Annotated in this window: 38 protein-coding genes and 2 rRNA genes; 19 read left to right on the top strand and 21 right to left on the bottom strand. The window is 70.9% G+C overall.

Annotation, left to right across the window (positions count from 1 at the left end):
* A 23S ribosomal RNA gene (locus tag ACH4DZ_RS08620) occupies nt 1-74 on the top strand; the annotation flags it as partial.
* Between the two features lie 112 nt (nt 75-186).
* Nucleotides 187-303: ribosomal RNA gene (rrf, locus tag ACH4DZ_RS08615) — 5S ribosomal RNA — on the top strand.
* Between the two features lie 99 nt (nt 304-402).
* Here the strand turns inward: rrf and ACH4DZ_RS08610 are convergent.
* Genes ACH4DZ_RS08610 through ACH4DZ_RS08590 form a run of 5 tightly spaced genes read right to left on the bottom strand, consistent with a single transcriptional unit; the run spans nt 403 to nt 6,013 of the window.
* A complete protein-coding gene (locus ACH4DZ_RS08610; RefSeq protein WP_398286195.1) occupies nt 403-1,713 on the bottom strand; it encodes a DUF58 domain-containing protein in 1,311 nt (436 codons plus the stop codon).
* Entirely contained in the window at nt 1,713-2,705 is a 993-nt protein-coding gene (locus tag ACH4DZ_RS08605; RefSeq protein ID WP_398286194.1) for an AAA family ATPase, read from the bottom strand. Before ACH4DZ_RS08605 ends, ACH4DZ_RS08610 begins: the two co-directional genes overlap by 1 nt.
* Nucleotides 2,702-3,910 carry a DUF4350 domain-containing protein gene (locus ACH4DZ_RS08600; protein ID WP_398286193.1) on the bottom strand — a complete coding sequence of 403 codons (1,209 nt, stop codon included), beginning with the start codon at nt 3,908-3,910 and terminating at the stop codon, nt 2,702-2,704. Before ACH4DZ_RS08600 ends, ACH4DZ_RS08605 begins: the two co-directional genes overlap by 4 nt.
* Nucleotides 3,907-4,602 (bottom strand): DUF4129 domain-containing protein, encoded by a 696-nt coding sequence (locus ACH4DZ_RS08595; RefSeq protein WP_398286192.1) that lies wholly within the window; start codon nt 4,600-4,602, stop codon nt 3,907-3,909. The genes ACH4DZ_RS08600 and ACH4DZ_RS08595 overlap by 4 nt, the downstream gene beginning before the upstream one ends.
* 4 nt (nt 4,603-4,606) lie before the next feature.
* Nucleotides 4,607-6,013 (bottom strand): glycerophosphoryl diester phosphodiesterase membrane domain-containing protein, encoded by a 1,407-nt coding sequence (locus ACH4DZ_RS08590; RefSeq protein WP_398286191.1) that lies wholly within the window; start codon nt 6,011-6,013, stop codon nt 4,607-4,609.
* A gap of 140 nt (nt 6,014-6,153) precedes the next feature.
* Between ACH4DZ_RS08590 and mtnA the strand changes: the two genes are divergently transcribed.
* The 7 genes from mtnA to ACH4DZ_RS08555 all read left to right on the top strand — a co-directional run bounded on the left by mtnA (nt 6,154) and on the right by ACH4DZ_RS08555 (nt 14,910).
* A complete protein-coding gene (gene mtnA, locus ACH4DZ_RS08585; RefSeq protein ID WP_398286190.1) occupies nt 6,154-7,299 on the top strand; it encodes an S-methyl-5-thioribose-1-phosphate isomerase in 1,146 nt (381 codons plus the stop codon).
* Between the two features lie 8 nt (nt 7,300-7,307).
* Nucleotides 7,308-7,997, top strand: a complete 690-nt coding sequence (gene mtrA / locus ACH4DZ_RS08580) for a two-component system response regulator MtrA (protein ID WP_188114266.1) — start codon at nt 7,308-7,310, stop codon at nt 7,995-7,997.
* 1 nt (nt 7,998) lies between these two features.
* Nucleotides 7,999-10,068, top strand: coding sequence for an MtrAB system histidine kinase MtrB (gene mtrB / locus ACH4DZ_RS08575; protein WP_398286189.1), 2,070 nt, complete (start codon nt 7,999-8,001; stop codon nt 10,066-10,068).
* Nucleotides 10,058-11,911 carry an LpqB family beta-propeller domain-containing protein gene (locus ACH4DZ_RS08570; protein ID WP_398286187.1) on the top strand — a complete coding sequence of 618 codons (1,854 nt, stop codon included), beginning with the start codon at nt 10,058-10,060 and terminating at the stop codon, nt 11,909-11,911. Before mtrB ends, ACH4DZ_RS08570 begins: the two co-directional genes overlap by 11 nt.
* 157 nt (nt 11,912-12,068) lie before the next feature.
* Nucleotides 12,069-12,920 (top strand): ComF family protein, encoded by an 852-nt coding sequence (locus tag ACH4DZ_RS08565; RefSeq protein WP_398286185.1) that lies wholly within the window; start codon nt 12,069-12,071, stop codon nt 12,918-12,920.
* A gap of 315 nt (nt 12,921-13,235) precedes the next feature.
* The gene (gene hpf, locus ACH4DZ_RS08560; protein WP_398286246.1) at nt 13,236-13,928 is read left to right on the top strand and encodes a ribosome hibernation-promoting factor, HPF/YfiA family; all 693 of its coding nucleotides are present in this window, start codon (nt 13,236-13,238) and stop codon (nt 13,926-13,928) included.
* A 235-nt stretch (nt 13,929-14,163) separates the two neighbouring features.
* The gene (locus ACH4DZ_RS08555; protein WP_398286183.1) at nt 14,164-14,910 is read left to right on the top strand and encodes a response regulator; all 747 of its coding nucleotides are present in this window, start codon (nt 14,164-14,166) and stop codon (nt 14,908-14,910) included.
* A gap of 159 nt (nt 14,911-15,069) precedes the next feature.
* On the opposite strand, the gene ACH4DZ_RS08550 is transcribed toward ACH4DZ_RS08555, so the two are convergent.
* A complete protein-coding gene (locus ACH4DZ_RS08550) occupies nt 15,070-16,272 on the bottom strand; it encodes a winged helix-turn-helix domain-containing protein (RefSeq protein ID WP_398286182.1) in 1,203 nt (400 codons plus the stop codon).
* A gap of 71 nt (nt 16,273-16,343) precedes the next feature.
* Nucleotides 16,344-16,922, bottom strand: coding sequence for a GNAT family N-acetyltransferase (locus ACH4DZ_RS08545; protein WP_398286181.1), 579 nt, complete (start codon nt 16,920-16,922; stop codon nt 16,344-16,346).
* A gap of 245 nt (nt 16,923-17,167) precedes the next feature.
* Between ACH4DZ_RS08545 and secA the strand changes: the two genes are divergently transcribed.
* On the top strand, nt 17,168-20,011 hold the full coding sequence (gene secA, locus ACH4DZ_RS08540) for a preprotein translocase subunit SecA (RefSeq protein WP_398286180.1): 2,844 nt from the start codon (nt 17,168-17,170) through the stop codon (nt 20,009-20,011).
* Nucleotides 20,012-20,462: 451 nt separating this feature from the next.
* Here the strand turns inward: secA and ACH4DZ_RS08535 are convergent, their stop codons facing one another.
* On the bottom strand, nt 20,463-20,957 hold the full coding sequence (locus ACH4DZ_RS08535; protein ID WP_398286178.1) for an Rv3235 family protein: 495 nt from the start codon (nt 20,955-20,957) through the stop codon (nt 20,463-20,465).
* Nucleotides 20,958-21,295: 338 nt separating this feature from the next.
* Between ACH4DZ_RS08535 and ACH4DZ_RS08530 the strand changes: the two genes are divergently transcribed.
* The 5 genes from ACH4DZ_RS08530 (at nt 21,296) to ACH4DZ_RS08510 (ending at nt 32,500) form a co-directional block, all read left to right on the top strand.
* Nucleotides 21,296-21,811, top strand: a complete 516-nt coding sequence (locus ACH4DZ_RS08530; protein WP_398286177.1) for a DUF6912 family protein — start codon at nt 21,296-21,298, stop codon at nt 21,809-21,811.
* A 95-nt stretch (nt 21,812-21,906) separates the two neighbouring features.
* Complete coding sequence (locus tag ACH4DZ_RS08525; RefSeq protein ID WP_398286175.1) at nt 21,907-22,572, top strand: HAD family hydrolase; 666 nt, start codon at nt 21,907-21,909, stop codon at nt 22,570-22,572.
* Between the two features lie 600 nt (nt 22,573-23,172).
* Nucleotides 23,173-28,110, top strand: a complete 4,938-nt coding sequence (locus ACH4DZ_RS08520) for an NAD-glutamate dehydrogenase (protein ID WP_398286174.1) — start codon at nt 23,173-23,175, stop codon at nt 28,108-28,110.
* A 338-nt stretch (nt 28,111-28,448) separates the two neighbouring features.
* The gene (locus ACH4DZ_RS08515) at nt 28,449-31,373 is read left to right on the top strand and encodes a CDP-glycerol glycerophosphotransferase family protein (RefSeq protein ID WP_398286173.1); all 2,925 of its coding nucleotides are present in this window, start codon (nt 28,449-28,451) and stop codon (nt 31,371-31,373) included.
* On the top strand, nt 31,370-32,500 hold the full coding sequence (locus ACH4DZ_RS08510; protein WP_398286172.1) for a glycosyltransferase: 1,131 nt from the start codon (nt 31,370-31,372) through the stop codon (nt 32,498-32,500). Before ACH4DZ_RS08515 ends, ACH4DZ_RS08510 begins: the two co-directional genes overlap by 4 nt.
* Nucleotides 32,501-32,675: 175 nt before the next feature.
* Here ACH4DZ_RS08510 and ACH4DZ_RS08505 read toward each other — a convergent pair whose 3' ends face one another.
* Together ACH4DZ_RS08505 and ACH4DZ_RS08500 are read right to left on the bottom strand one after the other, a co-directional pair.
* Nucleotides 32,676-33,509, bottom strand: coding sequence for an ABC transporter ATP-binding protein (locus ACH4DZ_RS08505; protein WP_398286245.1), 834 nt, complete (start codon nt 33,507-33,509; stop codon nt 32,676-32,678).
* 10 nt (nt 33,510-33,519) lie between these two features.
* Entirely contained in the window at nt 33,520-34,452 is a 933-nt protein-coding gene (locus ACH4DZ_RS08500) for an ABC transporter permease (RefSeq protein ID WP_398286171.1), read from the bottom strand.
* Nucleotides 34,453-34,666: 214 nt separating this feature from the next.
* On the opposite strand from ACH4DZ_RS08500, the gene ACH4DZ_RS08495 reads away from it, so the two are divergent.
* Nucleotides 34,667-35,341: a TetR/AcrR family transcriptional regulator gene (locus ACH4DZ_RS08495; RefSeq protein WP_398286170.1), complete on the top strand. Its 675-nt coding sequence runs from the start codon at nt 34,667-34,669 to the stop codon at nt 35,339-35,341.
* Nucleotides 35,342-35,493: 152 nt separating this feature from the next.
* On the top strand, nt 35,494-35,715 hold the full coding sequence (locus ACH4DZ_RS08490; RefSeq protein WP_055517933.1) for a hypothetical protein: 222 nt from the start codon (nt 35,494-35,496) through the stop codon (nt 35,713-35,715).
* Nucleotides 35,716-35,804: 89 nt separating this feature from the next.
* Here the strand turns inward: ACH4DZ_RS08490 and galE are convergent, their stop codons facing one another.
* From galE to ACH4DZ_RS08475, 3 genes are all read right to left on the bottom strand, one after another.
* Complete coding sequence (gene galE / locus ACH4DZ_RS08485) at nt 35,805-36,785, bottom strand: UDP-glucose 4-epimerase GalE (RefSeq protein WP_398286169.1); 981 nt, start codon at nt 36,783-36,785, stop codon at nt 35,805-35,807.
* 81 nt (nt 36,786-36,866) lie between these two features.
* Nucleotides 36,867-38,531 (bottom strand): glycosyltransferase family 2 protein, encoded by a 1,665-nt coding sequence (locus tag ACH4DZ_RS08480; RefSeq protein WP_398286168.1) that lies wholly within the window; start codon nt 38,529-38,531, stop codon nt 36,867-36,869.
* Nucleotides 38,532-38,566: 35 nt separating this feature from the next.
* Nucleotides 38,567-39,763, bottom strand: a complete 1,197-nt coding sequence (locus ACH4DZ_RS08475) for a glycosyltransferase 87 family protein (RefSeq protein WP_398286244.1) — start codon at nt 39,761-39,763, stop codon at nt 38,567-38,569.
* A gap of 282 nt (nt 39,764-40,045) precedes the next feature.
* Between ACH4DZ_RS08475 and ACH4DZ_RS08470 the strand changes: the two genes are divergently transcribed.
* Nucleotides 40,046-41,779, top strand: coding sequence for a hypothetical protein (locus ACH4DZ_RS08470; RefSeq protein WP_398286243.1), 1,734 nt, complete (start codon nt 40,046-40,048; stop codon nt 41,777-41,779).
* A gap of 14 nt (nt 41,780-41,793) precedes the next feature.
* On the opposite strand, the gene ACH4DZ_RS08465 is transcribed toward ACH4DZ_RS08470, so the two are convergent.
* On the bottom strand, nt 41,794-42,273 hold the full coding sequence (locus ACH4DZ_RS08465; protein ID WP_398286167.1) for a MarR family winged helix-turn-helix transcriptional regulator: 480 nt from the start codon (nt 42,271-42,273) through the stop codon (nt 41,794-41,796).
* A 126-nt stretch (nt 42,274-42,399) separates the two neighbouring features.
* Between ACH4DZ_RS08465 and ACH4DZ_RS08460 the strand changes: the two genes are divergently transcribed.
* Nucleotides 42,400-42,813: an organic hydroperoxide resistance protein gene (locus ACH4DZ_RS08460; protein ID WP_398286166.1), complete on the top strand. Its 414-nt coding sequence runs from the start codon at nt 42,400-42,402 to the stop codon at nt 42,811-42,813.
* 139 nt (nt 42,814-42,952) lie between these two features.
* Here ACH4DZ_RS08460 and ACH4DZ_RS08455 read toward each other — a convergent pair whose 3' ends face one another.
* The 7 genes from ACH4DZ_RS08455 to ACH4DZ_RS08425 all read right to left on the bottom strand — a co-directional run bounded on the left by ACH4DZ_RS08455 (nt 42,953) and on the right by ACH4DZ_RS08425 (nt 55,098).
* Entirely contained in the window at nt 42,953-44,248 is a 1,296-nt protein-coding gene (locus tag ACH4DZ_RS08455) for a hypothetical protein (protein ID WP_398286165.1), read from the bottom strand.
* On the bottom strand, nt 44,245-46,467 hold the full coding sequence (locus ACH4DZ_RS08450) for a CDP-glycerol glycerophosphotransferase family protein (RefSeq protein WP_398286163.1): 2,223 nt from the start codon (nt 46,465-46,467) through the stop codon (nt 44,245-44,247). The genes ACH4DZ_RS08455 and ACH4DZ_RS08450 overlap by 4 nt, the downstream gene beginning before the upstream one ends.
* A 62-nt stretch (nt 46,468-46,529) precedes the next feature.
* Nucleotides 46,530-48,707: a CDP-glycerol glycerophosphotransferase family protein gene (locus tag ACH4DZ_RS08445; protein ID WP_398286162.1), complete on the bottom strand. Its 2,178-nt coding sequence runs from the start codon at nt 48,705-48,707 to the stop codon at nt 46,530-46,532.
* 276 nt (nt 48,708-48,983) lie between these two features.
* Nucleotides 48,984-51,248 carry a CDP-glycerol glycerophosphotransferase family protein gene (locus tag ACH4DZ_RS08440; protein WP_398286161.1) on the bottom strand — a complete coding sequence of 755 codons (2,265 nt, stop codon included), beginning with the start codon at nt 51,246-51,248 and terminating at the stop codon, nt 48,984-48,986.
* 149 nt (nt 51,249-51,397) lie between these two features.
* Complete coding sequence (locus tag ACH4DZ_RS08435) at nt 51,398-52,201, bottom strand: carbohydrate ABC transporter permease (protein WP_398286241.1); 804 nt, start codon at nt 52,199-52,201, stop codon at nt 51,398-51,400.
* Nucleotides 52,202-52,335: 134 nt separating this feature from the next.
* Nucleotides 52,336-53,688, bottom strand: a complete 1,353-nt coding sequence (locus ACH4DZ_RS08430; protein WP_398286160.1) for a carbohydrate ABC transporter permease — start codon at nt 53,686-53,688, stop codon at nt 52,336-52,338.
* Nucleotides 53,689-53,697: 9 nt separating this feature from the next.
* Nucleotides 53,698-55,098: an ABC transporter substrate-binding protein gene (locus tag ACH4DZ_RS08425; protein WP_398286159.1), complete on the bottom strand. Its 1,401-nt coding sequence runs from the start codon at nt 55,096-55,098 to the stop codon at nt 53,698-53,700.
* Nucleotides 55,099-55,386: the final 288 nt, after the last annotated feature.

The following is a 55,386-nucleotide window of genomic DNA, read 5'->3' as shown; positions in this document are numbered from 1 at the left end:
GGTTGATAGGCCGGATGTGGAAGCCCTGTAAGGGGTGAAGCTGACCGGTACTAATAGGCCGAGGGCTTGTCCTCAGTTGCTCGCGTCCACTGTGTTGGTTCTGAAACCACGAACAACCCCACACCCCTTTTATGTGTGGCCACAGGGGGGTGTGGTGCGGGTGTTTGAATCAGAGTTTCATCGTGTTTCGGTGGTCATAGCGTGAGGGAAACGCCCGGTTACATTCCGAACCCGGAAGCTAAGCCTTACAGCGCCGATGGTACTGCAGGGGGGACCCTGTGGGAGAGTAGGACGCCGCCGAACAAATATTACAGGAAAGCCCCCGCACTTCGGTGCGGGGGCTTTTTTGCGTTTGCCTCCTGTCATGCGTTCTCCCTTTTCGGGGGAAGGGGAGAAGCAGGTTCAGAGGCGGCCTGCGGCTTTGAGAGCCAGGTATGCGTCCGCCAGGGCCGGCGGCAGGTTGTCCGGAGTCGCGTCCACGACAGTGACACCGTGACGAGTCAGTTGTTCCGCCGTGCGGTGGCGTTCCGCCTGGGCCTGCGCTGCGGCGGCGGCCTCGTACACGGACTCTGTGCTGCCCCGTGCCGTGGCCATGCGCTCGATGTGCGGGTCGGAGACCGAGGCGACGAGGACCGTGTGGCGCTGGGTGAGGCGGGAGAGTACGGGCAGCAGGCCCTCCTCGATGGGGGCCGCGTCCAAGGTCGTGAGGAGCACGATCAGGGAGCGGCGCGGGGCCGTGCGGAGCGCGGTGGAGGTGAGGCCGCGGGCGTCCGTCTCGACGAGTTCCGGTTCGAGGCGTGCCATGGCGTTGACCAGCGAAGGAAGCACGTCGCCTGCGGCGCGTCCCTGTACCAGGGCGCGAACCCGGCGGTCGTAGGCGAGCAGGTCCACCCGGTCGCCGGCGCGGGACGCGAGAGCCGCCAGGAGGAGGGCCGCGTCCATGGAGGCGTCGAGGCGGGGGGCGTTACCGACTCGGCCCGCGGCTGTGCGGCCCGTGTCGAGGATCAGGAGGATGTGCCTGTCGCGTTCGGGACGCCAGGTGCGTACGGCGACTCTTGGTCGGCGGGCGGTGGCCCGCCAGTCGATCGAGCGCGTGTCGTCACCGGGGACGTAGTCACGCAGGCTGTCGAACTCGGTTCCCTCACCGCGTGTCAGCACGCTGGTGCGGCCGTCGAGTTCGCGCAGGCGGGCCAGCTTCGAGGGGAGGTGCTTGCGGCTGGTGAAGGGGGGCAGGACGCGTACCGTCCAGGGGATTTTGTGATTGCCCTGGCGGGCGAAGAGGCCCAGAGGACCGTATGAGCGGATGGTGACGCGGTCGGCCTGGCGGTCGCCGCGGCGGGTGGGGCGCAGGCGGGTCGTGACGCGTCGGCGTTCGCCTGCGGGGACTGTCAGGCGGTGGCGGGACGCGGTGACCTCTGTGCCCGGCTGCCAGCTGCTGGGGGGCCAGGCGTCGCGGATGCGGGCGCGCAGGGGGCGGCCCGACGGGTTGGTGACCGTGAGGGTGACGTCGGCGGTTTCGCCGAGGCGTACGGAGGTGTCGCCGGAGCGGGTCAGGCCCAGGCGGCGTACCGGTGCCGCCAGGGCGAAGTCGCAGGCGCAGGCGAGGGCCAGGGGGGCGTTGACGGCGAGGATGCCCGTCCAGCCGGGCTCCCAGATGCCCACCGGGAGGGTGCCGAGGGCCGCGAGGAGGGCGGTGCGGCCGGTGAGGGCCATCAGCGGGGAACGGGGACGTGGGAGAGGATCGCGTTGATGACCGAGTCGGCCGTCACACCCTCCATCTCGGCTTCCGGGCGGAGCTGGACGCGGTGGCGGAGGGTCGGCAGCGCGAGGGCCTTCACGTCGTCCGGGATGACGTAGTCGCGGCCTGTCAGCCACGCCCAGGCGCGGGCCGTGGCCAGGAGCGCCGTCGCGCCACGGGGGGAGACACCGAGGGTGAGGGACGGCGATTCGCGGGTGGCGCGGCAGATGTCCACTACGTAGCCGGTGATTTCGGGGGAGACCGCGGTCTTGGCGACGGCCGCGCGGGCGGCTTCGAGGTCGGCCGGGCCCGCGACGGGACGTATGCCTGCGGCGCGCAGGTCACGGGGGTTGAAGCCCTCGGCGTGCCGGGTGAGGACGTTGATCTCGTCCTGCCGGGACGGGAGCGGGATCGTCAGCTTGAGGAGGAAACGGTCCAGCTGCGCTTCCGGGAGGGGGTACGTGCCCTCGTACTCGACCGGGTTCTGGGTCGCGGCGACCAGGAACGGTTCGGGGAGCGGGCGGGGGGTGCCGTCGACCGTCACCTGGCGTTCCTCCATGGCCTCCAGGAGGGACGACTGGGTCTTCGGAGGGGTGCGGTTGATCTCATCCGCGAGGAGGAGGTTCGTGAAGACCGGGCCGGGCTGGAAGGAGAACTCGGCGGTGCGGGCGTCGTAGACGAGGGAGCCCGTGATGTCGCTCGGCATCAGGTCAGGGGTGAACTGGACGCGCTTGGTGTCGAGTTCCAGCGCGGAGGCGAGAGCCCGGACGAGCAGGGTCTTGGCCACTCCGGGGACGCCCTCCAGCAGGACGTGTCCGCGGCACAGGAGGGCGACGACGAGGCCGGTCACTGCGGGGTCCTGGCCGACCACGGCTTTGGCGATCTCGGCGCGCAGGGCTTCCAGGGAGGCGCGGGCGGTGGCTGCATCCCCGGTGTTCCCGGCGTTGTCAGTGGTCGGGGCCATCATGGACGGCGTACCTCTCTTTCGAGGGCGTCGAGTTGGTCGGCGAGTGCGATGAGGGCCGCGTCGTCGCGGGGCGGCGGCCCGAAGAGCAGGGAGTGCAGGGCCTGTCCTTCCTGGCGGAGCCGGGCGGACAGGGCGGGGAGCAGGGCTTCGGGCGCGTGCGCCTGAGCGGGGGATACGCCGACGAGGGGGGCGAGGCGAGTGCGGGTGGTGGAGCGGAGAGCTCCCGCGGCACGGTCGCGGGCGTTGGACTTGCGGTAGAGGCGGGCGCGGCCTTCGACGGTCTCGGAGGCGCGGATCGCGACGGGGAGCCGTTCGGGGACGAGCGGGCCGAGGCGGCGGGCGCGCCAGAGGGCGGCCAGCAGCGCGGCGATGAAGAGCTGCAGCGTGCCCCAGAGCCAGCCGGAGGGGACCAGGTCGAGGAAGCTGCGGTCGCCGGCGTCGGTGGCCGAGTCGTCGGAGAGCGAGGGGAGGTACCACACCACGTGGGTGCGGGAGCCGAGGAGTTGAAGCGCGAGGGAGGCGTTGCCCTGCTGGTCGAGGCGGTCGTTCCGCAGGATGTCGGGCGCGCCGAGTACGACGGTGTCGCCGTCCCCTTCGGAGGCGGGGAGGCGCAGCAGGGTGGGCAGGCCGTCGCTGGCATAGCAGGTGTCGGCGCCGGGTGTCTGCGTCCTGTACCGGATGCCGCCCGTGTCGGCGGTGCCCGCTCGTCGGGCGGCGGGCAGGGCGCAGCCGGGGGAGAGCGTGGAGTCGTAGCTGGGTGTGGCGTCCGCGTCGACTCCGGGGGCGAGGGTGCCGACGGACGGGGTGCCGGGGGCGACGAGGACGGTGCGGCCGCCGGAAGTCCTGTACGAGGCGTGCAGGCGGACCTGTTGACGGTCGGTCAGCAGGTCGGGGCGGGCGACCAGGAGGGTCGTGTCGGGGCCGGCCGCGGTGCTCGCCTCGGCCAGGGTGGTGACCACGCGCGTGGACACGCCCCGGTCGGCGAGGAGTTCGGCGACGGCGCGGCTGCCGGTGGCGTCGGCGGAGCGCGGGTCGAGGCTGCCGTGCTGGGCGCCGGAGCGTACGACGGCGATGGCGACGGCGGCCACCAGGAGGATCACGAGTGCGAGCAGGATGCCGCGCGAGCGGGTCCACACCTGGCGGACGGTGGGCGAGGCCGAGGTGGAGGGTGGGGCCGGGGCCGCCGTGGGGGCGGTGGGTGTCATGTGGTGGCCCCCCGGCCGGCGCTGCTGGTGAGGACCGGTCTGGTGCGTTCCAGGTCCTGGTCGAGCTGTGCTAGGCGGTGGTACGTCTCCGGGGCGGCGGTTCGGCCGCCGTACGTGACGTCGTCGAAGTCCCGTGCCGCGGCGCGCAGTCGGTCCGTGTGGGCGGGCAGGGTGCGGCCCGCTTCCGCGGCGGCCTCGTCGGCGGTGCGTCCGGGGCGGGGGTCGAGCAGGGCGCGTTCCTCCAGGGAGCGGACGACGGCGCGCATGCGTTCCTGGACGGCCTGGTTCCAGTGGTGCTGGGCCGCGTGTGCCTCGGCGGACGCGCGGTGCTCGGCCGCGCTGCGTGGCCGGTCGTCGAAGAGCGGGGCGGTCGAGGTCGGCCCCCGGCGGGGGGAGCCGAGGCGCCACCAGAGGGCACCGACGAGTGCCAGGACCGCCAGGACGACGACCAGGAGGCCGAGTCCGCCTCCGGGGGTCGCCGAGGAGGCCGCGCCGAGCAGTTTGTCGACCCACTTCCAGAAGGCGTCCAGGGCCTGGCGGAGGAGGCCGGGATCGTTCTCGTGGTACATCCGCTTGGACAGTTCGCGCCGGGCGGCCTCCCGCGCGGGATCGCGCGGGACGGTCACCGGTGGTTCGCCGTCGGCGCGTGGCAGCGCCAGTACCGCGGTGAGAACTCCCCCCGCCGGGCTCACTCCGTCAGCTCCCCGGGGTCGGGCCGGGGGCGCCGGAGCCGTGGTCCTGGATGCCGGCCGCGCGGGCCAGGTCGAGGTCGAGGGCCTCGCGGCGGATGCGCTGGTCGATGTAGAGGAGCACGGTGACACCGGCGGTGATCGGGAAGGTGAGCATGGAGCCGATCACCGAGCCGATGCCGCTCACGATGAGGAACGTCCAGCCGAGGTCGCCGGTGCCGCTGTCGAGCAGGCTGCCGATGCCGTCTCCGCCGAGCGCGGAGGCGAGGAAGGCGAACGGGATCACGATGATCGACGCGACGATGTTCGCGATGATCGTGGCGAGGAGCTGGATGCCGAAGACCCGCCACCAGGAGCCGCGGACCAGCTTCGCGGAACGGCTCAGCGACTTCCGGACGCTCTGCTTCTCCAGCATCAGGGCCGGCGAGGCCAGGGAGAAGCGGATCATCATCCAGAGTGCGACGACGGCCGCGGCCAGGCCGCCGAGGGCGCTGAGTGCGACGGCGCCGTCGCCGCCGCCCGCGAGGCCGACGAGGACGCCGGGCAGGATGCCCACGGCGACGATCGCGGCCGCGATGAGCGGCAGCAGGAAGGTCAGGCCGAAGAGCTTGAGCAGCTGGGGCCGGGCGTCGCGCCAGGCCTCGGCGGTGGTCACCGACTTACCGAGGACGGCGCGGCTGGTCACGGTCGTGAGCAGGGCTGTCGCGACGATCGTGCCCAACAGGGTGATCAGCAGGACGACGCCGGAGTTCAGCAGGGTGTCGCCCATGGCGCGGGACAGTTCGCCCGCGGTGGCGCTGGGGTCGTCGAGGACGTCCGTGCTGGCGCTGTCGTCCAGGACGAGGCCTTGGAGCAGGATTACGAGGATCTGGGTGAAGACCGCGACGGCCAGCGAGATTCCGAGGACCGTGCGCCAGTGCGTGCGCATGGTCGACACCGCGCCGTCGAGGATCTCACCGACGCCGAGCGGGCGGAGCGGGATCACGCCGGGCTTGGCCGCGGGCGGGGGGCCTCCCCAGCCGCCGCCCCAGCCGGGGTAGCCGCCCGGACCGGGTCCGTAGCCGCCGCCGGGGCCACCAGGGCCTCCGTAACCTCCGGGGGCGCCGTATCCGCCGGGGCCCGCGGGAGGTTGGCCGCCCCAGCCGGGGCCGGGCGGCGGTGGTGGCGGGGTCTGGGGCGGGGCGCCCTGCGGGCCGGCGCCGGGCGAGGGCCACTGGGCGGGCGGGGGCTGCTCCTTGGACCAGTTCGGGCCCGGGCCGGACGGGGCGGGGCCGGGCTGCCCCGGTCCGTCCGCGGGCTCCGGGGACGCGGGCCGGTCCGCGGGCCGGGCAGGGCCGGAAGGCGTCGGCTCCTGTCCGTTCTGCCCGTCGGAGGGGGCAGATCCGGGCGATGCCCAGCCCGGAGTGTCGTTCATCGTCGCTCCTTCACGGTGCCCGCCCGCGGTCGCGGCGGCAGGTTGGCTGCCATCGTGCCACGGTGCGGCCGGGAAGTGACCGGCCGCCGTATGGGCTGCACACCTTCAATTGTCTGCCCCGTACGGGGCAGACTGAGCAGATGGCTGATCAGTACGCGCAAATCCGCGAGGACAACCGGCCCATCGAGATACCTGCGATCCGGTGGGACGAGCCGCCGGAGGGACCCGTGCTGGTCCTCCTCGACCAGACGAGGCTGCCCGCCGAAGAGGTCGAGCTGGTGTGCACGGACGCGTCCGCGCTGGTGGAGGCGATCCGCTCGCTCGCCGTGCGCGGGGCGCCTCTCCTCGGGATCGCGGGGGCGTACGGAGTCGCTCTCGCCGCCGCCCGGGGGTTCGACGTGGACGACGCGGCGGCCTCGCTCGCGAGTGCGCGGCCCACCGCGGTGAACCTCTCGTACGGAGTCCGCCGGGCGCAGGAGGCCCACCTCGCGGTGTTGCGGGCCGGTGGCGGCCAGGAGCAGGCCGCGGCGGCCGCGCTGGCTGCCGCGCGGGCGCTGCACAAGGAAGACGCCGAGGCCAGCGGGCATATGGCCGTGCACGGGCTGGCGCTGCTCGACGAACTGCTGCCCGGGGGCAACCACCGGATCCTCACGCACTGCAACACCGGCGCGCTGGTCTCGGGCGGGGAGGGCACGGCGTTCGCTGTGGCGCTCGCGGCGCACCGGGTGGGGCGGCTGCGCAGGCTCTGGGTGGACGAGACGCGTCCGTTGCTGCAGGGTGCTCGCCTGACCTCCTATGAGGCGGCGCGCGCCGGAATGGCGTACACCTTGCTCACGGACAACGCTGCCGGGTCATTGTTCTCGGCGGGAGAGGTGGATGCGGTGCTCATCGGAGCGGACCGGATCGCCGCCGACGGTTCGGTGGCGAACAAGGTGGGGAGCTATCCGCTCGCGGTGCTGGCCAGGTACCACCATGTGCCGTTCATCGTGGTGGCACCGTTGACGACGGTGGACCGGGACACTCCGAACGGGGCATCGATCGAGGTCGAGCAGCGTGCCGGTCATGAAGTGACAGAGATCACAGCACCTTTGGTGCCCGTGGCGGGAGTCGAAGCGGGAGGCGGGATACCGGTGGCACCCCTGGGGACCCAGGCGTACAACCCGGCGTTCGACGTGACGCCGCCCGAGTTGGTGACGGCGATCGTCACCGAGGCGGGCGTCGTGTCGCCCGTGACGGCCGAGGCGCTCGCGGAGCTGTGTGACAGGTCACGCCAGGTAACGATTTAGTTAATGGGATGATGTCGTTTATGAAGGGACGAGTCCTTGTCGTCGATGACGACACCGCACTGGCCGAGATGCTCGGCATTGTGTTGCGTGGTGAAGGTTTTGAGCCGTCTTTCGTAGCCGACGGCGACAAGGCGCTGGCCGCTTTCCGTGAGAGCAAGCCCGACCTGGTGCTCCTGGACCTGATGCTTCCCGGCCGGGACGGCATCGAGGTGTGCCGCCTGATCAGGGCGGAGTCCGGGGTACCGATCGTGATGCTCACAGCGAAGAGCGACACCGTCGATGTCGTGGTCGGCCTTGAGTCGGGTGCGGACGACTACATCGTGAAGCCGTTCAAGCCAAAGGAGCTGGTGGCCCGGATCCGGGCCAGGCTGCGCAGGTCGGAGGAGCCGGCGCCCGAACAGCTCGCGATCGGCGATCTGGTCATCGACGTGGCCGGTCACTCTGTGAAGCGGGACGGCGCCTCGATCGCGCTCACCCCGCTGGAGTTCGACCTGCTGGTGGCGCTGGCCCGCAAGCCGTGGCAGGTGTTCACCCGTGAGGTGCTCCTGGAGCAGGTGTGGGGCTACCGGCACGCGGCGGACACCCGTCTGGTGAACGTCCACGTGCAGCGGCTGCGCTCCAAGGTCGAGAAGGACCCGGAGCGTCCGGAGATCGTGGTGACCGTCCGTGGCGTCGGTTACAAGGCCGGACCGAGCTGACGTGTCCCGGGACAGTGCCGCTTCGGCGCCCGGTGAGCCGGGGGTCCGCTCGGGGCGGCCTGTCGGCCGGAGGATGACGGGCTCCCGCTGGGGCCGGTTCGTCGAGGGCGGGCTGCTCCAGGGCGGAGTCCAGGGCAGCCCGGTCTTTCGGCTGTTCATGCGCTGGGTGCGCCGTCCGCTGCTGCCGGTCATGCGGCTGTGGCGGCGCAACATCCAGCTCAAGGTCGTCGCCACCACCCTGCTGATGTCGCTCGGTGTCGTCCTGCTGCTGGGTTTCGTCGTGATCGGGCAGGTGCGCAACGGTCTGCTGGACGCCAAGGTGAAGGCCTCCCAGAGCCAGGCCACCGGCGGGTTCACGGTCGCCAAGCAGGAGGCCGACAGCGCGGCGGGCGCGGGCGGGGACGACCGCTCCGGGCCGGACGACAACCCCGTCCAGAACGTCAGCGGATGGATGAGCTCTCTCGTCGAGTCGCTCTCCAGCGGCGGCCAGGGCGCGTTCAGCGTCGTCACGCTCAGCACCACCTCCGCGGACAGCAGCAGCCGGGGCCTGGGCCCGCGTGCGTCGGGGTACGTGGACTGGAGCCTCAGCGTGCCCCAGGACCTGCGCGAGCGGGTGGACGCCGGCACGGGCGCGGCCCAGAGCTACACGCGGATCGTCTACACCAACGGCCAGGACTCCCAGCCGGCGCTGATCATCGGCACGCAGGTCAACGACCCCAAGGGCGATCCGTACCAGCTGTACTACCTCTTCCCGCTCACGCAGGAGGAGAAGTCGCTCAGCCTGGTCAAGGGGACCCTCGCCACGGCGGGGCTGTTCGTCGTGGTGCTGCTCGGGGCGATCGCCTGGCTCGTGGTGCGCCAGGTCGTCACGCCCGTACGGATGGCCGCCGGGATCGCGGAGCGGCTGTCCGCCGGGCGCCTCCAGGAACGTATGAAGGTCACCGGTGAGGACGACATCGCGCGCCTCGGTGAGGCCTTCAACAAGATGGCCCAGAACCTCCAGCTGAAGATCCAGCAGCTGGAGGACCTGTCACGGATGCAGCGGCGGTTCGTGTCCGACGTGTCGCACGAGCTGCGTACGCCGCTGACGACCGTGCGGATGGCGGCCGATGTCATCCACGACGCGCGCGTGGACTTCGATCCGATGACCGCCCGGTCGGCCGAGCTGCTCGCCGACCAGCTGGACCGTTTCGAGACGCTGCTGGCGGATCTCCTGGAGATCAGCCGCTTCGACGCCGGCGCGGCGGCCCTGGAGGCCGAGCCGATAGACCTGCGGGAGGTCGTCCGCAGGGTCATCAGCGGGGCGGAGCCGCTCGCCGAGCGCAAGGGCACCCGGATACGGGTCGTCGGGGATCAGCAGCCCGTGGTCGCCGAGGCGGACGCCCGACGGGTGGAGCGGGTGCTGCGCAACCTCGTGGTCAACGCCGTGGAGCACGGCGAGGGCAAGGATGTCGTGGTCAAGCTCGCGTCCGCGGGCGGGGCCGTCGCGGTCGCGGTGCGCGACTACGGAGTGGGGCTCAAGCCCGGTGAGGCGACCCGGGTGTTCAGCCGCTTCTGGCGGGCCGATCCGGCACGCGCGCGTACCACCGGCGGTACGGGTCTGGGCCTGTCCATCGCCCTGGAGGACGCGCGGCTGCACGGCGGATGGCTGCAGGCGTGGGGCGAACCGGGCGGCGGCTCGCAGTTCCGGCTGACGGTGCCCCGGACGGCCGACGAGCCGCTGCGGGGCTCGCCGATACCGCTGGAGCCCAAGGACTCGCGGCGCAACCGCGGCCTGAACGACGCGGGGCTGCCCCTCGGCGGCACGCAGAAGCTGGCGACGGTGCCGGCGCAGCCCGCCGAGCGGGCCGTGCCGCCGATGCCGTCGCGCGACCCCAGGGTGGCGGGCGCGGTGGATCCGGCGGCGCTGCCCGGCAGCGGGGCACGCGTGGTGCCGCGGCCCGCCGCGGAGACCAGAGGGCCCGTCGCGGCACCGGAAGAGGCGTCCGGAGCGGCGTCGTCCGAGGACGGGCCGCAAGCCGGCGGGCAGCCGGAACAGCTGAAGCATGGGGAGGGGTCTCGTGGGCGCTGACCGCGATCGGGGCGGCCGTCGGCGTCCGGCACGTGTGGTGGTGTACGCCGCCTGCGGGAGCGTGCTGCTGGCCGGGTGCGCGTCGATGCCGGACGAAGGGGACCTGCGGGATGTCGAGGCCTCCCAGCGGCCGGACGCGCAGGTCAGGGTCTTCGCCATGCCACCGCGGGAGAACGCGCAGCCCGAGGAGATAGTCCAGGGCTTCCTCGAAGCGCTGACCAGCGACGACCCGCGATTCGAGACGGCCCGAAAGTACCTGACCGAAGGCGCGTCCAAGAAGTGGCGTCCGAACGCGTCGACGACGGTGCTCGCGGACGGACCTAACACCGTGGCGGAGCACAGCGGCAGCAGGGAGGCGACCGGCGACTACGCGTACTCGCTGATCGGCACCAAGGTCGCCACCGTGGACTCGCAGTTCGCCTACAAGCCCGCCGAGGGGGCGTACGACGAGATCGTGCACCTCTCGGAACAGAAGACGGCGGACGGGGCCAAGGAGTGGCGCATCGACGCCCTGCCGGCCGGCCTGGTGATGGGGATGTCCGACTTCCAGCGCAACTACGAGTCCGTCAACAAGTACTACTTCGCCTCGAACACGCAGGGCAGGACCGGCGACCAGCTCGGCGCGGTCGCCGACCCCGTCTACGTACGGGAGCAGGTGGACCCGGTGACACAGATGGTCCGCTCGGTCCTCAAGGGGCCCACGAGCTGGCTCAAGCCGGTGGTCAGGTCGAGCTTCCCCACCGGTACGGCGCTCAAGAAGGGCGTCAAGACGCTGACGCCCGACGACCAGAACCGGCTGACTGTGCCGCTGAACGCGAAGGCCGACCGGGTCGGGCAGTCCAAGTGCACGGAGATGGCCGCCCAGATCCTGTTCACGCTCCAGGACCTGACGCCCACGGGCATCGACGAGGTGGAGCTGCAGCGTTCGGACGGCACGCAGTCGTGCGCGGTGAACAACAACCAGGCGGAGATCTACGTCGTCCACGGTCCGGCCAAGCGGGCCGAGTACGAGTACTTCATCGACGGGGAGAAGCGGCTGGTCCGGATCCCGGGGGCCGGCAGTGAGCAGGAGCCCGAGCCGGTGCCCGGTGCGCTCGGCGACGGCGACAAGGAACTGCGGGCGGCCGCCGTCTCGCGGGACGAGGACACCGCCGCCGGGGTGTCGCTCGACGGACGCTCGATGTACGTCGGGTCGCTCGCGTCCGGGGGCTCGCTCGGGGAAGCCGTGCTGCGCAGCAGAGCGACGTCGCAGGACGACGGGCTGACGACCCCCAGCTGGGACGCGAGCGGCGACCTGTGGGTGGCCGACCGCGGGCCGAAGGACTCCCGGCTGCTCCTGCTGCCGAAGGGCGCGGGCGACCCCCTGGTGGTCTCGACACCCGGTCTGGAGGGGCGGATCGAGGCGGTACGGGTGGCGGCGGACGGGGTGCGGATCGCGCTCATGGTGAGCGACGACAAGCGGACGACCCTGCTCATGGGGCGGATCGAACGCGGGGACTCCGAGGGCGCGAGCGGGAAGGACACCGTCGCGATCCATGAACTGCGCTCCGTGGCACCGCAGCTGGAGGAGGTCACGGCCATGTCCTGGGCCGGCGACAGCCGCCTGGTCGTGGTCGGGCGCGAGGCGCGCGGTGTGCAGCAGATCCAGTACGTCCAGGTCGACGGGTCCACGCCGGTCGGCCCGGCTCCCTCCGCGCTCACCGGCGTGAAGGAGATCGCCGCCTCCGAGGACGAACGGCTGCCGCTGGTGGCGCACTCGGAGGACGGGATCGTGCGGCTGTCGACCGGTTCGCAGTGGCAGACCGTGGTCAAGACGGGGATGGCGCCGGTCTATCCGGGCTGAGTTCGTCGGGCCGCTCCGCTACGGCGCGGCCCGCGTTCGCTCGTGTGGGGGACAACGTGCCGACGTGTCCGAGGAGTTGTCCACAGGTAGTTGTCCACAGGGCTGGCCGGGGCGCTCCGGCTTTTGGCAGAGTGGTGGGCAGGCGGGGGTGGTGGGCATGCGGGGGTGGTGGCGGGACCTCACCGACCTGGTGCTTCCGACCGAGTGCGGAGGCTGTGGACGGCCTCGCACGGTGCTCTGCCCGAAGTGCCGTGCCGCTCTGACGGGAGACGCGCCGGGCCGTGTACGACCGGATCCGGAGCCGCCGGGGCTGCCGGTGGTGCACGCGGCGGCTCCGTACGAGGACCAGGTGCGGGCGGCGCTCCTCGCCCACAAGGAACGGGGGGCGTTGACGCTCGCCGGGCCGCTGGGAGCGGCGCTGGCGGGGGCTGTACGGGCCGGACTCGGGCCCGGTGGACGGGACGGTGCGGTGGGCTCCGGTGTGCCGGTGCTGCTCGTACCGGTGCCGTCGGCGCGGTGGGCGGTGCGGGCGCGCGGGCACGACCCGGTGCGGCGGATCGCGTTCGCCGCGGCGGCCGGGCTGCGGAGTTCCGGGACGTCGGCCCGGGTGGTGGCCGTGCTGCGCCAGCGGCGTGCCGTGGCCGACCAGTCGGGGCTCGACTCACGGCAGCGGCTGGACAATCTCGCCGGTGCCCTGGAGGTGGCCCCGGGTGGTGCACGGCTGCTGGCCGGCGCCGGGCGGGTCGTTCTCGTCGACGACTTGATGACGACCGGCGCGTCCTTGGCCGAGGCGGCGCGGGCCCTGAGGGCCGTTCTCCCGGAAAAAGACGGATTCTACGGACGGGTAACACCTGGAACGACGGGAGAAGGAGCGAGAAAGGCGCAGATGACAGGTGTAGGCCGGGCAGAAGCGGTCAGGGAAAAGAGAGGCGCGAACAGTGCGGATGACGGGGTTGGCGCGGCAGTGGTCGCGGCATCTCCAGCTTCTTTCGAAATAAACCGGAACTGACAGAGAAGTTGCGTCGTTGCAGGTAGTGAGAGGTTCCATTCACCTGAATGGAGGTACGCCGCAGTAGAGGGTGACGACATCCGTCCAGGCGAGATATGTTCGGTTGTGAGGGAATGGCGGACGCCGTCCCTTGCATATCGGAATGCCGCGCCGTGGGTTTTCCTCATTCACCCGGGACAGTGGGGTGGAGATCTTGCCCGCGGGGGAGGAGGAGGTGGAAGTCACCGAGTCCGAGGCTCCGGGACGCGCTGGAGCCTGGTGCAAAAAGGAGATGCTCCGCCGTCGATGCGGAGCGATCCGGGAACGGAGTTCTGCGTGGACATCGTCGTCAAGGGCCGCAAGACCGAGGTGCCCGAGCGGTTCCGCAAGCACGTGGCCGAGAAGCTGAAGCTGGAGAAGATCCAGAAGCTCGATGGCAAGGTGATCAGCCTCGACGTCGAGGTGTCCAAGGAGCTGAACCCCCGGCAGGCCGACCGATCCGACCGAGTGGAGATCACCCTTCACTCCCGCGGGCCGGTGATCCGGGCGGAGGCAGCGGCAAGCGATCCGTACGCGGCGCTGGACCTGGCGGCGGACAAGCTGGAAGCGCGGCTGCGCAAGCAGCACGACAAGCGGTACACGCGCCGCGGCGCCCGCAGGATCTCGGCCTCCGAGGTCGCCGACCACGTCCCGGACGCGGCGACGCTCGACGGGAACGGCAGTGTCGTCCACGACGAAGAGCCCGAGGCGGTGCCGACCAAGAAGATCGGCTCGCTTGAGGTGAAGGGTGACGGCCCCCTCGTCGTCCGCGAGAAGACCCACGTCGCGTCCCCGATGACGCTCGACCAGGCGCTCTACGAGATGGAACTGGTCGGGCACGACTTCTACTTGTTCGTCGACTCCGAGACCAAGGAACCGAGTGTCGTCTACCGGCGGCACGCGTACGACTACGGCGTCATCCACCTCAACACGGACCCGATGGTCGCCGAGGCGCAGCAGGGCCCGCCCGGCGGGGCGCTGGGTGGCTGACCCCGACCGGTGAGCTCCCCCCCGGCCTTCGGGCCGGGGGACGGCCCGAGCCGGTGCCCCTGGAGTGCTTGTGCGCCCCCAGGGGCACCGGTGTGCGACCCCTCAGTGCCCCGCTCTGTCATCCCGTTGTCGTCCGGGCATGAAATCATGGCCGGACCGGCCTCAACCGGTGTGTCGTCGCGCGGGGTTGGTGATGGCACAGGAACACAGGCCACGGCCTTCAGGGGGAGGAACCATGGCGGACAGCTTCGGACCGATGCGTGACGGAGATGCCGACGACGGCGTCGTCGGCATGGGCCCGGACGCGGGCTCCCCGGACAAGGAGCCCATCCGGGTCCTTGTCGTGGACGACCATGCCCTCTTCCGCCGCGGCCTGGAGATCGTGCTCGCCGCCGAGGAGGACATCCAGGTCGTCGGGGAGGCGGGGGACGGTGCGGAGGCGGTCGACAAGGCCGCCGATCTGCTGCCCGACATCGTGCTGATGGATGTGCGGATGCCCAAGCGCGGCGGGATCGAGGCGTGCACCTCCATCAAGGAGGTCGCTCCCAGCGCGAAGATCATCATGCTGACGATCAGTGACGAGGAAGCCGACCTCTACGACGCGATCAAGGCGGGGGCCACGGGTTATCTCCTGAAGGAGATCTCCACGGACGAAGTGGCCACGGCGATTCGCGCGGTGGCCGACGGGCAGTCGCAGATCAGTCCGTCCATGGCGTCGAAGCTGCTGACCGAGTTCAAGTCGATGATCCAGCGCACGGACGAGCGGCGGCTTGTGCCGGCGCCTCGGCTCACCGATCGTGAGCTGGAGGTTCTGAAGCTGGTGGCCACCGGGATGAACAACCGGGATATCGCCAAGGAGTTGTTCATCTCCGAGAACACCGTGAAGAACCATGTGCGGAACATCTTGGAGAAGCTGCAGCTGCACTCGCGGATGGAAGCGGTGGTGTACGCGATGCGGGAGAAGATTCTTGAGATTCGTTGAGCTCTGAGCCCTGACCCTGAGCTCTGACTCGGATGGGGAGGGTGGTTGAGGTTGGTTGTCGGGTGCGGGTTTGATGTGGCTGGTCGCGCCGTTCCCCGCGCCCCTTGGGGGCCCCTGCGGGGCCTTTGCGCCGTTCTCCGCGCCCCCAAGAGAGCCCCTCTAGCTGAGGGTTCTTGCTAGTTCGGCTGTCAGGGCCTCTCGGATTTCCGGGGTGTTCGCCCGCTCCACCCGGACGTTCGTGCAGTCCACCCAGGTGGCTGCTTCCAGGAGGGCCTGGGCCACTGACGGGACGGACTTGGGACTGTCCACGGTGACCTGTTTGGCGACCAGGGTGGCGCCCTCTCGGGCGGGGTCCACGCGGCCCACCAGCCGGCCGCCGGCGAGCACCGGCATGGCGAAGTAGCCGTACACGCGCTTGGGCTTGGGGACGTATGCCTCCAGGCGGTGGGTGAAGTCGAAGATCCGCTCCGTGCGGGCCCGGTCCCAGACCAGCGAGTCGAACGGCGACAGGAGCGTGGTGCGGTGACGGCCGCGCGGGGTCATCTCCAGGGCCGCGGGATCCGCCCAGGCCGCCTTCGACCAGCCCCACACCGTGACCGGGACCAGGCCCGACTCCGAGATCACCGCGTCGACCTGCTCGCGCTTGAGGCGGTGGTAGTCGGCGATGTCCGCGAGGGTGCCCACGCCCAGGGAGCGGCCCGCGAGCCGCACCAGACGGCGCAGGCACTCCATGTCGTCCAGATCGTCGTGCAGCAGCGAATCCGGGACGGCCCGCTCGGCGAGGTCGTACACCCGCTTCCAGCCGCGGCGCTCCGTGCACACCACCTCGCCGTACATCAGCGCGCGCTCGACGGCGACCTTGGTGCCCGACCAGTCCCACCACTCGCTGGTCTTCTTCGCGCCGCCCAAGTCGGTGGCCGTGAGCGGCCCTTCGGTCTTCAACTGCTTGATGACCTGCTCGTACGTGCCGTCCGGCAGCGCGTGGTTCCAGTGCGGGCGGGCGCGGTAGGCGCGGCGGCGGAAGGCGAAGTGCGGCCACTCCTCGACGGGCAGGATGCAGGCCGCGTGCGACCAGTACTCGAAGGCGTGCGGCCGGGGCGGAGTCGTGCCGACGGGTGCCGGGGTCCAGTACGCCTCGTCGACCGTCCTGCGGCCGACGGCGCCGAGCCGCGCGTACGGGATGAGTTCGTGGGAGCGGGCCAGGACGGAGATGGTGTCGAGCTGGACCGCGCCCAGGTGCCGCAGTACGCCTCGCACGCCGCCCCTGCGGTCGGGGGCTCCCAGGAATCCCTGCGCGCGCAGGGCGATCCGACGGGCCTCGTCGGCGGAGAGTTCGGCGGTCGGGCGCGGCAGACTCGTCATGGTCCGCACGATATGCGGTGCCACTGACAATCGCGTCCGGCCTGGACGAACACGGCCTGGCGGGCGGCGCGTCAGCTCTGCCGGGGTGCGGGAAGGTACGGCGCCGTCGACGGCAGTCCCAGGTCCGACGGGAGCAGGGAACCGACCCAGCAGTCGCGGCGTACGCCCTTGTTGTTGACGCCCGCGCGGAGGGTGCCCTCAAGGACGAAGCCGGCGCGTTCGGCGACCGCGAGGGAGCCCGTGTTGCCCACTTCCGCCCGCCACTCGACGCGGTCCATGGCCCGCCGGGTGAAGGCCCAGCGGCAGGCGGTGAGCGAGGCCTCGGTGATGTAGCCGTTGCCCCGGTGCTCCTTCGTCGCCCAGAAACCGATCTCGCCGACCCCCAGGCCGCGCATCGTGAGGGCGAGCATGCCGGCGAGTTCGCCACCGACCGGCAGGAAGACGCCGAAGGTGAACATCGAGCAGTCCGCCCACCCGTCGGGCACCATCTGCTCGGTGAAGGCCGTGGCGTGCTCGCGCAGATAGGGCGACGGGATCGTGGTCCAGCGCTGGATGTCGGGATCCTGGACGGCGTCGAACACGGCGTCGGTGTCGTGTGCTCCCACCGTGCGCAGCAGGAGGCGTTCGGAAGTCAGTGTGACGGGGTCCATCGGCCGATTCTGCTCGGGCTTCGGTAAGGAAGCCATCACTTTCGCACTGCGTGAGGGTGTCGTCACGTTTCGTGGCGCCGACGCGGCACCTTCCGCATCCTCCGCCCGTTGTCTCTGTGGCTGTCACATGCAGACCTCCCGGCGCGGTGGGGTCCTCGCTTACGATGGCCGTTGCTCAAGCTGTGATTTGAATCTGCCATTGAAACCGACAGTCCCAGGCCCGACCGGCAAGGAGACAAACCCTCGTGTCCGTCCTCTCGAAGATCATGCGTGCAGGCGAAGGAAAGATCCTGCGCAAGCTGCACCGCATCGCGGACCAGGTCAAGTCCATCGAAGAGGACTTCGTCGACCTCTCCGACGCCGAGCTGCGAGCCCTGACCGACGAGTACAAGCAGCGGTACGCGGACGGCGAGAGCCTCGACGACCTGCTGCCCGAGGCGTTCGCGACCGTGCGCGAGGCCGCCAAGCGCGCCCTCGGCCAGCGTCCCTACGACGTACAGATCATGGGCGGCGCCGCGCTCCACCTCGGCTACGTCGCCGAGATGAAGACCGGTGAGGGCAAGACCCTGGTCGGCACGCTGCCCGCGTATCTGAACGCCCTCTCCGGACAAGGCGTCCACCTCATCACGGTCAACGACTACCTGGCCGAGCGCGACTCCGAGATGATGGGCCGCGTCCACAAGTTCCTGGGCCTGAGCGTCGGCTGCATCCTGGCCAACATGACGCCGGCCCAGCGCCGTGAGCAGTACGGCTGCGACATCACGTACGGCACGAACAACGAATTCGGCTTCGACTACCTGCGCGACAACATGGCGTGGTCGCAGGACGAACTGGTGCAGCGCGGCCACAACTTCGCGATCGTCGACGAGGTCGACTCGATCCTGGTCGACGAGGCCCGTACGCCGCTGATCATCTCCGGCCCCGCCGACCAGGCCACCAAGTGGTACGGCGACTTCGCGAAGCTCGTCACGCGCCTGAAGAAGGGCGAGGCGGGCAACACCCTCAAGGGCATCGAGGAGACCGGCGACTACGAGGTCGACGAGAAGAAGCGCACGGTCGCCATCCACGAGCCCGGCGTCGCCAAGGTCGAGGACTGGCTGGGCATCGACAACCTCTACGAGTCGGTGAACACGCCTCTGGTGGGCTACCTGAACAACGCCATCAAGGCCAAGGAGCTCTTCAAGAAGGACAAGGACTACGTCGTCATCGACGGCGAAGTCATGATCGTCGACGAGCACACCGGCCGTATCCTCGCCGGCCGCCGCTACAACGAGGGCATGCACCAGGCGATCGAGGCGAAGGAAGGGGTGGACATCAAGGACGAGAACCAGACCCTCGCCACGATCACCCTGCAGAACTTCTTCCGCCTCTACAAGCGCCACGACCAGAACGGCAAGGAGGTTCCCGGCCTCTCCGGCATGACCGGTACGGCGATGACCGAGGCGGCCGAGTTCCACCAGATCTACAAGCTCGGTGTCGTCCCGATCCCGACCAACCGGCCCATGGTCCGCAAGGACCAGTCGGACCTGATCTACCGCACCGAGGTCGCGAAGTTCGACGCGGTGGTCGACGACATCGCCGAGAAGCACGAGAAGGGCCAGCCGATCCTCGTCGGCACCACCTCGGTCGAGAAGTCCGAGTACCTCTCGCAGCAGCTCAGCAAGCGCGGCATCCAGCACGAGGTGCTGAACGCCAAGCAGCACGACCGCGAGGCTCCGATCATCGCCCAGGCCGGCCGCAGGGGCGCCGTCACCGTCGCCACGAACATGGCCGGCCGCGGTACGGACATCAAGCTCGGCGGCAACCCCGACGACCTCGCCGAGGCGGAGCTGCGTCAGCGCGGCCTCGACCCCGAGGAGCACATCGAGGAGTGGGCCGCGGCGCTGCCGGCCGCCATGGAGCGCGCCGAGAAGGCCGTCCAGACCGAGTTCGAAGAGGTCAAGGACCTCGGCGGGCTCTATGTGCTGGGAACCGAGCGGCATGAGTCGCGGCGTATCGACAACCAGCTGCGCGGCCGTAGCGGCCGTCAGGGCGACCCGGGCGAGTCGCGCTTCTACCTGTCCCTGGGCGACGACCTGATGCGGCTCTTCAAGGCGCAGATGGTGGAGCGCGTCATGTCGATGGCGAACGTGCCGGACGACGTGCCGATCGAGAACAAGATGGTCACCCGTGCCATCGCCTCCGCCCAGTCGCAGGTCGAGACGCAGAACTTCGAGACCCGCAAGAACGTCCTCAAGTACGACGAGGTCCTCAACCGGCAGCGTGAGGTCATCTACGGCGAGCGCCGTCGCGTCCTGGAGGGCGAGGACCTGCAGGAGCAGATCCAGCACTTCATGAACGACACGATCGACGCGTACATCGACGCGGAGACCGCGGAGGGCTTCGCCGAGGAGTGGGACGTCGACCGGCTGTGGGGCGCGTTCAAGCAGCTCTACCCGGTGAAGGTCACCGTCGAGGAGCTGGAGGAGGCGGCCGGCGACCGGGCCGGTCTGACCGCCGAGTTCATCTCGGAGTCCATCAAGGACGACATCTACGAGCAGTACTCGGCGCGCGAGGAGCAGCTCGGCTCCGAGATCATGCGTGAGCTGGAGCGACGGGTCGTGCTGTCGGTCCTGGACCGCAAGTGGCGTGAGCACCTCTACGAGATGGACTACCTCCAGGAGGGCATCGGCCTGCGGGCGATGGCCCAGAAGGACCCGCTGGTCGAGTACCAGCGCGAGGGCTTCGACATGTTCACCGCCATGATGGACGGCATCAAGGAGGAGTCCGTCGGCTACCTGTTCAACCTGGAGGTCCAGGTCGAGCAGCAGGTCGAGGAGGTTCCGGTGGAGGACGCGAAGCCGTCGCTGGACAAGAAGGACGCGGTTCCCGCCGGTGGGGGTGGCCGTCCGGAGATCCGCGCCAAGGGGCTCGACGCTCCGCAGCGGCCGGACCGGCTGCACTTCTCCGCGCCGACGGTCGACGGTGAGGGCGGTGTCGTCGAGGGCGACTTCGCCACGGATGACGAGCCGGTGCGGTCGGAGTCTGATGGGCTTACGCGTGCGGAGCGGCGTAAGCAGCAGAAGGGTAGTCGGCGCCGTAAGAAGTGACTGGGCGCTCCGCGGGGTTTGTAGGGCGTGTGGGGTTCGCTCGGTGAGCGGGTGAAGGGTCGGGTGCCGTTTGGGCGCCCGGCCCTTTGCGTTGGACTTGGCCTGGCCCGGTCGGCTTGCGCCTTGCGCCTTGACCTTGGCCCCGAGGCCCCGAGGCCCCGAGGCCCCGCGGCCCCGAGGCCCCGCGGCCCCGAGGCCCCGCGGCCCCGCGGCCCCGAGGCCCCCGGCCCTTGGCCTTCCGCCCGGGAACGGGGGCGGGGCGGGGGTTGTTGGGTGCGGGGCGGTGGGGGCTGGGCGCGCAGTTCCCCGCGCCCCTGAGGAGGTGGGCTGTACCGGGCCTTGGAGGGTGCGACACGGTGAGGGCTGGGGTGTGTAGTTCCCCGCGCCCTCACAGGGCTACAGGGCTGAGAGGGGCGCGGGGAACTGTCCTGGGCGTGGGTGGGAGTGAGGGTCAGTCGTCCTGGGGCGGGGGCATGCGGGTGCCGCCCAGTTCTACTGCTGTGCAGCGCCAGCGGAGGTCCGGGCCCTGTTCCAGGCGGAAGGCCATGGCGCGGAGCTGGTCGCCGGCGCCGATGCGGGCGAAGGCCTCGACGGCGTCCGGGCGGGCCACGTAGTAGCCGATGTCCCGGACGAACGGGCGGGTGCCGCGGGTGCGGAGCGGGCTGTGCTCGGCGAGCCAGGCCAGTTCGTCGTAGGCGCGGCCCGCGGTGTGCCGGAGCATGCAGTGGACCGGGCGCCGCCCGCTCAGCACCTCGACGAGCCGGTCGGCGAAGACGTCGGTGGGGCGGGGCTGCGGGGGCGCGGAGGAGCCCGTCCTGGCCCGTGGGGTGCCCGGGGCGCCCCTCGGCGTCGTGCGCGGGCTGGCGCCGCCAGGGCGGCGCGTGTCGTGGCGGACGGGGGGTCGGGTGCCCTGGGTGCGCCTCGTCCTGGTCATCACCTTGTTCACGGCGGAACCCCATTCGTTCGGACCGGGCTGATACCGGTCGGTAACTTTCCGTTGGGGATCTTGTACGGGGCCGGGGCGAGCGGCCGCAAGCGGGCCGGGCGGGCGTCGGGACCGGCGGAATGTTCACCTATCAGGGGGACGGGAGAGGGCGGCGGGCTTGGGGGGCCCGGGGCGTACCGGGTGACGGGTGGGACGGGGGTGGACGCCCGGGCAGGGGTGGGTGCGAACTCGAAAGGGGACACCCGCACGTATCCTGAAGACCTTCCCGGAGGTGCGGGGCCCGCCCACGACACCCCCGCGGTGTCCCCACGGAACGACGTCTACGAAAGCGGTCAGCCATGCGTGTGTACGTCCCTCTGACCCTCTCCGGTCTCGCCGAGGCGTACAAGACGGGTGAGCTGGGGTCGGGACCCTTCGTCGCGTACGCCGTCACGCCCGCGCTGCGTGAGTGGTACCTCTCCGACGACATCGAGGAACTGGAGTACGCGGCGCTGAACCGGGCCGCGCTCGCCTCCCTGCGACTGGTCGCGCTCGATCCCGGTGCCCCGCGCCGGCGGGTCGTCGTCGCCGTCGACGTGCCGGACGGGGCCGCGGTCGCCGATCCCGGTCCGGGGCTCAACCCCGCGTCCCTCGGTGAGCTGAAGGTCGGCGCGGCGGTGGCACTGGCCAAGGCGGCGGCCGTACACGTCGACGCGGACGACGCGGAGGCGGAGGTGACGGCGGCGGCGGACGCGCTGGGCGCGGCGGACCGGGGCGACGACGACGCGCAGTTCGTCGTGGACGGGGCCGCGGACCACGAGCTGCTGTGGTTCGCCACGCAGGAGATTCCGAACCTGCTGGGGCTCGGCGCCTGAAGCACTCCGGGGGCGTGTTTCGCCCGGCAGGCGTTCCCGCGGCGCACTCGAAGCGCACATGGGGCTTTGTCAGTGGTGCCGGGTACTTTTTGGATATGGGGATGCGCGGAGCGACACATATCGTCTGGGACTGGAACGGGACCCTGTTCCACGACAACAAGGCAATCATCGGCGCGACGAACGCGGCGTTCGCGGAGTTGGGCATACCGGCGATCACGCTGGAGCGGTACCGGGAGCTGTACTGCGTGCCCGTGCCGAAGTTCTACGAGCGGCTGATCGGGCGGCTGCCGACGGACGAGGAGTGGGAGATCATGGACGCGATCTTCCACCGGTACTACCTGGAGCACCGGGTGGGGTGCGAACTCACCGACGGGGTGCCCGGACTGCTCGCGGAGTGGGTGTCGGCCGGGCGGAGCCAGTCGATTCTGAGCATGTACGGGCACGAGGAACTGGTCCCGCTGGTGCGCGGGTTCGGTATCGAGCCCCATTTCCTGCGGGTCGACGGGCGGACCGGGCCGTCCGGCGGCAGCAAGGCCGAGCACATGGTGCGGCATCTGAGAGCCCTGACGGGCGTGGACCCCGCTCGTACGGTGGTGATCGGGGACGCGGCGGACGACGCGATCGCGGCGCGGCATGTGGGGGCGAAGGCCGTGCTGTACACCGGGGGGTCGCACAGTCGGGCCAGCCTTGAGGGGGTGGGGGTGCCGGTGGTGGACACGCTTGCCGAAGCGGTGACTCTGGCCGAGTGGTTGGCGGCTTGAAAGTCTGGGCCTCGGGCCCTGGGCCTGCTTGAGCTCTGCGGCTCGGGCCGGCCAGCCGCCGGCCGGGGGTCGTGGATCGGGTGCGGGTTCGCTGTGGCTGGTCGCGCAGTTCCCCGCGCCCCTTAACGGCGCGGGTGCCCGCGGCCTTGAAAGGCGCAGTTCCCCGCGCCCCTTACAAGCGCGGGTGTCCGCAGGGCTGGAGGGCACGTCTTGGTGTGGGGCGGACTGTGCAAAGTGTCAAAAAGGTGATCCCTCTTTTGTACACATACGGCTCATGACGAGTCCCCCCGCAGGAGCGATAGCCTTGGCACGTGATCAGCGCGATACGTCGCGGGGGCATCGTTGCCCCTGCCCTGCGCCCGGACCGCACGGACGACATCCGTGACCGGGCGGTCGCTGGTCCCCGCGAGCGGGCAGCCGCGGAACAGGCACCGAGATCAGGGTCACACCCTCCGGTGCCGCCAAATGTGGCCGATAACGCCCCGCTCATCTCTCATCGCGGCATAGCGTCGGATCAGACCGGACACCCCGCGTCGCGGCGCTACGTCACTTCACGTTCTACGACGTCACGCAACGGCGCGCGACAGGAGCCAGAGGACAATGCAGACCAAGCTGGACGAAGCCAAGGCCGAGCTGCTCGAACGAGCCGCCCGGGTTGCTGAGAACAGCCCGGTCGGGGGGAATCTTCACCTGCCGACCGGGAAGACGGGCGCGAGCGCTCCCGACCAGGACACATTGCTCGCGTTCCTCCAGCGCTACTACCTGCACACCGCCCCGGAGGACCTCGCCGACCGCGACCCGGTCGATGTCTTCGGAGCCGCCTTCTCGCACTACCGACTGGCCGAGAAGCGCCCCCAGGGCACGGCGAACGTAAGGGTGGTCACCCCGACCGTCGAGGAGAACGGCTGGACCTGCAGCCACTCCGTCGTCGAGGTCGTGACCGACGACATGCCCTTCCTCGTCGACTCGGTGACCAACGAGCTGTCGCGGCACGGCCGCGGGATCCACGTCGTGATCCACCCGCAGTTCGTCGTGCGGCGCGATCTCACCGGCAAGCTCATCGAGGTGCTGAAGACCCGGCCCACCGGCGACCTTCCGCACGATGCCGCCGTCGAGTCCTGGATCCACGTCGAGATCGACCGCGAGACCGACCGCGCCGATCTCAAGCAGATCACCGCCGACCTGCTACGGGTCCTGTCCGACGCCCGTGAGGCCGTCGAGGACTGGGAGAAGATGCGCGACTCGGCGCTGCGGATCGCCGAGGAACTGCCCAAGGAGCCCACCGCCGACGACCTGCGCGACCAGGAGGTGGAGGAGGCCCGCGAACTGCTGCGCTGGCTCGCGGACGACCACTTCACCTTCCTGGGATACCGCGAGTACGAGCTGCACGACGACGACTCGCTGGCCGCCGTCCCCGGGACCGGGCTCGGCGTCCTGCGCTCCGACCCGCAGCACGGGGAGGACGAGAGCCACCCCGTCAGTCCGTCCTTCGAGCGGCTGCCCGCCGACGCCCGCGCGAAGGCCCGCGAGCACAAGCTCCTCGTCCTGACGAAGGCGAACAGCCGCGCCACCGTGCACCGGCCGTCCTACCTGGACTACGTCGGCGTGAAGAAGTTCGACGCCGACGGCAACGTCATCGGCGAGCGGCGCTTCCTTGGCCTGTTCTCCTCCGCCGCCTACACCGAGTCCGTGCGCCGGGTGCCCGTCATCCGCCGCAAGGTCGCCGAGGTCCTGCGCGGCGCCGGCTTCTCGCCCAACAGCCACGACGGCCGCGACCTCCTCCAGATCCTGGAGACGTACCCGCGCGACGAGCTCTTCCAGACCCCGCCCGACGAACTGCGGGCGATCGTCACGTCCGTGCTGTACCTCCAGGAGCGGCGCCGGCTGCGGCTCTACCTGCGCCAGGACGAGTACGGGCGCTACTACTCGGCGCTCGTCTACCTCCCGCGCGACCGCTACACCACCGGCGTGCGCCTGCGGATCATCGACATCCTCAAGGAGGAACTGGGCGGCACCAGCGTCGACTTCACCGCCTGGAACACCGAATCGATCCTCTCCCGGCTGCACTTCGTGGTCCGGGTCCCGCAGGGCACCGAGCTGCCGCAGCTCAGCGACGCCGACAAGGACCGCATCGAGGCGCGGCTCGTCGAGGCCGCCCGTTCGTGGGCCGACGGTTTCGCCGAGGCGCTGAACGCGGAGTGCGGCGAGGAGCGCGCGGCCGAACTGCTGCGCCGGTACGGGAACATCATCCCCGAGGGCTACAAGGCCGACCACAACCCGCGCACCGCGGTCGCCGACCTGGTCCGCCTGGAGCAGCTCGGCGAGGGCAAGGACTTCGACCTCAGCCTGTACGAGCCGGTCGGCGCCGCCCCCGGAGAGCGCCGCTTCAAGATCTACCGCATCGGCGAGTCGGTCTCCCTCTCCGCCGTCCTGCCGGTCCTCACCCGGCTCGGCGTCGAGGTCACCGACGAGCGGCCCTACGAACTGCGCTGCCCGGACCGCGCGTCCGCGTGGATCTACGACTTCGGTCTGCGGCTGCCCAAGTCGCTCGGCGGCAACGGCGACCACCTCGCCGACGACGCCCGCGAGCGGTTCCAGGAGGCTTTCGCGGCGACCTGGACCGGGCGCGCCGAGAACGACGGCTTCAACTCCCTCGTCCTGAGCGCCGGGCTGAACTGGCGGCAGGCGATGGTGCTGCGCGCGTACGCCAAGTACCTGCGCCAGGCCGGTTCGACCTTCAGCCAGGACTACATGGAGGACACCCTCCGCAGCAACGTCCACACCACCCGGCTGCTCGTCTCGCTCTTCGAGGCCCGTATGTCGCCGGACCGGCAGCGGGCGGGCACGGAGCTGACCGACGCCCTCCTGGAGGAGCTGGACGCCGCTCTCGACCAGGTGGCCAGCCTCGACGAGGACCGGATCCTGCGGTCCTTCCTCACCGTCATCAAGGCGACCCTGCGCACGAACTTCTTCCAGGAGGCGGGCGGCGGCGTACCGCACGACTACGTCTCCATGAAGTTCGACCCGCAGGCCATCCCGGATCTGCCCGCGCCGCGGCCGGCGTACGAGATCTGGGTGTACTCGCCGCGGGTCGAGGGCGTGCACCTGCGGTTCGGCAAGGTGGCGCGCGGTGGTCTGCGCTGGTCCGACCGGCGGGAGGACTTCCGCACCGAGATCCTCGGGCTCGTCAAGGCGCAGATGGTCAAGAACACCGTCATCGTGCCCGTCGGCGCCAAGGGCGGCTTCGTCGCCAAGCAGCTCCCCGACCCGGCGGTGGACCGCGACGCCTGGATGGCCGAGGGCGTCCGCAGTTACAAGACCTTCATCTCGGCGCTGCTCGACATCACCGACAACATGGTGGCCGGCGAGGTCGTACCGCCCTCCGACGTCGTACGGCACGACGGCGAGGACACCTACCTGGTGGTCGCCGCGGACAAGGGCACGGCGACGTTCTCGGACATCGCCAACGGCGTGGCCGAGTCGTACAACTTCTGGCTCGGGGACGCCTTCGCGTCCGGCGGCTCGGCGGGCTACGACCACAAGAAGATGGGCATCACGGCCCGCGGCGCCTGGGAGTCCGTGGAGCGGCACTTCCGGGAGCTGGGCGTCAACACCCAGACCGAGGACTTCACGGTCGTCGGTGTGGGCGACATGAGCGGTGACGTCTTCGGCAACGGCATGCTGCTCTCCGAGCACATCCGCCTGGTCGCCGCCTTCGACCACCGGCACATCGTCATCGACCCGCGCCCGGACGCAGCGACCTCGTACGCCGAGCGCCGCCGCCTCTTCGAGCTGCCGCGCTCCTCCTGGGCCGACTACGACAAGGAGCTGCTGTCGCAGGGCGGCGGCATCTTCCCCCGTACCGCCAAGGCCATCCAGCTCAACAGCCACATCAGGGAAGCTCTCGGCATCGAGGGCAACATCGGCAAGATGACCCCCGCCGACCTGATGCGGGCCATCCTGGCGGCGCCGGTGGACCTGCTGTGGAACGGCGGCATCGGTACGTATGTGAAGGCGTCCACCGAGACGCACGCGGATGTCGGCGACAAGGCCAATGACGCCATCCGCGTGGACGGCGCCGACCTGCGGGTCAAGGTCGTCGGCGAGGGCGGCAACCTCGGCCTCACCCAGCTCGGCCGCATCGAGTTCGCGCAGGCCGGCGGCAAGGTCAACACCGACGCCATCGACAACAGCGCGGGCGTGGACACCTCCGACCACGAGGTGAACATCAAGATCCTGCTCAACGCGGTCGTCGCGGAAGGCGACATGACCGTCAAGCAGCGCAACAAGCTGCTCGCCACGATGACCGACGAGGTCGGCACGCTGGTCCTGCGCAACAACTACGCGCAGAACACGGCACTCGCCAACGCGCTAGCCCAGTCGCCGAGCATGCTCCACGCCCAGCACCGCTACCTGCGGCACCTGGTGCGGGCCGGCCATCTCAACCGCGCGCTGGAGTTCATGCCCACCGAGCGGCAGATCCGGGAGCGCCTCAACACCGGACACGGGCTGACCCAGCCGGAGACGGCCGTCCTCCTCGCGTACACGAAGATCACGGTCTCCGACGAGCTGCTGCAGACGTCGCTGCCGGACGACGAATACCTGCGGAGCCTGCTGCACGCGTACTTCCCGAGCGCGCTCGGGAAGCAGTTCGCCGAGCAGATCGACAATCACCCGCTGCGCCGCGAGATCGTCACGACCGTGCTGGTCAACGACACGGTCAACACCGGTGGTACGAGCTTCCTGCACCGCCTGCGGGAGGAGACCGGGGCGTCCCTGGAGGAGATCGTCAGGGCGCAGACCGCGGCCCGCGCGATCTTCAACTCCAGCTCCGTGTGGGACCGCGTCGAGGCGCTCGACAACACGGTCGACGCGGGGGTCCAGACCCGGATCCGGCTGCACTCGCGCCGTCTCGTCGAGCGCGGTACGCGCTGGCTGCTGAACAACCGCCCGCAGCCGATCCAGCTCGCGGAAACGATCGGCTTCTTCCAGGAGCGGGTCACGCAGGTCTGGGGCGAGCTGCCCAACCTGCTGCGGGGCGCCGACCTGGAGTGGTACCAGCAGATCTACGACGAGCTGTCCGGGGCCGGGGTGCCGGACGAGCTGGCGCAGCACGTGGCCGGCTTCTCGTCCGCCTTCCCCACGCTCGACATCGTCGCGGTGGGCGACCGTATGGGCAAGGAGCCGATGGCTGTCGCGGAGGTCTACTACGACCTCGGCGACCGGCTGCGGATCACCCAGCTCATGGACCGGATCATCGAGCTGCCCCGGGCGGACCGGTGGCAGTCCATGGCCCGGGCGTCCATCCGCGAGGACCTGTACGCGGCGCACGCGGCGCTGACCGCGGATGTGCTTGCCGCGGGGAACGGGTCTGCCACGCCTGAGCAGCGGTTCAAGGCGTGGGAGGAGAAGAACGCGGCGATTCTTGCGCGGGCGCGGACGACTCTGGAGGAGATTCAGGGGTCCGAGTCCTTCGATCTGGCGAATCTGTCTGTGGCGATGAGGACTATGCGGACGATGTTGCGGACGCATTCGTAGCGGTTGTCACCGCGGTTCTGTCGGAAGAGGGGTGCCCCTGCGGGTTGGGGGTGCCCTTTTCTTTTCTCGCCCCCGCCGCCCCTACCCTTCCCGTCACTGCATGGGGGCTGCGCCCCCTCGCCCCCCTTATCGCGCTACGCGCTCGTCCTCAAACGCCGGACGGGCTGAAAGACTGTCTTTCAGCCCGTCCGGCGTTTGAGGACCGGGGGTTCGGGGGCAGCGCCCCCGAGTCGGTGACGGGAAGGGTAGGGGCGGCGGGGGCGCAGAAAAGCCCTGTGCGGCCCCGACCGGCCTAGCCACCCTGCGTGGATCCCTATGGGGCACTTAGGGTAAATAGGATGAACGAGGAATGCCCTGACATCTCCGTTGTCGTGATCGTCTACAACGACGAGGCCCGGCTGGACACAGCCGTCCGCTCCGTGCTGGAGCAGACGCTGCGCAACGTCGAGGTCGTGATCGTCGACGACTGGAGCACGGACCGTTCGTACGAGGTCGCGCGCGGGCTGGCCGCGAGGCACCCCGAACGCGTGCGCGCCTTCCGGCTGGACGAGAACAGCGGAGGCTGCGGCGCGCCCCGCAACCACGGCATCACCCAAGCCCGCGGCACATACGTCCTCTTCCTCGACAGCGACGACGTACTGGAACGCAACGCCTGCCGGAACATGCTGGAGGCGGCCGAGACGACCGGCGCCGACCTCGTCTCCGGGCTGTGCGTGCGGGTCCACGTCGACTCGCGGGGCGGCAAGGAGGTCAAGTGGTACCCCTGGCTGTACACCCGCACCCGCACCCTGGAGTCGGTCTCCGAGCTGCCCGACCTGCTGGTCTTCGACACCTTGTCCACCAACAAGTGTTATCGCCGGGAGTTCCTGGTCAGGGAGGGACTGGAGTTCCCCGTCGGTATTCACTACGAGGATCTGCTCTTCTCCGCGCAGGCGTACGCGGCGGCCCGCAGGATCACCCTGATCCCGAACCGCGTCTACGACTGGCGGGTCGTCGACAAGGCCGCGGCGAAGTCCATCAGCAACCGCCGCGCCGAGATCGCCAACTTCGCGCACCGCATGGAGATCCACCGGCGGGTCGACCGGCTGCTGGCCGACCGGGGGCTGGCGGAGCTGAAGTTCTTCAAGGACGTCAAGTTCCTCAAGCACGACCTGGTGCTGCATCTGCGCGATCTGCCGTTCCGGGACGCCTCCTACCGGGAGGAGTTCGCCGCCATCGCGCGCGGCTATCTGGAGTCCATCGACCGGGCCGCCTTCGACGAGGTCGAGCCCATCCACGCCATCTGCGCCTATCTGCTGCGCAAGAGCGACTGGGACAACCTCCTGCCAGCCGTGGACACCCTCACCAACCGCGACAAGATCTCCTCGCCGCTCGTCGAGCGCGACGGCCGCGTCTACTGGTGCGCCGAGCACATCGACGACGCTGACAGTGACAGTGACAGCAACGGTGAGGGTGACGAGAAAGCCTTCGCGCGGCACGTTCTCGATGTCACCGAACTCGGCTATCACGCCAAACCCGTCGAGAAGATGTTCCTGCGCAACGTCCTGACCGCGTACGAGGAGACTGGGGCCGCGGAGACCGGGGCCCCGGCCGGTACCGTCCGGCTCGCCGGGCGTATCACCAACCCCCTCGGTGTCGTCCCGCCCGGCGCGCGGCTCACCGGCGAGCTGGAGTTCGGCGCCCGCCGCAAGGGTGTGCGCTTCCAGACCTTCCGTTTCCCCGTCCGCACGCTGCGGCACGAGGGCGGGTTCATCGCCTGGGAGGCGTCGGTCGACCTCGCGCACGGACTGCGGCCGCTCGGTGTCGTGGACGCCGTGTGGGACGTACGGCTGCGCCTCGGTGTCGACGGTGTGCGTACCACCACCCGTCTCACCGCCTCCGAACCCGGTCTGGCCGTCGGCCGGTCGCCCGTCCGGCCGCGGCTCACCCGGCTGGTCGCCGACCACATCGAGCCCGAGGTCTCCGCGCGCGGTCACCTCTCCTTCCGGGTCGTCACCCGCGACAGGGTCGAGGCGCTCGTCGGGAGGGGCGCGCGGGGGACGCCCGGCCGGCTCGCCAAGTCCGGGTACCGGAAGGCGAAGGGGGTACGGCGGAAACTCACCTCCGGGGCCACCAAGATCCGCGTCTATCACGAGGTGTTCAGCCGGCTCCCCGTGAAGAAGGGCCTGGTCGTCTTCGAGAGCCATCTGGGCCGGCAGTACAGCGACAGCCCCAAGGCGCTCTACGAGGAGATGCGGCGCCAGGATCTCGACTTCGACGCCGTGTGGTCGTACGCGGGCCGCCCCGAGGGCTTCCCGTCCGACGCCACGCTCGTACGCCGCTGGTCGCTGCCCTATCTGGCGGCGCTGGCCCGGGCGGAGTTCTGGGTCGACAACCAGAGCTACCCGCTGAAGCTCACCAAGCGGCCCCGGACCACGTACATCCAGACCTGGCACGGGTCGGCGCTCAAGCGGATGGGCTTCGACGAAGCGGAGTGGAAGCTCAGGAGCCGGGGCGCGCAGGAGGAGCAGCAACGCGTCCTCGACCGCTTCGACCGGTTCCTGATCCGCTCCGAGCACGACGTACGCACCCTCGCCCGCGCGTTCCGCCTGAAGGAGCGCACGTTGTTGCGCGTGGGCTATCCCCGCAACGACGCGCTCGTGGCGGCCCGGAGGCGGGAAGAGACGACCGGGCTGCGGGAGCGCGGGCCCCTCGCCGCCGAGCTGGGGATTGCCGACGACAAGGCCGTCCTGCTGTACGCGCCCACCTTCCGGCAGCACGGCGGCAAGCAGCGGCGGTTCGAGCTGCCCTTCGACGTGGAGCGGTTCGCCGACGAGTTCGGCGACAGGTACGTCCTGCTGGTGCGCTCGCACTACCTCAACCACGTCGTGCTCCCGCCGTCCGTGCGCGGGCGGGTCGTCGACGTGTCGGCCCACCACGACGTGACACCGCTGCTCGCGCTCGCCGACGGCCTGATCACCGACTACTCGTCCGTGATGTTCGACTACGCGCTCCTCGGCCGGCCGATGTTCTTCTTCGCCTACGACTACGAGGAGTACGTGCACGAGGGCCGCGGCACCTACTTCGACCTCCTCGAACGGGCACCGGGACCGGTCGTGCGCACCGAGGAGGAGCTGTACGTGGCCCTCGCCTCCCTCGACGAGCAGGTGGTCAAGCACCGGGAGGCGCGGGAGGGCTTCGTCGCGGAGTTCGGCGAGTACGACACGGGCACGGCCGCGCGGAGCATCGTCGACCAGTTCTTCTCCCAGTGGAGGCGCGCATGACCGCCGAGGCCGCCGAGGACGTTCCCGTGACCGCGGAGCCGCGGCGGGACGTCTTCTTCGTCTCCAACAGCGTCGACGAGCTGGGCGGGGTGACCAGCTGGTCGCACGGGATGGCCCGGCTGTTCACCGATCGCGGCCACCGGGTCCACGTCGTCGGCATCACACCGCCCGAGGTGCCCCAGGAACTCGGCGAGGTCCCCTACCCGACGACGACCCTGTACGCCGGACAGCCGCCGCGCCCCGGCCGCGCGCGCGAGGCGAGCATGCGCGAGGAGGCCGCCAAGCTCACCGCCCTCTTCCGGGCGGCGCGGCCCGGCGCGGTCGTGATCGTCACGCAGGTGTGGGCCATGGAGTGGGTCGCCCAGGCCGACACACGGGGCCTGACGGTGATCGGGATGAGCCATGAGTCGTACGCGTACTCGAAGTCGTCCTCGCGCTTCCACCGTGTGCGCAGGCACTACCGGGACGTCGACCGCATGCTGGCGCTGACCCGCGAGGACGCCGACCTGTGGATCGGGCAGGGCATGAACAACGCCTCGTACATGCCGAATCCGCTGCCGTTCATGCCGGAGGTGCCGTCGGCGCGCACCGAGAACGTGGTCGTCAGCATCGGGCGGCTGCACCATCAGAAGGGCATCGACATGCTCCTCGACGCCTGGGCGGAGGTCGCGCCCCGCCACCCCGACTGGCGGCTGCGAATCTATGGCTCGGGCGAGGACGAGGAGATCCTGAAGAAGCAGTGCACGGCTCTGGGGCTCGACGGCTGTGTGGACTGGATGGGCCGTACGGGTGATGTGCCGGGGGCGCTGCGGGGCGGTTCCGTTTTCGCTCTGTCCTCCCGGGGCGAGGGGTTTCCGCTCGCCCTGATGGAGGCCATGGCGATGGGGGTGCCCTGTGCGGCCTTCGACTGCGCGCCGGGTGTGCGCGAGATCGTCCACGACGGTGAGGACGGGCTGCTTGCCGGCCTCGGCAACACCGGGGAGCTGGCTCGGCGGCTCGACATCCTGATGTCCGATCAGGGGCTACGGGACGGTATGGGTGATCGGGCCCGCGCGAACATTCGGCGGTACGCGCCGGGGGAGATCGTGAACCGGTGGGAGGACTTGTTCAGGTTCCTCGAACGCTGAGCCCGGCCGGGCCCCGGCTGAGCCCCGGCCGAGTCCGGCTGATTCCGGTTGTGCGTCGGCTGCGGGTGCGTCGTGGTTGCTCGCGCAGTTCCCCGCGCCCCTTGGGGCGCCCCGTAAGGGGCGCGGGGAACTGCGCGACCAGCCCCCACTCGCCCGCAGCCGACGCACCACCGAACTACCCCTTCGCCCCACCCCCGGTGAACTTCTCGTACTCCCTCAGTACTTCCTCCGTGGGGCCGTCCATCCGCAACTCCCCCCGTTCGAGCCACAGCACCCGATCACACGTGTCCCGGATCGACTTGTTGTTGTGGCTCACCAGGAAGACCGTGCCCGCACTCTTCCGCAGTTCGCGGATCCGGGATTCAGAGCGCTTCTGAAAGGAGCGATCCCCCGTCGCGAGGGCCTCGTCGATCATCAGCACGTCGTGGTCCTTGGCGGCGGCGATGGAGAACCGCAGCCGCGCCGCCATCCCGGAGGAGTACGTCCGCATCGGCAGGGTGATGAAGTCACCCTTCTCGTTGATCCCGGAGAAGTCGACGATCTCCTGGTACCGCTCGCGCACCTGCTCCCGGGACATGCCCATCGCGAGCCCGCCCAGGTAGACGTTGCGTTCGCCGGTGAGGTCGTTCATCAGCGCGGCGTTGACGCCCAGCAGGGAGGGCTGGCCGTCCGTGTAGATCCGGCCGTGTTCGACGGGCAGCAGGCCGGCTACGGCCTTGAGCAGGGTGGACTTGCCCGATCCGTTCGTGCCGATCAGACCGATCGCCTCACCCCGGTACGCGGTGAAGGAGACGGACCTGACGGCGTGCACCTTGCGTACCCCCGACGCCTGCTCGGTCTTCTTCCCGCGCAGGATGCGGTTGAGCGCGGCGGTGGCGCTGCCCCGCCCCACCCCCGTGCCGTTGACCCGGTAGACGATGTCGACGCGGTCGGCGACGACGGTGGGGATCCGCCGGTCGCCCCCGTCGTCAAGTGTGCCAACTGCGCTGACTGCGCCAACTGCGCTCACTGTGCTCTGTTCAGCCACGGCCGTACGTCTCCTCAGCCTTCCAGAAGTAGATGAACCCGCCGACGCCGGCGAGCAGGGCCCAGCCGACCGCGAGTGCCCACACGTGGTCGGGCAGCTGGCTCGCGTGGAACGAGTCGATCAGCGCGAACCGCATGAGGTCGATGTAGACGGCGGCCGGGTTGCACCGCAGGGCGAGCAGCACGACGCGCGGCATGTCCGGGTGGCCGCTGAGCACCCGGTCGATGCTCCACATGACACCGGAGACGTACATCCAGGTCCGCAGCAGGAACGGCATCAGCTGTGCGATGTCCGGTGTCCTGGCGCCCAGCCGGGCCACGATCATCGCCACGCCCGCGTTGAACACGAACTGCAGTGCCAGCGTCGGCACGGCCAGCAGCCAGGACACGCCGACGGGCACGCCGAAGCAGAGCAGGATCACGACCAGCGCGGCCATCGAGAACAGCAACTGCTGAAGCTGCTGCAGCGCGTACGACACCGGGAGCGCGGCCCGCGGGAAGTGCAGGGCGCGTACGAGACCGAGGCTGCCGGAGATCGCCCGGGTGCCCGCCATGATCGAGCTCTGGGTGAACGTCCACACGAAGACGCCCGTTACCAGGAACGGAACGTAGTCCGGCACACCCCGGCTCGTGCCCATCAGGACGCCGAAGATGAAGTAGTAGACCGCCGCGTTCAGCAGGGGTGTGGCCACCTGCCAGACCTGGCCGAGCTTCGCCTGGCTGTACTGGGCGGTGAGCTTGGCCGTGGCGAACGCGGTGATGAAGTGCCGGCGCGCCCACAACTGGCGGACGTACGCGGGCAGTGTGGGCCGTGCGCCGCTGACGGTGAGGCCGTAGTGGGCGGCGAGTGCCGCGGGGTCGTCGTCGGGCGGGGCCGGCGCCGGGGGCGGGATCGCCGAGGACGGTGGGTCGAGGACCTGACTCACATCCGCTGCTTTCACTCGGGGGGAAGGGCGGAGAGGGCGGAAGGAAGTGCCTTTACCTGCGGTTGAGCTGCGTTTGAGCTGCGTTTGAGCTGCGGTTGAGCTGCAATTGGGCTGCGATTGGGCACGGCTTTACGTCGGGACGGGACCGTATCGTCGTAACGTGAGCGTAGGCCGATCCGACGTCGGAACGCAACCGTTTCGTCGTCACGCCCCTATGCTGGTCCGTATGACGACGAACGCCGACGGAGCAGCCCGGAGCCCTCAGCAGGCCCAGCCGCGAACGCCGCCGCAGCCGCCGCGCCGCAGGGCTCCCGCCGGGGCGGCCGTGCTCCGGGAGGACGTCACGGAGGCGATCAGGGCCGCCGTCTTCGGGGAACTTGCGGCCGTCGGATACGCGCGCATGTCCATCGAGGGGATCGCGCGCCGCGCGGGCGTCGGCAAGACCGCCGTCTACCGCCGTTGGCGCTCCAAGCTGCACCTGGTGCTCGACCTGGTCTCCGCGATCGCCGTACAGGGGCTGCCCGCGCCCGACACGGGCACCCTGGAGGGCGATCTGCGCCTGCTGTACGAGGTCACCTCACGGGCCCTGCGTCACCCCGTGGCCTCGCAGGTCATCCCCGACCTCCAGGCCGAGGCGGCCCGCAACCCGGAGATCGCGGAGGCCCTGCAGAAGGCACTGCGCGAGGGGCAGGCGGGCGTCGCGAACGGCATCGTCGAGGCCGCCCGGGCGCGCGGTGAGATCCGCCCGGACATCGACGGCGAACTGGCTCTCGACCTGATGTCAGGACCGCTGTACTGGCGCGCGGTGGTGATCCGCGGCCCAAAGCCGCCGAAGGGATATCTGGAGAGTCTGACCCGGGCCACGGCGGCGGCCCTCAAGGCGCTGTAGAGGGCCGGAGACCGCCGCTCCACCTGCGGTTCGGCGGGGCCTGCCGCCCTGCTCCGGGCACCTCTCAGGGGGCGCCCGACCCCCGTAGCGGCCGGATCGTTGTCATCCACGCCTCACTCTCAAGCCCTCCGGGGGCGCATACTGGAAACACGATGACGAAGCCATCCGCGCCCCGGCGCCACCTGTCCACCAGTCCCTTCAAAGCTCCGGTTGTCCCGGTCGCCAAGCACTTCGCCCTGGGTGACCGTGTGACGCACGACCAGTTCGGCCTGGGCAGGATTGTCGGCGTCGAGGAGGGCATCGCGATGCTCGTCGACTTCGGCTCCCGCCAGGCCCGTATCGTCAGCCCCTACACCCGTATGGACAAGCTCTGACGGAGCCCGTCAGAGCACCCTCGCCGCGGCCCAGGACCAATTCCGGCCCGCGGCGAGTGCGTTTCGGGAGCCGCGGAGCGGTGCGGTTCCTAGCTTCGCCGTGCCTGCGGGTGGAGCCGCAGCCAGCCCTCCCAGGCCGACGTGATCATGTCGTCGAGGCCGTACTTCGCCTTCCAGCCGAGCTCCGCGGTCACGCGGTCGGCGGAGGCGACGACCCGGGCCGGGTCGCCGGGCCGGCGCGAGGTCACCGTGGGGGCGATTGTGCGGCCGGTGATCTCGTTGATGCGGTCGATCATCCGGCGGACCGAGACTCCCTCGCCGCGGCCGATGTCGAGGGTCAGGTCCGTTCCGGGGGCCGCGGCCAGACGCCTGGCCGCCGCCACATGGGCCTCCGCCAGGTCGACGACGTGGATGTAGTCGCGTACGCAGGTGCCGTCCGGGGTCGCGTAGTCGTCGCCGAAGATCCGCGGTGGCTCGCCCTCCGTGAGCTTCTCGAAGACCATCGGCACGATGTTGAAGACACCCACGTCGGCCAGTTCCGGTGTCGCCGCCCCCGCCACGTTGAAGTAGCGCAGACAGGCCGTCGACAGACCGTGCGCGCGGCCCGTGGCACGCACCAGCCACTCCCCGGCGAGCTTGGTCTCCCCGTACGGGTTGATCGGCACACAGGGCGTCTCCTCGGTCACGAGGTCGACGTCGGGCATGCCGTACACCGCCGCTGAGGACGAGAACACGAAGGACGGCACCGCGGCGGCCGTGACCGCCTGGAGCAGTACGCGCAGCCCTTCGACGTTCTCGCGGTAGTAGTGCAGCGGCAGTTCCACCGACTCGCCCACCTGCTTCTTCGCCGCCAGGTGCACCACACCGGTGATCGCGTGGTCCTTCAGCGCCCGCGCGACCCGCTCCCCGTCCAGGGTCGAGCCGACGACGAGGGGCACCCCGTCCGGGACGCGTTCGGAGATCCCGGTGGACAGGTCGTCGTACACCACCGTCCGTTCGCCCGCCCCGGTCATCGCGCGGACGACGTGCGCCCCGATGTAGCCGGCGCCGCCGGTGATCAGCCAGGTCATCTACGGCCGTCCCCTCGTGTGTCCTCGGGTGCCATGGGTGTCATGGGTGCCCTCGTGGGTCCCTCATGGTGCGGATACGGATCAGTGAAGCAAACGCTTCAGCCTGCGGCCCAGCACGGCCGCCGTCCCCCGCAGGCCCGGCGCGATCCGCAGGGCGAGCGAGCCCGCGTGGGTCGCGTACGGCTGGACGAGCAGCACGCCGTGCCGGGCGCTCGGCAGGACCGTCCGGCGCAGCAGGCCGGGGCCGGTGCTCGCGTGCGCGGTGGTCTCGCGGGCCGTGCCGTCGTGGAAACGCAGGCGCAGCCGCAGGTCCCAGGTGCCGGAGCCGAGCGCCGCGAGGTCGGCCGGTGCCTCGGCCGTCCAGGAGCCGGTGCCGGAGCCGATGGCGGCGTGGTCGGAGTCGGGGTCGTCCGCACGGAAGCGCGCGGTGAGCGTGAGGCCCGTCCGCCCGTCCCGCCGGTTCACGAACTCGGCGTCCACGGTCGCCGGTGCCGCGTCCGCCATCCGCCCGTACAGCTCGTGCAGGCGCAGCCGCAGCCGGGTGCCACGCGCGCGTGGCCGCAGTTCCGCGTCGACGGCCACGGGCAGGTGGCGTACGGGCCGGTGCAGGAGGTGTTCCAGGGTGACGTGGGGCAGGTCGGCCGACCAGACCGGCGTGCCGTCCGGGGCCCGCGCGTACGGGGGCCGCAGCCGGGCCGGGCGCGCCGCGACCTCCTTGACGCGGGTCAGGTCGCGCGGCTTCTCGGAGGCCAGCACCACCTGGGCGATCACCCTGCCGGGCGCCGGGGCCAGCGCGAAGTCGGCCGCGTCGAAGGTCGCGAGGTACGCGCGCGTGAGGGCCCACCACTCACGCCGGTACACGGGTCCGCGCAGATCCAGCTCGCGCGCGTACATCCGCAGCGCGTGGTCGAGGAACCGCGCCCGGGACGCGCGGGCCAGCCGCTTCTCACCGGCGCCGAGGAGGATGTCGTACGCCAGGGCGTGGGCGGTGATCCGGGCCCGCCAGTTGTCGACGCCCGACCTGTCCAGCGAGATCGACAGGCGTTCGGCGCTGCGGCGCACGTGCCAGACGTAGACCGTGTCCGGGATCAGCGCGATGCGCGGACGGGCGGCGAGCACGCGTGCGGTGAAGACGAAGTCCTCGTAGGGGAAGCGCCCTTCGGGGAAGCGGATGCCGTGCTCGCGCAGGAAGTCGGTGCGGTACAGCTTGTTGACGCACAGGGTGTCGTGGACCAGGCGGACGCGCCGCGACGGGCGGGTCACCAGGGCGGCCCCCGTGTACAGCTCGGGCTGCCAGCGGACCTCGCGGCCGGAGGGCAGTTCGCGGCGCACGCACAGGCCCGCGGCGACCTCGGTGCCCCGCCCCGTGGCCGCCGTCAGCAGCGCGTCCACCGCGCCGGGCGGCAGTACGTCGTCGCTGTCGAGGAACATCACGTACGGAGCCGTGGCGGCGTCGATGCCGTCGTTGCGCGGGCTGCCGCAGCCGCCGCTGTTGACCTCGCGGCGGACGACCCTCAGCCGCGGCTCGTCCAGTGCGAGGCGGTCCAGAAGGTTTGCGCTGCCGTCAGCCGAGCAGTCGTCCACGGCGATCACCTCACGGACCGCGGGCCCCTGCGCCAGGGCCGAGCGCACCGCGTCCCCCACATGGGCGGCGTCCTCGTATCCGATCACGACGACGCTCACCTGCGCCCGGTGCGGCCGGGGGCCGTGAGGCGTGCCGGGTTCCCTTGCTCGTACGGCTTCCACGAGACGCAATAGTAGTCAATGCGGGAAATTTCCCCTTATGGGGCATCCGCTGTCTCGTGCGGGCGGTGGCGGTCGGGTGCGGGGCGCGCCCCTGGGGTCCGGGGTCCGGCCGGAGGGGACGCGGCCGTCCACAGGCGGTGGAAGGAGAGTCCGGCGGCCGTCACCAGCAGGCCGTTGCGGACGAGCATCAGCAGGGTGCCCGTCCAGGTGCAGGCCACGACGTCGTCGTACAGGACCGGGTACGCGAGGGAGCTGACCGCGGCGGCTGCCGCGACCAGCGTCGCGACCGGGCGCTGGGTGGTGTGCCGGGAGGTCAGGCACACGGCGGCCAGCCCGATCAGCCACACCAGGTACTGGGGACTGATGACCCGGCTCGTCACCGTGAACAGGAGCACGGCACTGAGCGCCGCGTCGTACGGGGTCGCCGGCGTCCAGTGCCGTGCGCGCAGCCGCCACAGCAGCAGGGCGCCGAAGGCCGCGACGGTGAGCGCGAGCGACACCGCGGCGATCGAGGTGACGTACGGGCCGGTGAACTCCATCGCGCCGTACCGGTAGCCCACGTGCCCCGGCCAGCCCGCGTGGCGTGCGAAGGACAGGACCGTGCCGCCGAGCGACTCGATCTGCACACCCCGGCCGCTCTGCTGGTGCAGGAAGTCGAACGGGTCCCGGAAGAGGGCGGCGAGCGTCAGCAGCAGCGCGCCCGCGGTGACGGCCGCCGAGGTCCACGCCTCCTTCGTCGTACGGCCCCGGGGGGTGCCGATCAGCGTCAGCGCGGGCCACACCTTCACCAGGGCGCCCAGCGCGGCGAACGCGCCGCACGCACGCGTGGAGCGCGACAACGTCAACAGGGAGATGACGGCGAGGGCGGTGACCTGCACGTCGTAGCGCGCGAGGGGGATGTGCAGGAGCAGGGGCAGGGCCGCCGTCCAGAGTGCCGCGCCGCGCAGGCTGCGGCCGGGGCGGGTGCCCGCGCGCGTGAGGACGGCGGTGACCAGGAGGTCGGTGGCGAGCGTGAGGGTCACGAACGCCTGGAAGTACGTCAGTCCCGGCAGCAGGCCGGGGGAGAGCAGGACGGGGCCCGCGCCCGGTGGGTACTGCCACAGCCGGTCGCCGGAGGGGTACGTGCCGGTGGCGAGGACGCCGTACCAGCGGGCGTACAGCTCGTGCGCCTCGCGTGCGACGCCGCCGACACCGAGGGGGGTGCGGCCGTCCTGGGAGAGCAGCCAGAGCATCAGGGCGCGGGTGGCCGACCAGGTCGCGGCGAGGGTCAGGAGCCTATTGCGCGACTTCTCGTGGGACTTCGCGCAGGGCTTCTCGTCGGGCTTCTCGTAGGGCTTCGTGCGGGGAATCATCCGGGGGATCGTAAGCCGCAAGGTGGCTCATACCGGCTGATGACGAGTCAATCAGCGGCAAAGGTCAGGTAGTCGCACAAGATCTGGTGCGTGACCGTCAAGCGTTCGAGGGGTGCCGTCGGCTTCGCGGGCGCCGGTGCCGTGGTGGTGCCCGGCGTCGTCATGTTCGTGATCGGCCTGTGGGGGATCGACCGTGGCGGGATGTGGCGTGACGAGGCGGTCACCTTCCAGGTGGCGCGGCGTTCGCTGCCGCAGATCTGGCATCTGCTGCAGTCTGTGGACGCGGTGCACGGGCTCTACTACCTCCTGATGCACCCCGTCCTCGCCGTCCGTCCCGGCGAGGTCGCGCTGCGCCTGCCCTCGCTCTGCGCGGCCGCCGTGACGGCGGGTCTCGTCGCGGCCCTGGGGGTGCGGCTCGCGCGTCCGCGGGTCGGGCTGTGGGCGGGGCTGCTGTACGCGGTGACGCCGATGGTGGGGCACTTCGCGCAGGAGGGGCGGTCTTATGCGTTGGTCGCCGCGGGGGGTGCGGGGGCCACGTTGTCGCTTGTGCGGGCGGCGGGCTCGGAGGAACGGGCTTCCCGGCCGGGGGCGTGTGCCGGCGGGTGCGGCTGGGTGGGGGCTGGTCGCGCCGTTCCCCGCGCCCCTTGTGGGGGCCGGCGGTTGCGTGTCATGTGCGGGCCGGTGGGGGCTGGTCGCGCAGTTCCCCGCGCCCCTCATGGGGGCCGGCGGTCGTGTGTCGGGTGCGGGTCGGTGGGGGCTGGTCGCGCCGTTCCCCGCGCCCCTTTTGGGGGCTGGGGCTGGGGCGTCTATGGAGGTGTTGTCGCCTGCACTGTCCTGCTGCACGAGATGGCCGTGCTGCTTCTGCTCGCGCATGCGGCCACGTTGGCGTTCGCTCGGGTGTCCCGGCGGGTGTGGTGGGGGTGGGGGCGGGCCGCCGGGGGTGTGCTTCTCGTGGTGCTTCCGCTGGTGCTGGTCTCCCGTGGGCAGGCCGGGCAGGTGGCGTGGCTCAGGGCACCCGGCGGCGGGGCGGTCGAAGGGCTCCTGCGGTCGTTCACGGGTCCGGCCCCGCTGGTCCTCCTCCCGTATCTGCTGCTGATCGCCCTCGCCCTGTGCGCCCGGCCCGCCCCCCGCGGCGAGCTCTCCCTCCCCGCGGTCGCTCTCCCGCTGCTGCTCGTGCCGCCCGCGACCCTCCTCGCCGTCTCGCGCCACTGGCCGCTCTTCGACGACCGCTATGTGCTGTACGCGCTCGCGGGGGCGCCCCTGCTGGCGGCGGCGGGCGCGGACCGGGCGGCCGGGGCGGCGGCCCGCCTGTGCGGTCTCCGGGGGCGTTACGTCGGCGCGTACGCCGTCACGTGTCTCGGAGTGTTCGGTGTCGCTCTCGTCTTCGTCGCGCAGCTTCCCGTCCTGCGAGCGGACCGGGATCCCGCCCGCCGCCCCGACAACCTCGCCGCCGTCTCGGCCGCGGCGGCCCGGCGCATGGGCCCCGGCGACCCCGTGCTCTTCCTTCCGGCGCTCGCCAGGCGCGCGGCGGTGGCGTACCCGAAGGGCTTCCGCGGTACGGCGGACATCGCGCTGCACGAGCCCGGCCCCGTCTCCGGAACCCTCTACGGACGCGAGACCGGTCCCGGTGAACTGCGCCGCCGGCTCGACGGGCTCGACCGTGTGTGGGTGGTCGCCGAGCCGTACGCGCTGCGGCCGGACTGGGATCCGCCGGTCCTCGCCGAACAGGTCAAACTCGCCCTGGTGAGGGAGGAGTTCGAGCCGCGGGCCGAGTACGCGCGCAAGGGGTCGGTCATGCGGCTGTACGTGCGCAGGCCGTCGGCGTCGGCGTCGGCGTCGTCGGCGGCGGTAGCGGGGGCGGGAGCGGGGGCGGCGCGGGCGGTCGGGGGAGTGTGAACGTGCCCGCCCCGTCACTCGCGGCCGGGGGTCTCCTCCAGCGCCGCCGCGTCCAGCGCGCCCGTGAGCCGGTCGAGCCGGGTGCGCAGGTCGTCGATCTCGGCCAGTTCGAAGCCCGTCGCGGCGGCGATCCGGCGCGGTACGCGCAGCGCCCGCTCGCGCAGGGCCGTGCCCTCGCCGGTGAGCCCGACCACCACGGACCGCTCGTCCAGGGCACTGCGCTCACGGCGTACGAGACCGGCCGTCTCCAGTCGCTTCAGCAGCGGCGACAGTGTCCCGGAGTCGAGCCGCAGGTGTTCGCCGACCTTCTTCACGGGCAGGTCGCCGTGCTCCCACAGGACGAGCATGACCAGGTACTGGGGGTAGGTGAGCCCCAGATCCTTCAGGACGACGCGGTACAGGCCGCCGAAGGCGCGCGAGGCGGTGTTCAGCGAGAAGCAGATCTGCTGATCGAGGCGGAGGAAGTCGTCGTCGCGTACGGGCGTCGTGGTCATGCCTCCAGGATACCTCGGTACGTCATTCAGTTGTGCACAATTTAATTGTGTGCTCTACTTGTGTTTGTCGGAGGCCGGGACCGAAGGCCGCCGGCCCGACTTGGACCTTTGAGAGGGATGGTTTCCATGGACGCGATCTACACCGCCGTAGCCACCGCCACCCACGGCCGTGACGGCCGCGCCTACAGCTCCGACGGGCAGCTCGATCTGCAGCTCGGCATTCCGACGGAGATGGGCGGCAATGGGCAGGGCACGAACCCGGAGCAGTTGTTCGCCGCCGGGTACTCGGCGTGTTTCGCCAGTGCGCTGGCCTTGGTGGGGCGTGCGGCGAAGGTCGATGTCAGTGACGCCGCGGTGACCGCGGAGGTGGGGATCGGTAAGCAGGGGGAAGGGTTCGGTCTCAAGGTCACGCTTCGGGTGGAGCTGCCGGAGTCTGTGGACGCGGCGAGCGGGCGCAAGCTGGTCGAGCAGGCTCATCAGGTGTGCCCGTACTCGAACGCGACCCGGGGGAACGTGCCGGTCGAGCTCGTCGTCGAGTAGTTCTCTCGCCCCCGCCGCCCCTACCCTTCCCGTCACTGGATGGGGGCTGCGCCCCCTCGCCCCCCTTTGTCCTCAAACGCCGGACGGGCTGAGAGATGTCGCCGGACGGGCTGAAGATGTCCGCCGGTCCGGCTGCATCTCAGCCCGTCCGGCGTTTGAGGACCGGGGGTTCGGGGGCAGCGCCCCCGAGTACGTGACGGGAAGGGTAGGGGCGGCGGGGGCGGAATCCCTCCTCCGCCCACCACAGCGGCACCCCCACCACCGCCACCAGCCACACCATCACCATCAGCCGTCCGATGGCGATATCGGGGTGCGCGGCAATGCTCAGCATCCCGGTCCCCGCAGCGCCCAGCAGCACCACCCCGAACGCGGGCCGCGCCCGCAGCGCCCCCCACGCCCCCGCACCGACCAGTACCAGGAACAGCGGTTCGGCCAGTTGCCGGCGCAGCCACTCGGTCCAGAAGTTGACCTCCAGACGGAGGAACTCCCGCCAGGGCCGCTCCCGGTCGGGCCGGAGGAAGTGGTCGGTGAGCAGGTCCTGGAGGCTGTCCGACTCCGAGGGGTAGTGGAGGAGCCTGGCGAGCAGGACCGTTCCCGCCGCCGCCCCCACCGTCACCTTCAGCAGCGTCTTCACGGCGTCCCCGACCGGCCGCGCCGACCTCCTCCGGTGGACGCCGATCACGCAGCACGCCCCGGCGAGACACACCGCCAGGAACAACGCCTGCGAGTGCTTCACCGTGAAGAGCAGGGCCAGCGAGAGGGCGACCACAGGAGCGGCCCGCCGCCCGCGCAGCACCAGCGCGCAGCCCCACAGCGCCGCCAGCGTGAGCGCCATCATCGTGCCCTCGGTCATGGGCCGCATCGCGGTCGCGCCCGTCGGCAGCACGTAGTACAGCGCCTGCCCCGTCAGCGCGGGACCCACCGGCACGTCCAGCGTCCGCAGGATCAGGAACACCAGCACGCCCCCGGCCGCCGCCACGCACACCCCCGCCGCCCACAGCCCCCACGTCACGCCGAACACCGTCACGAACGGCAGGAGCAGCAGCGGATAGCCGGGCCGCACCTCGAAGATCCGCATGAACCGCTCGCTCATGAAGGGCGCCGTCCAGCCGGACGTCTGTCCCGCGTCGAGCCGCCGGCCGACGCTCCAGTGGTAGTAGCGGTCGCACTCCGCCCGCACCCCCGGCCCCGGATCGGGGGCACGGAAGCGCCGCACGTCCACGCTGTGGTCGCGGGAGGCCGTCTCGCCCCGGCTCGCGCACACGTACGCGATGCTCCGCCCCGCCGCCTCCGTCTTGTCGGCGCCGCCCAGACTCAGCGCGTACGACAGGTAGTTGCGGCTGTCGGGGGTGTCCCGGCCGGTGACGTTGGCGAGCTGGAGGCAGCCGAACAGGACGGCCAGGAACAGCACCCACGCGGCGGGACGAGCCTTCATGAGCGGGTCAGTGCGTCGCTCGGGGCGCCGGGCGCGGGAACCATGGGCGGCGTCATGTCCTCGGCCAGCATCAGCGTCCGTACGACCCGTTCCGCGGCCCGGCCGTCGTCGTACCCGCCGAACCGCGACCGGAAGGCGGACCGCAGCCGCGTCGACTCCTCGTCCTGCCACGCGCCCGACGCGAACAGCCGCGCCAGCTCGTCCTCGTCGCGGGTGACATGGCCCGGTGGGCGTTCGGTGACGTCGAAGTACGTGCCCCGCGCGGCGAGATACGTGTCCAGGTCGTAGGTGTGCAGGACGATCGGCCGGTCGAGGTGCGCGTAGTCGAACATCAGGGAGGAGTAGTCCGTGATCAGCGCGTCGGAGGCGAGCAGCAGATCCTCGACCCGAGGTTCGTCGGTGACGTCCAGGAGGAGGCCCCGCGCGGCCAGGTCCCGCAGGCCGAGACCGCGTTCGTGGTGCTGGGCGAGGGACGGGTGCAGGCGGACCGCCAGGACGTGGTCGCCGGGCAGCCCCGCGATCAGGCGCTCCAGGTCGCAGGTGGGCGCGTAACCGCCCTGGCGGTGGTCCCGGTTCGTCGGCGCGTAGAGGATCAGGGTGCTGTCGGCCGGGACGCCGAGGCGCTGCCGTACGGACTCGGCGCGGCCCTCCTCCGGCCGGACCAGGCAGTCGTTGCGCGGGCTGCCCGAGCGCAGGGACGTGAAGCCGCAGGGGTAGGCGCGGTCCCAGACCAGCTCGGAGTGCGGGTTCGCGACCAGGCTGTAGTCCCAGCGGTCGGCGCGCGTCAGCATCTTCGGCACGCTGAAGCCGCGCCTGGCGCCGGGGTACTTCAGCAGGTCCGCGCCCATCGACTTCACCGGGGTGCCCTGGTGCGTGTGGATGTGGACCGCGCCCTTGCGCTTGACCAGGTCGTTCGCCCAGTTGACGTTGTTGATCAGGTAGGTGGCGCGTGCCGTCACCCGGCGGTAGGCGCGGCTGCCCGGCAGGACGTGTTCGACGCCCGGCGGCAGCGCGTCCACGTGGTTCCTGCCGACCACCCACACCGACCGGATGTGCGGGGCGAGCTCCTGCGCCTTGCGGTGGATCGCGGCCGGGTCACCGAGGACACCCCGGTGCGAGAAGGCCGAGTACACCGCGAGATGCGGGTCGAGCGCGCGCCGCAGGACCAGCCGCCTGTGCAGCGCGAGCAGCACCCTGCGCAGCCGTCGCCGCCACACCAGCCGACGCCTGCGCAGCCCCGCCCGCTTCACCGAGGCGACCCGGTGCAGGGCGTGGAGGGCGTACGGGGTCCGGGCGAGCAGCGTGAACGACGTCCGGGGGATGCGCGCGCCGAGCCGGTGCCCGTCCGGCCGGTACGCGCGCAGGTCCCGGGCCGCCCGCCGGTGGAACTCGGGACGCGAGGACGGCGGTACGCGGTCCGCCTGGCGCAGGATGAAGAGGTAGTGGTCCGCCATGTGGTCGTAGAGGAATCCGCGCCACCGATCCAGCTCCGGCCGCTCCCCGATGAACCGGAACAGCCGCTCGTACTGCGCGAACACCTCGAAGTGCTCCCGGCTGGGCGTGCGCATCGCGTTGCCCTGGCGGCGCTGGCGGTAGTACACGCAGACCCGGTCGACGAGGGTGATCGTGCGGGCCGTCCACAGCGTCTGGTAGACGATCACCGCGTCCTCGTAGAAGCCGGTCGGGAAGGTGAAGCCGCCCTCGCGGAAGAAGTCGAGGCGGTACGCCTTGTTCCACACCACCGTGAACAGGTCGAGCAGTTCGGGGCGTTCGGCGACGGTGAACACCTGCGGGCCCGGCGCGCCGAACACCTCCGCGTCCCGGTTGCGCTTCACCGCGCCGTACCAGTGGGTGCGCGCGTAGTCGAACAGCACGATGTCCGGCCGGCCGGTGGCGTCGATGCGCTCGGCGATCGCCCGCAGGGTGCCCGGGGTGTAGCTGTCGTCGCTGTCCAGGAAGAGCAGGTAGTCGCCCCGCGCCAGTTTCGCGCCGTGGTTGCGGGCCGGGCCGATACCGCCGTTGACGGGCAGATGCACCGCCACGACCCGCTCGTCGCGGGCCGCGAACTCGTCGATGATCGCCCCGCTCCCGTCCGGGGAGCGGTCGTCGACGACGATCACCTCGAAGTCGCCGTACGACTGGTCGAGTACCGACTCCAGACAGGTGCGCAGGTAGCCCTGCACGTTGTGGACGGGCACGACGATGCTGAAGCGGGGCATGGCACTTCCAGGTCCGGGAACTCGCTGGGTCGCGGGAGTACGTGAGGGCATCGACGCGTCCATCAGTGCGCCGGCGTGCGGGGGCGGGACACGGCGGCGGCCGGTGCGGGCAGGCGCTCCCGCAGGGGGATCGGCGCCGGCAGCTCCTCCTCGGGCTGTCCGAGCAGCACGCGCCGTACGACCCGTTCGGCGGCCTGTCCGTCGTCGAACTCGCAGAACCGCTCACGGAAGGCGGACCGCAGCGCGGCGGACCGCCCGTCCGCCCACCGGCCCGACGTGAGGACCCGGAGCAACTCGTCCTGCGTACGGGCGACGTGGCCCGGCGGTTCGGCGAGCAGGTCGAAGTAGACGCCCCGGGTGTCCCGGTAGACGTCCCAGTCGTCGGCGTACGTGACGATCGGCCGGTCGAGGTTGGCGTAGTCGAACATGATCGACGAGTAGTCCGTGATCAGCGCGTCCGAGGCCAGACAGACCTCCTCGGTGTCCCGCAGGGACGTCACGTCGATCAGCCGGCCGTCCCCCACCGCCTGGCGCAGACCGGCGTCGCCGTCGAGGAAGTAGTGCGCCCGCAGCAGCACCACGAACTCGTCCCCGAGCTCCGCGCAGAACCGAGCCAGGTCGAACTGCGCCGACACGTCCCGCGGATAGTCCCGGTAGGTCGGCGCGTACAGCAGGGCCACCCGGCCCTCGGGGATGCCGAGCCGTTCGCGGATCGCGGCGACCTCGCCCGAGGCCGCCGTGTAGAAGCGGTCGTTGCGCGGATAGCCGTACTCCAGGTGCTCGAAGGCGCTCGGGTAGGCGCCCGACCAGACCTCCGTGGAGTGGGCGTTGGACGACAGGGAGCAGTCCCAGCGGTCGACGCGCCGCATCAGCTTGCCGAAGCTGCCGGTGGCCGCCGCGACGGCCCGGTACTCGATCTGGTCGACGCCCATCCGCTTCAGCGGGGTCCCGTGGTGGGTCTGGACGTGCACGGTGCCCGGGCGCTTGACCACGGCGTGCTCGAAGTTGACGTTGTTGAAGGTGTACTTCGCCCGCGCCATCACCTCCCAGTACCGTCTGCTCCCGATCACCACGCTCTCCACGTCCTCGGGCATGTGCGGCAGTTCCTTCTCCTTCACCAGGAACACCGACCGGATGTGCGGGGCGAGTTCACGTGCCTTTCGGTGGATCGCCGCCGGATTGCAGGCGTAGCCGCGTCCCCAGTAGGCGGCGAAGACGGCGAGGTTCTCGTCCAGCGGCCTGCGGAGGTACCACGCGTACAGGAGCGCGCGGCGCCTGCGCAGCGCCGAGCGGCCCGCGTACGCCCGCGCCCGCGCCGTCAGCCGGCCGAGGGCCGGGAGCGCCAGGAACGCCGTGTACGCGCCCCGCCGGAGCAGCCGGGCCCGCACTGTTCCGGTGCGGTGGCCCGCAGGGCGGTACCGCCGGTGGAGCCTGCCCGCGCGCCGGAAGAAGGCCCGGCCGCAGGGGGCGGTGGCCGCCGTGTCGAGGACCTCGGCGAAGAGCTGGTCGAAGAGCTGCGTGAAGAGGGCGCGCGTCCGGTCCTCGGGGAGCCCTAGGGTGGCGGCCCGGTCCAGCACCAGCTCGACCTGGTCGAGGAGCTCGGCGGCGGGGGGTTCGGCCCGCGTGCCCGCCGCCGTGCCGCCTGCCTGCCTGCGTTCGGGACGCCGTACGCAGACCGTGCGCAGTACGGCGGTCCCGTCGGCCGCGAGCGCCACGAGACCGGAGCAGCCGAGGTCCGTGTACCGGCCCTCGGGGAAGGCGAGCCCGTGCTCGCGGAGGAAGGCGCGGCGGTAGACGGTCGCCCAGACCGGCAGCCGTACGTCGGCGGGGTCCCTGTCCTCGAACAGCTCCGCGACCGGCTCACCCTCCCACCACGGCACGCGCTCGTGGCCCAGGCGAAGCACATCGACCTCGGCCTCGGGCCCGGCCCCGCCGGCCTCCCGCAGCCGCGCGTCGATCCCGGCCAGCGACCCCGGCGTCAGCACGTCACCCGCGTCCAGGAACAGCACGTACGTCCCGGTGGCCGCCCGCAGTCCGGCCTCGCGGGCACCGATGGCCCGGACGAGCCTGGAGTCCCGCTCGGCGTACTCGGCGACGAGCGCGCCCGCGGGCGAGTCCGGGTCCGCGCAGGCCGCGACCAGCTCGAAGTCGGTGAAGGACTGGGCGAGCACCGGATCGAGGGTCGTGGGGAGCCGCCCCGCGACGTCGTGGACGGTGACGATGATGCTGAAGCGGGGCAAGGGGACATCCATGGGTCGGCTCGGATCGGGTCGGCTCGGGTGTATTGCCGGGGAACGGCCAAAGGGGTGACGCGGTTACGCCGGACGCGGCATACGGGGGATGCCGGGGGACGCACGGAGGAGCGGGCCCCCGGCGGGCCGTCCCGCCGTGCGCGCGGGCGGCCGGAGGGCGGTGCCGGGCGCCGGCGGGGCCCTGCCGGCCCGTGCCCGACCGGCTCCGGGGTGGTGGTCCACGCCACCCGGGAGGCCCTGCGGAAGCGCCGGCCGGACCGGGGCTCAGGGTGTGTCGACGACCGGGACAGGGGCTCCGGGCGCCGGGACTGGGGGGAGCGAGGCGGCGGGGGTCCGGGACGCCGCGGACGGCACCGGACGGCGCTCGTCCGGTGGTACCACCGCGGGCAGACCGGCCGTCTCGCCGAGCACGACCCGGCGCACGATCCGCTCGGCGGCCCGCCCGTCGTCGTACGGGCAGAACCGCTCCCGGAAGGCGGCCCGCAGCTGCGCGGAACGCGAACCGCGCCAGTGGCCGGTCGCGAAGATGTCGATCAGCTCGTCCTCGTTGCGGGCGATCGCGCCGGGCGGGAAGGCCCGCAGGTCGAAGTAGGTCCCGCGGGCCGCCTCGTACGCCTCCGAGTCGTTCGAGAGGATCACGATCGGCCGGTCGAGGCCCGCGTAGTCGAACATCAGCGACGAGTAGTCGGTGATCAGCGCGTCCGAGGCGAGGCAGAGCGACTCGATGCTCGGATGGCCGCTCACGTCGATCAGCCGGCCGCCACTACGGGCCAGCGGGGCCCCGTACGAGGGATGGGCGCGGGTCAGCAGGACGAAGCGCGGGCCGAGCCGGCGCAGCACCCGCTCCAGGTCGAGCGCGGTGCGCTGGCTGCGGCGGTAGTCGCGGTGCGTCGGCGCGTACAGGACCGCCACCGTGCCGTCGGGGATGCCGAGCGACTCGCGCAGCCGGGCCACGTCCGCCGAAGTGGCCTTCTGGAAGACGTCGTTACGGGGCTGGCCGTACTCCAGCATCGTGTACGCGGCCGGGAGGACGCGCTCCCAGACGAGTGTGGAGTGGCGGTTGCCCGACAGGCAGTAGTCCCACTGGTCGGCGTCGCGCAGCACCTCGGCGAAGTCGGTGTCCCGCGCCGCCGCCGGGCGGTCCTGGAGGTCCAGGCCCATGTGCTTGAGGGGTGTGCCGGCCTGCGTCTGGATCAGGATCTGGCCGGGCCGCTTGACCAGCCTGCGGTCGAAGCCGGCGTTGCCGACGACGTACTTGGACCGGGCCAGGGCCGTCCAGTACGCGGCGGTACCCGGCGTCAGCCTGCGCGTGCCCGTCGGGACCGTGTGGTGGAAGCCGGGGTCCGCGACCCACGCCGTGCGCATCCCCGGGGCGTGCGTGCGGAACGCGGCCTCCAGCGCCCCCGGGTTGCAGCCGTGGCCGCGCCCCCCGCGGCCCGCGAACACGGCGTGGTCGGCCCGCACGGGCAGCAGGCGCTGAACGCCGTAGTGCAGCCGCAGCGAGGCCGTCCGGACCCCGCGGGCCAGCGCCCTGGCGAGCCGCGCGGCACGTCTCTTCAGCCGCGTCGCCGTCCACAGGGCGCGGTAGGTGCGATGGCTGCCGAGGCGCACGAGGGCGTGCCGCAGCCGGTTGCGGGACGGGACACCCGCATCGTGTACGCGGTAACGGACGTAGTGGGCGCGGGCCCTGCGCAGGAACGCGGCGCGGGAGCCGCGCGGCAGCCGGTCGCGCTTGAGGAACACGGCCGACAGATGGTCGACCATGCGCTGGAACAGGACCGGCCGCCAGCGCGCCAGCTCGGGGTGCGCGTCGAGATGGGCGAAGACCCGGTCGTACTGGTCGAAGATGTCGAAGTGCCTGCCGCTGGTGGTGCCGAGGATGTTCCCCTGCCGCCGCTGCCGGTAGTGGACGCAGACCCGGTCGAGCGTCGCGATGGTCTCGGCGGCCATCAGGACCGGGTACGTCCAGGGCGTGTCCTCGTAGAAGCCGGGCGGGAACGCGAACTGCTCCCGCTCGACGAACTCCCGGCGGTACGCCTTGTTCCACACGACCATGAGGACGTCGAGGAGCCCCGGCCGGTCGTCGAGGCGGAACGGCGCCGGGCCCTCCTCGTGGAGCTGTCCCGCCCGCACGTTGCGGACCGTCTCGCCCGACCAGAAGGTGCGCGCGTAGTCGTAGACGAGGACGTCCGGATCGCCGGTCTCCTTGATGCGGTCGGCGATGTCCCGCAGGGCGTGCGGGGTGAGGGTGTCGTCGCCGTCCAGGAAGACCAGGTAGTCGCCGGTCGCGGCCCGCATACCCGCGTTGCGCGCCCGGCCGAGGCCCACGTTCTCCTTGAGGTGGACGGCCTTCACCCGTGGATCACGGGCCGCGAACTCGTCGGCGATCGCACCGCAGGCATCCGGCGAGCAGTCGTCGACAGCGATCAGCTCCAGGTCGGTGAAGGACTGTTCCAGGACCGATGCCATGCACTCGTGCAGATACGCCTGGACCTGGTACGCGGGGACAATGACACTGAACCGGGGCAAGGGACATCCATGGGTCGGCGCGGCCATATTGCCCGGCAACGTCCGAAGGGGTTACGGGGTTACGCCGAATGCGGCATGTGGGGGACCCCGGGACGGCGTTGAGGGGCGGACCGGCACCGGCCCGCCCCTCAACTCGACTGCTGTGAGGGCTACTTCACCGCCCCTGCCATCACGCCGGACACGAACTGCCGCTGGAACGCGAAGAACACGGCCAGCGGGATCACCATCGAGATGAACGCGCCGGGCGCGAGCGTCTCGATGTTGCCGGAGAACTGCCGGGTCTGCTCGGTCAGCGCGACCGTCAGCGGCCGGGAACCGGAGTCCGAGAAGATCAGCGCCACCAGCATGTCGTTCCACACCCACAGGAACTGGAAGATGCCGAGCGAGGCGATCGCGGGCGCGCCCAGCGGCAGGATCACCGTCGCGAACAGCCGGGTCTCGCCCGCCCCGTCGAGCCGTGCCGCCTCCAGGAGTTCACGGGGGATCTCCGCGAAGAAGTTGCGCAGCAGGAAGATCGCGAACGGCAGGCCGAAGCCCACGTGGAAGAGGACCACGCCGATGACGCTGCCGAAGATCCCCAGGTCGCCGAAGAGGTCGGCCAGCGGGATCAGGGCGATCTGGACGGGCACCACCAGCAGCGCCACCACGGCCACGAACCACCAGTCGCGGCCCTTGAAGTCCATCCAGGCGAAGGCGTATCCGGCCATGGCGCCGATCACGACGACCAGGACGGTGGCCGGCACCGTGATGTACACCGTGTTGAGCAGGGAGTCGGTGATCTCCTCCTTGCCGAGCAGGGTCGAGTAGCTCTCGGTGGTGAGCTGGGACGGCTTGCTGAAGACGTCCCACCAGCCGGAGGCCGCGATGTCGGTCGGGTCCCGGAACGACGAGGCGAGCAGCCCCACCGTCGGCGTCACCCACAGCAGCGCGACCAGGATCAGGAAGACCCGCATCACACCGCCCCCCGCGACGCTCGCCAGCCGGGAGGCCGGCGAACGCTTCGGCGGACCGGAGGCGTCCACGGCCACGGACGGCTGCCCGGGGCCCCCGGAGTCCCCGGGGCCCTTCAGAGGTACGGAGGATGTGGTCACCGTCGACGCTCCTTTCGCAGTCGGCGGATATTGACGATCATCACCGGCATCACGAGCAGCAGCAGGACGATGCCGATCGCGCTGCCGAGCCCCTGGTTGTTGCCGCCGCCGAAGGACGCGTTGACCAGTTGCAGGGCCAGCACGTTGGCCTCGTCCTTGCTGGGCTGCGGGGCGATGATGAAGACCAGGTCGAAGATCTTCATCACGTTGATGATCAGGGTGATCAGGACGACGACGAGGACCGGCGCGAGCAGCGGGACCGTGACCCGGCGGAACACCTGCCACTCGTTGGCCCCGTCGACGCGGGCCGCCTCCAGGAGGTTGCGGTCCACCCCGGCCAGCCCCGCCGCGATGAGCACCATCGCGAAACCCGCCCACATCCAGGCGTACGAGCCGATGATGGCCGGGGTGACCAGACTCGGGCCCAGCCAGTCGACGCCGTTGTAGGGCTCGGCGAAGTTCGAGGACGGCAGCCGCAGTTGCGCGCCCGCGGCGGACGCCGGCAGCGTGAACGTACCGTCGTCGCCGGCCTTCGCCGAGGCCACCACCTTGCCGTCCTTGACCGCCTCGACCTCGATGCCCGGCAGTGCCTTCTCACCGGCGTCGATGGCGCCCTTCGCGCCGCCGCCGCCCAGCTTGAAGTCCAGCCAGACCGTGCCGGACACGCCGTCGCCCGAGGCCTCGGCGGCCTTGGCGTCCCCGGGACTGCCCGGCACCTTGTTCGGGGCGATGCCGACCAGCGGGATCAGGGCCGGGGAGCCCGCGTCCACCGTGCCCGCGGAGGTGAACGCGCCCCCGCCGGACGCCTTGAGGTCGCTCTCGGTGGACGGGCGCGCCTTCGGATAGACCGACGACTCGGCGAACGTGTCGTGCACGCCCACCACCACGGCGTTCGCGACGCCCTGGTCGGGGTCCGCCTCGTACACGAGCCGGAAGATGATGCCCGCGGCGAGCATGGAGATCGCCATCGGCATGAAGATGACGAGCTTGAACGCCGTCGACCAGCGCACCCGCTCCGTCAGCACGGCGAAGATCAGACCGAGCGCGGTGACCAGCGCCGGGGCGACCGCGACCCAGATCGCGGTGTTCTTGACCGCGGTGAAGGTGGCGTCGTCGCTGAACAGGTCCCCGTAGTTCCCGAGACCCACGAAGCCGGAACCGTCGGCGTCGTACAGACTGCGCCAGACCGAGTACCCGATGGGGTAGACCACGAGCGCGCCGAGCAGCACGATCGCCGGCAGCAGGAACAGCCCCGCCACCCACCACCGCGTACCGATCACACTCTTGCGTTTGCCGACGGGAGGCACCGGGTTCGCCGGGCCCCCCGCCGTCGCGACCTGCGACGACATCGGTGGCCGTCAGCCCTTGTACGCCTTGGCGGCGGACGTCTCCAGCTGCTGCTGAGCGGCCTCGACGTCCGAAGGGGTCTTCAGGAAGTCCTGCAGCGCCTTCCACTCGCCGGTGCCCTCGGTACCGCCGAAGGCGGCCGGGGCCTGGTCGGACATGTCGAAGCGGAACGAGTCGCCCGCCTTCAGCAGGGCCGTGCCGATGTCCCGCGCCACGTCGTCCTTGTACTTGTCCGCGTTCATCTCCTTGTTGGGGGAGATGAAGCCGCCCTGCGCCGCCCAGATCTCGGCCGCGTCGGTCGACGCCAGGAAGGTCAGCAGGGCCTGCGAGCCCTTGTCGTCCTTCAGCGCCACCGCCACGTCACCGCCGCTGACCACCGGCGACCGGTCGCCGACCGCCGGGAACGGGAACACCTTGGCGTCCGTGCCGACCTTGGCCTTCGTGTCGGCGTTGATGTTCGCCGCGACGAAGTCGCCCTCGAAGACCATCCCCGCCGGGGTGTCACCGGAGAAGGTGTTCGTCACCGACTTCGGGAACTCGGTGCGCAGCGCGCCGGAGTTGCCGCCCGCGATCAGGTCGTTCTTGCCCCACAGCTGGGCCAGCGTGGTCAGGGCCTCCTTCACGGAGGGATCCGTCCACTTGATCTCGTGCTTGGCCAGCTGGTCGTACTTCTCGGGGCCCGCCTGCGAGAGATAGACGTTCTCGAACCAGTCGGTGAGCGTCCAGCCGTCCTGCCCGCCGATGGACACCGCGGGCGAACCCGCGTCCGACAGGGTCTGCGCGGTCTGTACGAACTCGTCCCAGGTCTTCGGCTCCGCCGTGATGCCCGCCGCCTCGAACGCCGCCGTGTTGTACCAGACCAGCGACTTGTTGGCGGCCTTCGCGTAGACGCCGTACTGCTTGCCCTCGAAGGCGCCCAGGTCCTGCCATCCCTTGGAGAAGTTCTTGTCGAGCTGCGCCTTGGCCTCGGCGCCCATCGGCTTGACCCAGCCCTTCTCGGCGAACTGGTGGAGCACACCGACCTGCGGCAGGAACGCCACGCTCGGCGGCTTGCCGCCCTCGATCTTCGTGCCGAGGAACGTGGAGGTGTTGTTGCCGGTCGGTACGTAACTGACCTCGGCGCCCGTCCGCTTCTCGAACTCGTCCAGGACCGCGGTGAAGTTGTCCTGCTCGGGCCCGGTCCACACGGCCGCGACCTCAAGCTTCTGGCCGTCGAGCTTGGGGAGTTGCACGCTGGAGGCGGCGCCGGTCCCGGTGTCGCCGCCGTCGCCGTCCTTGTCGTCGTCACCGCCGCATGCCGTGAGCGTGAGTGCCATCGCCCCCGCGACGACGGCGGCTGCGGCTTTCGCGGCTCCGCTTCTCCTGTGCGACCTGTTGATCCGAAGAGTGCTGCTGCGAGTGCTGCTGCGCATGGTGTGCCCCGTTCTCCGTCGAACGTCCGAGGTCCTGTCGTCGGATCCCCGTCGTCCGCCCGGGGTGAGGGTGGGCCGGGCGGCAGGCGGGGATCGACGGCAGGGGCTGGCGCTGTCCCGTGCGCTCTTGGTCTACGCCCGTCCGCTCGACGTCGGCAAGGGCGCCTGCGCTGTCAAGGGGGTGATCGTGACCGCGTCGTGACGTGGGCGGTTGGGCGCGGGCCGACCCCCACGACGGGGCTCCGCCCCGGACCCGGCGGGGTACGTCTTCGGGTGCGGGCCCGGTGG

Origin of the sequence: Streptomyces sp. NPDC017991 (genome assembly GCF_044328075.1) — a bacterium.
GTDB lineage: Bacteria > Actinomycetota > Actinomycetes > Streptomycetales > Streptomycetaceae > Streptomyces.
This window is presented reverse-complemented; position numbering and strand designations above follow the sequence as displayed.

Coding starts and splice junctions, on each gene's coding strand:
- ACH4DZ_RS08590 (WP_398286191.1), bottom strand. CDS start 6,013: ATGAACGACACTCCGGGCTGGGCATCGCCCGGATCTGCCCCCTCCGAC.
- ACH4DZ_RS08545 (WP_398286181.1), bottom strand. CDS start 16,922: ATGGACCCCGTCACACTGACTTCCGAACGCCTCCTGCTGCGCACGGTG.
- ACH4DZ_RS08550 (WP_398286182.1), bottom strand. CDS start 16,272: ATGACGAGTCTGCCGCGCCCGACCGCCGAACTCTCCGCCGACGAGGCC.
- mtnA (WP_398286190.1), top strand. CDS start 6,154: ATGGCTGATCAGTACGCGCAAATCCGCGAGGACAACCGGCCCATCGAG.
- ACH4DZ_RS08430 (WP_398286160.1), bottom strand. CDS start 53,688: ATGTCGTCGCAGGTCGCGACGGCGGGGGGCCCGGCGAACCCGGTGCCT.
- ACH4DZ_RS08600 (WP_398286193.1), bottom strand. CDS start 3,910: ATGACACCCACCGCCCCCACGGCGGCCCCGGCCCCACCCTCCACCTCG.
- ACH4DZ_RS08510 (WP_398286172.1), top strand. CDS start 31,370: ATGACCGCCGAGGCCGCCGAGGACGTTCCCGTGACCGCGGAGCCGCGG.
- ACH4DZ_RS08610 (WP_398286195.1), bottom strand. CDS start 1,713: ATGGCCCTCACCGGCCGCACCGCCCTCCTCGCGGCCCTCGGCACCCTC.
- ACH4DZ_RS08450 (WP_398286163.1), bottom strand. CDS start 46,467: ATGCCCCGCTTCAGCATCGTCGTGCCCGTCCACAACGTGCAGGGCTAC.
- ACH4DZ_RS08460 (WP_398286166.1), top strand. CDS start 42,400: ATGGACGCGATCTACACCGCCGTAGCCACCGCCACCCACGGCCGTGAC.
- ACH4DZ_RS08530 (WP_398286177.1), top strand. CDS start 21,296: ATGCGTGTGTACGTCCCTCTGACCCTCTCCGGTCTCGCCGAGGCGTAC.
- ACH4DZ_RS08565 (WP_398286185.1), top strand. CDS start 12,069: ATGCGGGGGTGGTGGCGGGACCTCACCGACCTGGTGCTTCCGACCGAG.
- ACH4DZ_RS08605 (WP_398286194.1), bottom strand. CDS start 2,705: ATGATGGCCCCGACCACTGACAACGCCGGGAACACCGGGGATGCAGCC.
- ACH4DZ_RS08470 (WP_398286243.1), top strand. CDS start 40,046: ATGTTCGTGATCGGCCTGTGGGGGATCGACCGTGGCGGGATGTGGCGT.
- ACH4DZ_RS08475 (WP_398286244.1), bottom strand. CDS start 39,763: ATGCTCTGGCTGCTCTCCCAGGACGGCCGCACCCCCCTCGGTGTCGGC.
- ACH4DZ_RS08555 (WP_398286183.1), top strand. CDS start 14,164: ATGGCGGACAGCTTCGGACCGATGCGTGACGGAGATGCCGACGACGGC.
- ACH4DZ_RS08425 (WP_398286159.1), bottom strand. CDS start 55,098: ATGCGCAGCAGCACTCGCAGCAGCACTCTTCGGATCAACAGGTCGCAC.
- galE (WP_398286169.1), bottom strand. CDS start 36,785: ATGACCTGGCTGATCACCGGCGGCGCCGGCTACATCGGGGCGCACGTC.
- ACH4DZ_RS08435 (WP_398286241.1), bottom strand. CDS start 52,201: ATGCGGGTCTTCCTGATCCTGGTCGCGCTGCTGTGGGTGACGCCGACG.
- ACH4DZ_RS08490 (WP_055517933.1), top strand. CDS start 35,494: ATGACGAAGCCATCCGCGCCCCGGCGCCACCTGTCCACCAGTCCCTTC.
- mtrA (WP_188114266.1), top strand. CDS start 7,308: ATGATGTCGTTTATGAAGGGACGAGTCCTTGTCGTCGATGACGACACC.
- ACH4DZ_RS08525 (WP_398286175.1), top strand. CDS start 21,907: ATGGGGATGCGCGGAGCGACACATATCGTCTGGGACTGGAACGGGACC.
- ACH4DZ_RS08515 (WP_398286173.1), top strand. CDS start 28,449: ATGAACGAGGAATGCCCTGACATCTCCGTTGTCGTGATCGTCTACAAC.
- ACH4DZ_RS08455 (WP_398286165.1), bottom strand. CDS start 44,248: ATGAAGGCTCGTCCCGCCGCGTGGGTGCTGTTCCTGGCCGTCCTGTTC.
- ACH4DZ_RS08495 (WP_398286170.1), top strand. CDS start 34,667: ATGCTGGTCCGTATGACGACGAACGCCGACGGAGCAGCCCGGAGCCCT.
- ACH4DZ_RS08465 (WP_398286167.1), bottom strand. CDS start 42,273: ATGACCACGACGCCCGTACGCGACGACGACTTCCTCCGCCTCGATCAG.
- ACH4DZ_RS08520 (WP_398286174.1), top strand. CDS start 23,173: ATGCAGACCAAGCTGGACGAAGCCAAGGCCGAGCTGCTCGAACGAGCC.